General features: G+C 67.8%; 51 protein-coding genes and 4 tRNA genes (2 of these 55 running past the window's edge). 30 read left to right on the top strand and 25 right to left on the bottom strand.

Annotated elements, in window-relative coordinates:
* Positions 1 to 602 carry the start of a type I glutamate--ammonia ligase gene (glnA, locus tag ACIPV5_RS11495; protein WP_053096279.1) on the bottom strand. Its footprint begins 823 nt before the window's first position, so only the first 602 of its 1,425 coding nucleotides appear in the window; it begins with the start codon at positions 600 to 602; the stop codon falls past the left edge of the window.
* A 160-nt stretch (positions 603 to 762) separates the two neighbouring features.
* Between glnA and ACIPV5_RS11490 the strand changes: the two genes are divergently transcribed.
* Positions 763 to 1,149, top strand: coding sequence for an RDD family protein (locus ACIPV5_RS11490; protein ID WP_150115179.1), 387 nt, complete (start codon positions 763 to 765; stop codon positions 1,147 to 1,149).
* A gap of 6 nt (positions 1,150 to 1,155) precedes the next feature.
* Here the strand turns inward: ACIPV5_RS11490 and ACIPV5_RS11485 are convergent, their stop codons facing one another.
* A complete protein-coding gene (locus ACIPV5_RS11485; RefSeq protein ID WP_053096276.1) occupies positions 1,156 to 1,635 on the bottom strand; it encodes an ATP-dependent zinc protease in 480 nt (159 codons plus the stop codon).
* Between the two features lie 26 nt (positions 1,636 to 1,661).
* Here ACIPV5_RS11485 and ACIPV5_RS11480 point away from each other — a divergent pair, with 26 nt between their 5' ends.
* Positions 1,662 to 2,849: a RimK family alpha-L-glutamate ligase gene (locus tag ACIPV5_RS11480; protein WP_400341053.1), complete on the top strand. Its 1,188-nt coding sequence runs from the start codon at positions 1,662 to 1,664 to the stop codon at positions 2,847 to 2,849.
* Positions 2,850 to 2,913: 64 nt separating this feature from the next.
* Here ACIPV5_RS11480 and ACIPV5_RS11475 read toward each other — a convergent pair whose 3' ends face one another.
* Positions 2,914 to 3,624: a DUF4191 family protein gene (locus ACIPV5_RS11475; RefSeq protein ID WP_053099128.1), complete on the bottom strand. Its 711-nt coding sequence runs from the start codon at positions 3,622 to 3,624 to the stop codon at positions 2,914 to 2,916.
* 161 nt (positions 3,625 to 3,785) lie between these two features.
* Between ACIPV5_RS11475 and ACIPV5_RS11470 the strand changes: the two genes are divergently transcribed.
* Positions 3,786 to 5,288, top strand: a complete 1,503-nt coding sequence (locus tag ACIPV5_RS11470) for a hypothetical protein (RefSeq protein WP_400341052.1) — start codon at positions 3,786 to 3,788, stop codon at positions 5,286 to 5,288.
* Between the two features lie 8 nt (positions 5,289 to 5,296).
* On the opposite strand, the gene sucB is transcribed toward ACIPV5_RS11470, so the two are convergent.
* The 3 genes from sucB to ACIPV5_RS11455 form a co-directional block, all read right to left on the bottom strand.
* Positions 5,297 to 7,099, bottom strand: coding sequence for a 2-oxoglutarate dehydrogenase, E2 component, dihydrolipoamide succinyltransferase (sucB, locus tag ACIPV5_RS11465; protein ID WP_400341051.1), 1,803 nt, complete (start codon positions 7,097 to 7,099; stop codon positions 5,297 to 5,299).
* Between the two features lie 67 nt (positions 7,100 to 7,166).
* The gene (lpdA, locus tag ACIPV5_RS11460; protein WP_400341050.1) at positions 7,167 to 8,540 is read right to left on the bottom strand and encodes a dihydrolipoyl dehydrogenase; all 1,374 of its coding nucleotides are present in this window, start codon (positions 8,538 to 8,540) and stop codon (positions 7,167 to 7,169) included.
* Between the two features lie 2 nt (positions 8,541 to 8,542).
* Entirely contained in the window at positions 8,543 to 10,018 is a 1,476-nt protein-coding gene (locus tag ACIPV5_RS11455) for a leucyl aminopeptidase (protein WP_400341049.1), read from the bottom strand.
* Between the two features lie 103 nt (positions 10,019 to 10,121).
* Between ACIPV5_RS11455 and ACIPV5_RS11450 the strand changes: the two genes are divergently transcribed.
* The 3 genes from ACIPV5_RS11450 to ACIPV5_RS11440 all read left to right on the top strand — a co-directional run bounded on the left by ACIPV5_RS11450 (position 10,122) and on the right by ACIPV5_RS11440 (position 13,155).
* Positions 10,122 to 11,063: a proteasome assembly chaperone family protein gene (locus ACIPV5_RS11450; protein ID WP_053096264.1), complete on the top strand. Its 942-nt coding sequence runs from the start codon at positions 10,122 to 10,124 to the stop codon at positions 11,061 to 11,063.
* Positions 11,064 to 11,230: 167 nt separating this feature from the next.
* Positions 11,231 to 12,463: an RNA polymerase sigma factor gene (locus ACIPV5_RS11445; protein WP_053096261.1), complete on the top strand. Its 1,233-nt coding sequence runs from the start codon at positions 11,231 to 11,233 to the stop codon at positions 12,461 to 12,463.
* The gene (locus ACIPV5_RS11440) at positions 12,463 to 13,155 is read left to right on the top strand and encodes a coenzyme F420-0:L-glutamate ligase (RefSeq protein ID WP_053096259.1); all 693 of its coding nucleotides are present in this window, start codon (positions 12,463 to 12,465) and stop codon (positions 13,153 to 13,155) included. Before ACIPV5_RS11445 ends, ACIPV5_RS11440 begins: the two co-directional genes overlap by 1 nt.
* Positions 13,156 to 13,230: 75 nt before the next feature.
* Here the strand turns inward: ACIPV5_RS11440 and ACIPV5_RS11435 are convergent, their stop codons facing one another.
* Positions 13,231 to 14,247: a sugar-transfer associated ATP-grasp domain-containing protein gene (locus ACIPV5_RS11435; RefSeq protein ID WP_400341048.1), complete on the bottom strand. Its 1,017-nt coding sequence runs from the start codon at positions 14,245 to 14,247 to the stop codon at positions 13,231 to 13,233.
* A 79-nt stretch (positions 14,248 to 14,326) separates the two neighbouring features.
* Here ACIPV5_RS11435 and ACIPV5_RS11430 point away from each other — a divergent pair, with 79 nt between their 5' ends.
* Both ACIPV5_RS11430 and ACIPV5_RS11425 read left to right on the top strand, forming a co-directional pair.
* Entirely contained in the window at positions 14,327 to 15,034 is a 708-nt protein-coding gene (locus tag ACIPV5_RS11430) for an alanine racemase (protein WP_230101208.1), read from the top strand.
* The gene (locus tag ACIPV5_RS11425; protein ID WP_295102724.1) at positions 15,031 to 16,071 is read left to right on the top strand and encodes an alanine racemase; all 1,041 of its coding nucleotides are present in this window, start codon (positions 15,031 to 15,033) and stop codon (positions 16,069 to 16,071) included. The genes ACIPV5_RS11430 and ACIPV5_RS11425 overlap by 4 nt, the downstream gene beginning before the upstream one ends.
* Positions 16,072 to 16,125: 54 nt before the next feature.
* On the opposite strand, the gene ACIPV5_RS11420 is transcribed toward ACIPV5_RS11425, so the two are convergent.
* Positions 16,126 to 16,338 (bottom strand): hypothetical protein, encoded by a 213-nt coding sequence (locus tag ACIPV5_RS11420; RefSeq protein WP_042540282.1) that lies wholly within the window; start codon positions 16,336 to 16,338, stop codon positions 16,126 to 16,128.
* A 182-nt stretch (positions 16,339 to 16,520) separates the two neighbouring features.
* Here ACIPV5_RS11420 and ACIPV5_RS11415 point away from each other — a divergent pair, with 182 nt between their 5' ends.
* Complete coding sequence (locus tag ACIPV5_RS11415; protein ID WP_082297819.1) at positions 16,521 to 18,623, top strand: type IIA DNA topoisomerase subunit B; 2,103 nt, start codon at positions 16,521 to 16,523, stop codon at positions 18,621 to 18,623.
* A gap of 87 nt (positions 18,624 to 18,710) precedes the next feature.
* On the opposite strand, the gene ACIPV5_RS11410 is transcribed toward ACIPV5_RS11415, so the two are convergent.
* Entirely contained in the window at positions 18,711 to 21,152 is a 2,442-nt protein-coding gene (locus ACIPV5_RS11410) for a DNA topoisomerase (ATP-hydrolyzing) subunit A (RefSeq protein WP_082297818.1), read from the bottom strand.
* Between the two features lie 59 nt (positions 21,153 to 21,211).
* Here ACIPV5_RS11410 and ACIPV5_RS11405 point away from each other — a divergent pair, with 59 nt between their 5' ends.
* Positions 21,212 to 22,333, top strand: coding sequence for an alkaline phosphatase family protein (locus ACIPV5_RS11405; RefSeq protein ID WP_400341047.1), 1,122 nt, complete (start codon positions 21,212 to 21,214; stop codon positions 22,331 to 22,333).
* 27 nt (positions 22,334 to 22,360) lie between these two features.
* Here the strand turns inward: ACIPV5_RS11405 and sepH are convergent, their stop codons facing one another.
* Positions 22,361 to 23,395, bottom strand: a complete 1,035-nt coding sequence (sepH, locus tag ACIPV5_RS11400) for a septation protein SepH (RefSeq protein WP_394194094.1) — start codon at positions 23,393 to 23,395, stop codon at positions 22,361 to 22,363.
* A 196-nt stretch (positions 23,396 to 23,591) separates the two neighbouring features.
* Between sepH and ACIPV5_RS11395 the strand changes: the two genes are divergently transcribed.
* Positions 23,592 to 23,885 (top strand): DUF4193 domain-containing protein, encoded by a 294-nt coding sequence (locus ACIPV5_RS11395; protein ID WP_042540214.1) that lies wholly within the window; start codon positions 23,592 to 23,594, stop codon positions 23,883 to 23,885.
* A 114-nt stretch (positions 23,886 to 23,999) separates the two neighbouring features.
* Here the strand turns inward: ACIPV5_RS11395 and ACIPV5_RS11390 are convergent, their stop codons facing one another.
* The gene (locus tag ACIPV5_RS11390) at positions 24,000 to 24,464 is read right to left on the bottom strand and encodes a DUF3093 domain-containing protein (protein ID WP_056278808.1); all 465 of its coding nucleotides are present in this window, start codon (positions 24,462 to 24,464) and stop codon (positions 24,000 to 24,002) included.
* A gap of 12 nt (positions 24,465 to 24,476) precedes the next feature.
* On the opposite strand from ACIPV5_RS11390, the gene dut reads away from it, so the two are divergent.
* The 5 genes from dut (at position 24,477) to dxs (ending at position 31,361) form a co-directional block, all read left to right on the top strand.
* Positions 24,477 to 24,950 (top strand): dUTP diphosphatase, encoded by a 474-nt coding sequence (dut, locus tag ACIPV5_RS11385; protein WP_056278807.1) that lies wholly within the window; start codon positions 24,477 to 24,479, stop codon positions 24,948 to 24,950.
* Positions 24,943 to 25,530, top strand: a complete 588-nt coding sequence (locus tag ACIPV5_RS11380; protein WP_056278806.1) for a DUF3710 domain-containing protein — start codon at positions 24,943 to 24,945, stop codon at positions 25,528 to 25,530. The genes dut and ACIPV5_RS11380 overlap by 8 nt, the downstream gene beginning before the upstream one ends.
* On the top strand, positions 25,527 to 26,261 hold the full coding sequence (locus tag ACIPV5_RS11375; RefSeq protein ID WP_372983504.1) for a DUF3159 domain-containing protein: 735 nt from the start codon (positions 25,527 to 25,529) through the stop codon (positions 26,259 to 26,261). The genes ACIPV5_RS11380 and ACIPV5_RS11375 overlap by 4 nt, the downstream gene beginning before the upstream one ends.
* Positions 26,262 to 26,369: 108 nt before the next feature.
* A complete protein-coding gene (locus ACIPV5_RS11370; RefSeq protein WP_171821918.1) occupies positions 26,370 to 29,252 on the top strand; it encodes an aconitate hydratase in 2,883 nt (960 codons plus the stop codon).
* 168 nt (positions 29,253 to 29,420) lie between these two features.
* Positions 29,421 to 31,361 carry a 1-deoxy-D-xylulose-5-phosphate synthase gene (gene dxs, locus ACIPV5_RS11365; RefSeq protein WP_056278804.1) on the top strand — a complete coding sequence of 647 codons (1,941 nt, stop codon included), beginning with the start codon at positions 29,421 to 29,423 and terminating at the stop codon, positions 31,359 to 31,361.
* 57 nt (positions 31,362 to 31,418) lie between these two features.
* On the opposite strand, the gene ACIPV5_RS11360 is transcribed toward dxs, so the two are convergent.
* The 3 genes from ACIPV5_RS11360 to ACIPV5_RS11350 all read right to left on the bottom strand — a co-directional run bounded on the left by ACIPV5_RS11360 (position 31,419) and on the right by ACIPV5_RS11350 (position 34,306).
* Entirely contained in the window at positions 31,419 to 32,114 is a 696-nt protein-coding gene (locus ACIPV5_RS11360; protein ID WP_053096235.1) for an SPFH domain-containing protein, read from the bottom strand.
* Positions 32,115 to 32,255: 141 nt separating this feature from the next.
* A complete protein-coding gene (locus ACIPV5_RS11355) occupies positions 32,256 to 33,701 on the bottom strand; it encodes a glycerol-3-phosphate dehydrogenase/oxidase (protein WP_400341046.1) in 1,446 nt (481 codons plus the stop codon).
* Positions 33,698 to 34,306 (bottom strand): TetR/AcrR family transcriptional regulator, encoded by a 609-nt coding sequence (locus ACIPV5_RS11350; protein ID WP_400341045.1) that lies wholly within the window; start codon positions 34,304 to 34,306, stop codon positions 33,698 to 33,700. Before ACIPV5_RS11350 ends, ACIPV5_RS11355 begins: the two co-directional genes overlap by 4 nt.
* Positions 34,307 to 34,326: 20 nt before the next feature.
* Here ACIPV5_RS11350 and ACIPV5_RS11345 point away from each other — a divergent pair, with 20 nt between their 5' ends.
* Genes ACIPV5_RS11345 through ACIPV5_RS11335 form a run of 3 tightly spaced genes read left to right on the top strand, consistent with a single transcriptional unit; the run spans position 34,327 to position 38,511 of the window.
* Positions 34,327 to 35,958 (top strand): FAD-binding oxidoreductase, encoded by a 1,632-nt coding sequence (locus ACIPV5_RS11345; RefSeq protein ID WP_400341044.1) that lies wholly within the window; start codon positions 34,327 to 34,329, stop codon positions 35,956 to 35,958.
* Positions 35,951 to 36,862, top strand: coding sequence for a YegS/Rv2252/BmrU family lipid kinase (locus tag ACIPV5_RS11340; protein ID WP_400341043.1), 912 nt, complete (start codon positions 35,951 to 35,953; stop codon positions 36,860 to 36,862). The genes ACIPV5_RS11345 and ACIPV5_RS11340 overlap by 8 nt, the downstream gene beginning before the upstream one ends.
* Positions 36,859 to 38,511: a GMC oxidoreductase gene (locus ACIPV5_RS11335; protein ID WP_400341042.1), complete on the top strand. Its 1,653-nt coding sequence runs from the start codon at positions 36,859 to 36,861 to the stop codon at positions 38,509 to 38,511. The genes ACIPV5_RS11340 and ACIPV5_RS11335 overlap by 4 nt, the downstream gene beginning before the upstream one ends.
* Positions 38,512 to 38,557: 46 nt before the next feature.
* On the opposite strand, the gene ACIPV5_RS11330 is transcribed toward ACIPV5_RS11335, so the two are convergent.
* The 4 genes from ACIPV5_RS11330 to ACIPV5_RS11315 all read right to left on the bottom strand — a co-directional run bounded on the left by ACIPV5_RS11330 (position 38,558) and on the right by ACIPV5_RS11315 (position 43,769).
* Positions 38,558 to 40,717 (bottom strand): 3-hydroxyacyl-CoA dehydrogenase NAD-binding domain-containing protein, encoded by a 2,160-nt coding sequence (locus ACIPV5_RS11330; protein ID WP_400341041.1) that lies wholly within the window; start codon positions 40,715 to 40,717, stop codon positions 38,558 to 38,560.
* A gap of 5 nt (positions 40,718 to 40,722) precedes the next feature.
* On the bottom strand, positions 40,723 to 41,928 hold the full coding sequence (locus ACIPV5_RS11325) for a thiolase family protein (RefSeq protein ID WP_053096225.1): 1,206 nt from the start codon (positions 41,926 to 41,928) through the stop codon (positions 40,723 to 40,725).
* A 73-nt stretch (positions 41,929 to 42,001) separates the two neighbouring features.
* Positions 42,002 to 43,195: an HRDC domain-containing protein gene (locus ACIPV5_RS11320; RefSeq protein WP_053096223.1), complete on the bottom strand. Its 1,194-nt coding sequence runs from the start codon at positions 43,193 to 43,195 to the stop codon at positions 42,002 to 42,004.
* Entirely contained in the window at positions 43,188 to 43,769 is a 582-nt protein-coding gene (locus ACIPV5_RS11315; RefSeq protein ID WP_056278798.1) for a DUF3000 domain-containing protein, read from the bottom strand. The genes ACIPV5_RS11320 and ACIPV5_RS11315 overlap by 8 nt, the downstream gene beginning before the upstream one ends.
* A 25-nt stretch (positions 43,770 to 43,794) precedes the next feature.
* On the opposite strand from ACIPV5_RS11315, the gene ACIPV5_RS11310 reads away from it, so the two are divergent.
* Positions 43,795 to 44,949 (top strand): S9 family peptidase, encoded by a 1,155-nt coding sequence (locus tag ACIPV5_RS11310; protein ID WP_056278797.1) that lies wholly within the window; start codon positions 43,795 to 43,797, stop codon positions 44,947 to 44,949.
* On the opposite strand, the gene ACIPV5_RS11305 is transcribed toward ACIPV5_RS11310, so the two are convergent.
* Entirely contained in the window at positions 44,933 to 45,364 is a 432-nt protein-coding gene (locus tag ACIPV5_RS11305; RefSeq protein ID WP_072591311.1) for a SufE family protein, read from the bottom strand. The two genes, ACIPV5_RS11310 and ACIPV5_RS11305, sit on opposite strands and share 17 nt — an antisense overlap.
* Positions 45,365 to 45,383: 19 nt before the next feature.
* Complete coding sequence (locus tag ACIPV5_RS11300) at positions 45,384 to 46,277, bottom strand: sulfurtransferase (protein ID WP_072591310.1); 894 nt, start codon at positions 46,275 to 46,277, stop codon at positions 45,384 to 45,386.
* 146 nt (positions 46,278 to 46,423) lie between these two features.
* Between ACIPV5_RS11300 and zapE the strand changes: the two genes are divergently transcribed.
* The 4 genes from zapE to ACIPV5_RS11280 all read left to right on the top strand — a co-directional run bounded on the left by zapE (position 46,424) and on the right by ACIPV5_RS11280 (position 49,904).
* A complete protein-coding gene (gene zapE, locus ACIPV5_RS11295) occupies positions 46,424 to 47,473 on the top strand; it encodes a cell division protein ZapE (RefSeq protein WP_400341040.1) in 1,050 nt (349 codons plus the stop codon).
* A gap of 115 nt (positions 47,474 to 47,588) precedes the next feature.
* Positions 47,589 to 48,827: an ammonium transporter gene (locus ACIPV5_RS11290; protein WP_053096211.1), complete on the top strand. Its 1,239-nt coding sequence runs from the start codon at positions 47,589 to 47,591 to the stop codon at positions 48,825 to 48,827.
* A gap of 20 nt (positions 48,828 to 48,847) precedes the next feature.
* Positions 48,848 to 49,426 (top strand): type II toxin-antitoxin system PemK/MazF family toxin, encoded by a 579-nt coding sequence (locus tag ACIPV5_RS11285; RefSeq protein WP_083569336.1) that lies wholly within the window; start codon positions 48,848 to 48,850, stop codon positions 49,424 to 49,426.
* A 94-nt stretch (positions 49,427 to 49,520) separates the two neighbouring features.
* The gene (locus ACIPV5_RS11280) at positions 49,521 to 49,904 is read left to right on the top strand and encodes an SPW repeat protein (RefSeq protein ID WP_053096209.1); all 384 of its coding nucleotides are present in this window, start codon (positions 49,521 to 49,523) and stop codon (positions 49,902 to 49,904) included.
* 51 nt (positions 49,905 to 49,955) lie between these two features.
* Here the strand turns inward: ACIPV5_RS11280 and ACIPV5_RS11275 are convergent, their stop codons facing one another.
* The 3 genes from ACIPV5_RS11275 to ACIPV5_RS11265 form a co-directional block, all read right to left on the bottom strand.
* On the bottom strand, positions 49,956 to 50,318 hold the full coding sequence (locus ACIPV5_RS11275; RefSeq protein ID WP_232224440.1) for a GIY-YIG nuclease family protein: 363 nt from the start codon (positions 50,316 to 50,318) through the stop codon (positions 49,956 to 49,958).
* Between the two features lie 89 nt (positions 50,319 to 50,407).
* Complete coding sequence (locus tag ACIPV5_RS11270; protein ID WP_400341039.1) at positions 50,408 to 50,860, bottom strand: hypothetical protein; 453 nt, start codon at positions 50,858 to 50,860, stop codon at positions 50,408 to 50,410.
* Positions 50,861 to 50,952: 92 nt separating this feature from the next.
* Positions 50,953 to 51,028: transfer RNA gene (locus ACIPV5_RS11265), tRNA-Val, on the bottom strand.
* Between the two features lie 152 nt (positions 51,029 to 51,180).
* Between ACIPV5_RS11265 and ACIPV5_RS11260 the strand changes: the two genes are divergently transcribed.
* From ACIPV5_RS11260 to ACIPV5_RS11250, 3 genes are all read left to right on the top strand, one after another.
* Positions 51,181 to 51,253 (top strand) — tRNA-Gly (locus ACIPV5_RS11260).
* 53 nt (positions 51,254 to 51,306) lie between these two features.
* Positions 51,307 to 51,377, top strand: a tRNA-Cys gene (locus tag ACIPV5_RS11255).
* A 25-nt stretch (positions 51,378 to 51,402) separates the two neighbouring features.
* Positions 51,403 to 51,474 (top strand) — tRNA-Val (locus ACIPV5_RS11250).
* Between the two features lie 71 nt (positions 51,475 to 51,545).
* Here the strand turns inward: ACIPV5_RS11250 and ACIPV5_RS11245 are convergent.
* Positions 51,546 to 52,895, bottom strand: coding sequence for a cryptochrome/photolyase family protein (locus ACIPV5_RS11245; RefSeq protein ID WP_400341038.1), 1,350 nt, complete (start codon positions 52,893 to 52,895; stop codon positions 51,546 to 51,548).
* Positions 52,896 to 52,951: 56 nt separating this feature from the next.
* Positions 52,952 to 53,371: a hypothetical protein gene (locus ACIPV5_RS11240; protein WP_285365481.1), complete on the bottom strand. Its 420-nt coding sequence runs from the start codon at positions 53,369 to 53,371 to the stop codon at positions 52,952 to 52,954.
* Between the two features lie 101 nt (positions 53,372 to 53,472).
* Between ACIPV5_RS11240 and ACIPV5_RS11235 the strand changes: the two genes are divergently transcribed.
* From ACIPV5_RS11235 to ACIPV5_RS11225, 3 genes are all read left to right on the top strand, one after another.
* Positions 53,473 to 53,832, top strand: coding sequence for a YnfA family protein (locus tag ACIPV5_RS11235; protein WP_053096200.1), 360 nt, complete (start codon positions 53,473 to 53,475; stop codon positions 53,830 to 53,832).
* 121 nt (positions 53,833 to 53,953) lie between these two features.
* On the top strand, positions 53,954 to 55,879 hold the full coding sequence (gene thrS, locus ACIPV5_RS11230) for a threonine--tRNA ligase (protein WP_400341266.1): 1,926 nt from the start codon (positions 53,954 to 53,956) through the stop codon (positions 55,877 to 55,879).
* Positions 55,876 to 56,288: the 5' portion of an HIT domain-containing protein gene (locus tag ACIPV5_RS11225; protein WP_053096196.1), read on the top strand. Its footprint extends 136 nt past the window's final position; the window shows 413 of its 549 coding nt (coding positions 1-413); the start codon lies at positions 55,876 to 55,878; its stop codon lies off the right edge, out of view. Before thrS ends, ACIPV5_RS11225 begins: the two co-directional genes overlap by 4 nt.

The raw sequence follows: 56,288 nt of genomic DNA, 5'->3' as shown, positions 1-56,288 counted from the left end.
TTCAGGGTGATGTCGTCGCGCAGGTCAGCGGTCTTGTCGACCGGGCTGACGGGGAAGTAGCCACCCTTGTACGGGGTCTTGTTGGCGAGGTTTCCGCCCTCTTCCTCACGACCGGTGTTCCACGCGGCCTCTTCGGAATCGACCTTGTAGAAGCTCTCGCCGGCGGTGACCGAGTAGCGCACGTCGTCGAAGATGTAGAACTCGGCCTCGGGGGCGAAGAACGCCGTGTCGGCGATGCCGGTGGAGGCGAGGTACTTCTCGGCCTTCTTCGCGACCTGGCGCGGGTCCTTCGAGTAGATCTCTCCCGTGCGCGGGTTGTAGATGTCGAAGATCATCACGAGGGTGCTCGCCTCGCGGAACGGGTCCATGTATGCCGTCGTGACGTCAGGGATGAGCTGCATGTCGGACTCGTGGATGCTGGCGAAGCCACGGATCGAAGAGCCGTCGAACAGCTGTCCGTCCACGAAGAAGTCCTCGTCGACAGTGGCCGCAGGGATGTTGAAGTGCTGCTGAACACCAGGGAGATCAGTGAATCGGATGTCAAGGAACTTGACGTCGTTCTCCTTGATGTAGGTCAGCACCTCGGACGAATCTTTGAACATGTACGACTCCTGGATTGCGGATCGATGGCTTCACGGCCATTGTGCACAGTACGTGCGGGGCGTTACCCCACGGTATCCGCTTTGTTTCGAGCATGTTACGCGCCGGTAGGCTGGATACGTGACGGACGCTGTGAACACGTACCCCGGAGAACGACTCGGAATGCCGCAGACGGGGACGGGCAGCATCGCCCGCCCCGGACGGCGAATCGGGGCCCTTCTCATCGACTATGTGGCTGCGACGATCATCGCCACCGGGTTCCTCGGCTATGACCAGTTCGCACTGCCCGCCGAGGCCGGCCTCACCATGTTCGCGCCGATGGCGGTCTTCGCCCTGCTGCAGATCCTCTTCATCCCGACGGCCGGCGGAAGCCCCGGGCACCGTATCCTCGGCATGCGCGTGGTGCGTCTGGGCGGCGGCTGGGTGGGGATCTGGCGTCCGATCGTCCGCACGCTGCTGATCATCATCGTGATCCCGGCGGTCATCTGGGACGCCGATCAGCGAGGAATCCACGACAAGGTGACGGGACTCGTGCTCATCCGCGCCTGATCGGGCTCACTCCTTGCCGCGATTGCGGCGTCTGGCCTCGCGCGGAGCACGACCTCCGAGGAACGAACGGGCAGGGTCGACGATATAACCCTGTCGCAGCGCTTCGCGACCGATGAGCATGCGGAAACCCATCTCGTCCCGGTTGCTCAGCGTGACCTCCGCGAGCACCTCCCGGTCATGCAGACGGATCAGCATCTCGACGACGAGTCGCTCCTGGGCATGGCCCGATGAGCTGCGCACGGCGCGGCGATCATGCACAGGGGACTCGACGATGACGGCATCCTCCTGGCTGTCCTGCCAGGGCTTCACACGGAACCGGACCCACGACACGCCGTCGCGCTCGAACTCCTGGATCTGGAATGCGTGCAGCGAAGAGGTGCGCGCGCCCGTGTCGATCTTGGCTTTGAGCCAGTCGACTCCGAGATCAGGCAGGCTCACCCATTCTCGCCACCCGATAAGGGTGTTTGAATGGGATGACTTACTCACCCGACCATCCTGGCAGGAAATCCCCCGTGAAGATCGCAGTGCTCTCCCGCGCGCCGCAGGCGTACTCCACCCAAAGGCTGCGCGCCGCTGCGCTCCAGCGAGGTCACAACGTCAAGGTGCTCAACACGCTGCGATTCGCGATCGACCTCACCGCAGACGAGCCGGACCTGCACTACCGGGGCCGTCAGCTCAGCGACTACGACGCGATCCTGCCTCGCATCGGCAACTCGATCACCTACTTCGGCACCGCCGTCGTGCGCCAGTTCGAGCAGATGGACGTCTACACGCCGAACACGGCGAACGGGATCTCGAGCGCGCGGGACAAGCTCCGCGCGAATCAGATCCTCTCGCGCCACAACATCGCGATGCCTCCCACGGCCTTCGTCCGCAACCGTGCGGACGTCCGTCCGGCGATCGAACGCGTCGGGGGTGCTCCTGTGGTCATCAAGCTCCTCGAGGGCACGCAGGGAATCGGTGTGATCCTCGCGCCGCAGGTGAAGGTGGCCGAGGCCATCATCGAGACGCTGCACTCGACCAAGCAGAACGTGCTGATCCAGAAGTTCATCTCCGAGAGCCGCGGGCGCGACATCCGCGCTCTCGTCGTGGGTGACCGCGTGGTCGCCGCGATGCGGCGATCGGCGGCGGGTGACGAGTTCCGCTCGAACGTCCACCGTGGAGGCTCGGTGGAAGCCGTCGAGCTCGATCCGATCTACGTGCGCGCAGCCGTGCGCTCAGCCCAGATCATGGGGCTCCGCGTCGCCGGAGTCGACATGCTCGAAGGCGACGACGGCCCGCTCGTCATGGAGGTCAACTCGTCGCCTGGCCTGCAGGGCATCGAGACGGCCACGAAGCTCGATGTCGCGGGCGCCATCATCGACTACATCGCCGGCCAGGTCGCATTCCCCGAGATCGATGTGCGTCAGCGCCTGACCGTCTCCACGGGATACGGGGTCGCCGAGCTGATGGTGCACGGAGCTGTCGACCTCGTCGGCAAGACACTCGGCGAAGCCGGACTGTGGGAGCGCGACATCACCGTGCTCACGCTGCACCGCGGCGTCTCCGTCATCCCGAACCCGCGCAAGCACGTCGTCCTCGAGGCCGAGGATCGGCTCTTCTGCTTCGGCAAGCTCGACGAGATGCGGTCGATGGTTCCGGAACGTCGCCGTCGCCGCGCGAAGGTCCGTCGCCTTCCGCGTCAGCCGCTGTCGGAGTGAACGACGAAGCGCGGCCGCCCTCGCGATGAGGTGCGGCCGCGCTTCTGCGTGTGCGGGGGTCAGCTCAACGCGGACGCTGCGCCCTGACCTTGGTGGGGTCGATGCCCTTCGGGATAGGGAGCGACGAGATCGACTGCGACACGGACTCGATGCGTCGGATGACGGCACCCATGGTGGCCTTGTCGATGACCTTCGGAAGCTTCTTGATGGTCTTCGCGAGGTCGGCGATCGCGACGTCGTCGTCGCCGTGGCCGACGTAGAGCACCGTGACCGGCACGCCGTGGGCCACACGGGCGGCCTTGCTGCGCTCATCGTTGACCAGTCGGGTCAGACGGCCGCGGGAGCCCTCTCCGACGACCACGACCCCGCCGCGACCCACGGTGCGGTAGACGGCATCCTGCGTCTTCGGGTTGATGCCGACCGGCGTCTCGGATCCCTGCCAGTTGCGGCCGAGGCTCGTGCTCAGTACGTGGCCCGTGGCGCCCGGCATACCGTCGATCTTCTGGTACATCGCAGAAGTCGACAGGCGCGTCATCAGGAACATCGCGCCGAGCAGGCCGAGCATCAGACCGGAGATGCCCCAGAGGATGAGAGTCCACACCTGGAACGGCGGGATCAGGTAGCCCACGATGAGGCCGATGAGGACACCGATGACCAGCAGCGCGATCTGGGCCCAGGGCAGCCAGGGGTAGATCTCCCTCGTGAACTTGAAGAGGGACTTGATCTGGGAGAAGAATCCCGGACGCTTCTCGGGCGCGGACGTGCGGTTTGCCATGTGCATAAGAATACCGACTCCGGGGTGCGCTGATGGCGTCGTTCGCGTCGGGCGGATTCGGGCGCCTCGTCTTCTCCTGCACACGCGGCCGATTCGTGCGCATGCGTGCACATCATGCGATGTCTGCGTGGGAGCGCCGTGCGATGCGATGACATGGGGGAATGGCGGAGACGGAAACGAAGGCGAGCGGTGCGGCACTGGTGCCCGGTGCGCATCGGACGATCAGGAGGATCGACGCGGACGAGGGGCCGTACGCGGGAACGCTGGTCACCCGAGGCGCGGCGATGGCCGTTCTGGTGGACTCCGCCTCGATCAGCGGGTGGGCGGGGTGGGATCACGCCGGTGACGAGCACGTCGCGGGGCCGCTCGACATCGTGCGGCGCGCCGACGGGCACGACGCGCTGCTTCCATGGTGCACCGAGAGGGTCGCGACGTTCGTCGGTCGTCGCGCGGCAGCCGACGTCGCGCTCGGCTCCGGGGAGATGACGACCCTGGTCGCCAGCATCCTGCGAGGTCTGGGCGAGCTCGGACGGACCGACGAGCACGAACACACGGGTGGCTGGTGGCTCACGGATGACGGGCGACCGACTTTCGTGATCGGCGCAGGCGAGACGGCACGGACGGCAGCGGCGGGTCTCGTCGCGCGGATTCGCGAGGACTGCGTCGACCGCGCACTCGGTCGCCTGCTCGTCACGATCGAGGAAGGGCTGAGCGCTGCCACAGGACGGCCGGGGATGCCGATGCGACAGCTCGAGGGGTGGGAGGCGGACCTGTTCGACACCGCGGCGCCGAAACCGCTGAGACGCGATGTGCATGCGCCTGAGCTGGCAAGAAGTGCGGACGCAGCGATCCGCGCAGCGGTCGTGCGACCCGACGCGCGAAGTCGGGTGAGAACTCGTGCCACTCGACCCATGGCGGACAACCGCGTGCGCGCTGTGTCGTCTCGCGTCGTCGCGCCCTTGCTGCGTCGCCTCGACCTCTGGCGGGGCGCGATGCTCTTCGTGGTCGCGCGCCGGCATCGGAGAGACGCGGATCGAGCACGCGCCGCTCGCGTCGACCGGAGGATGGAGGCCCCCACAGCGCGCGTCCGAACCCCCGTGCGACGTGGGCGGAGGGCGATCGTCGCAGCGGCTGCGGCCGTAGCGGTGCTCGCCGGCGGACTCCTCTGGCCGGGAGGCGCGACAGGGGAACCGGGCGACGGGGATGCCGCGGCGGTGCCGACGAGCGCTCAGGACGCGGAGCAGATCGACTCTGCGTCTGCCGATCCTTCACCGGCGGCGACGCCGACGGCACCCGAACCGAAGCCGGACGAGTCCCCGAAGGGATCACCGCCCGAGCGAGCCGATCCGGAGGATCCGGTCGAGGCGGCGCACCACCTCATCGACGCGATCAGGACCTGCGCGGCGAACGACGACGCGGTCTGCGCCGAAGCGGTCGCTCAGGGGTCCATCGGGGTCGCGGACGCATTGGCGGAAGGTGAGGAAGCATTACAGCTCGAACCCGTGGACGAGTACGGGGATGTCGCCGTGATCCGAGCTTCTGCGTCGGGAGGGGAAGAGGACGGTGCGGAGTCCGCCGCCGGCGAGCGCATGGTCGTACTCGTCCGGGTGGCAGAGAAATGGCTGGTCCGCGACGTGTACGACGTCGCGGACCAGCCAGGATGATGCGGTGGTCAGGCTCCGAGCTGAGCGGCGAACTGCGCCGACTCGAGGCGGGCCTTCACAGCACCGAGGAAGCGAGCGGCGTCTGCTCCGTCGATGATGCGGTGGTCGTACGAGAGAGCGAGGTACACGTACGAGCGGACGGCGATCGCGTCTGCGCCGCCGACCTTGACGAGACCGGGGCGCTTGACGACCGTTCCGGTGCCGAGAATCGCCGACTGCGGCAGGAAGACGACCGGAGTGTCGAACAGCGCGCCACGCGAACCCGTGTTGGTCAGCGTGAACGTGCCGCCGGCGAGCTCGTCGGGCTTCAGCTTGTTGTCGCGCGTGCGTGCCGCGAGGTCGGCGATCTCATGCGCGATCTCGGCGATGTTCTTCGACGCGGCGTCGCGCAGCACCGGCGTGAGCAGACCGCGCTCGGTGTCCACGGCGATCGAGACGTTCTCGGACTCGGGGTAGACGATCTGCTCGCCGTCGACCGTGGCGTTCACGATCGGGAAGGCACGCAGAGCCTCAGCGGCAGCGAGGGCGAAGAACGGCAGGAACGACAGCTTGTCGCCCGTCTTCTCGAGGAAAGACGCCTTGACGCTGTCGCGGTACTCCGCCAGAGCGGTCACATCGACCTCGACGACCGTCGTGAGCTGTGCGGTCTGCTGCATCGACTCGACGGCGCGCTTGGCCAGAACCTTGCGCAGGCGCGACATCGGCTGCGTGGTGCCACGCAACGGCGAGACCTCGAGCGGAGCGGGCGCAGCAGGGGCGGCCGCAGCGGCGGGTGCCGCCGACGCGCTCTCTGCGGCCTTGAGCACATCCTCCTTACGGATGCGTCCGCCCACGCCGGTACCGGTGACACTGGCCAGGTCGACGCCCTGCTGCGAAGCCAGACGGCGCACGAGCGGGGTCACGTACAGGTTGTCGCTCTCGGTCGGGAGGGACAGCTTCTGCTCGGCCGGAGCCGGAGCCGGAGCCGATGCCGCCGCGGGCGCGGGCTCGGACGGCGCTGCCGCCGGGGCGGGGGCGACAGGTGCGGACGCACCCTCGCTTGCCGGAGCCTGCTGCACGGGGGCTTCTGCCGCGGGAGCAGCAGGTGCCTCTGCCGCAGATGCGGGAGTCTCGGTGGGAGCGGCAGGAGCCTCGGCGGCCGGAGCCTCCGCAGCCGGTGCGGCGGCGGGAGCTGCTCCGGAACCGACACGAGCAAGCACAGCGCCGACCTCGACGGTCTCGTCTTCGGCGGCGACGATCTCCTGCAGCACGCCGGCGACGGGCGAGGGGATCTCGGTGTCGACCTTGTCGGTCGAGATCTCCAGCAGGGCCTCGTCGACCTCGACGGTGTCACCGATCTGCTTGAGCCAGCGGGTGACGGTGCCTTCGGTCACACTCTCGCCGAGTTCGGGGAGGACGATGTCCGTAGCGTCGCCTGCGGGGGCAGCGGCCGGGGCAGCCGCGGTAGCGGGCGCAGCTTCGGCAGCAGGAGCGGGCTCCGAGGGGGCCTCGGCCTGCGGTGCTGCAGCCTGAGGCGCCTCCTCCGCGGCGGGCGCTGCGGCTGCAGGAGCATCCGCGGCAGGAGCAGCGGCGCTGCCGTCGCCGATACGCGCGAGGAGCGCGCCGACCTCGACGGTCTCGTCCTCGGCGACGAGGATCTCCTCGATCACACCGGTGACGGGCGAGGGGATCTCGGTGTCGACCTTGTCGGTCGAGATCTCGAGCAGGCCCTCATCCGCCTGAACGGTGTCTCCCACCTGCTTGAGCCAGCGGGTGACGGTACCCTCTGTGACGCTCTCGCCGAGAGGGGGGAGGACGACGGATGTGCTCATGACTGAGTCTCCTTCAGGAAGTTAAATGACGCGTGTCTAGCTTAGTGAACTGTTCACCGGTTGGTGTTCAGAGGGCGTGCAGCGGCTTTCCGGCGAGGGCGAGGAAGGCTTCACCGAGCGCCTCGCTCTGTGTGGGATGTGCATGGATCAGGGGGGCGATGTCCTCGGGGTGGGCCTCCCACGCGACGGCCAGCTGGCCCTCGGTGATGAGCTCGCCCACTCGGTCGCCGAGCAGATGGACACCGATGACCGGCCCGTCCTTGAGTCGGACCACCTTCACGAGGCCGGCTGTGCCGATGATCTCGCTCTTGCCGTTGCCGGCGAGGTTGTACTCGTACGCCACGACAGCATCGGCGCCGTGCTCGGCGACGGCAGCCTCCTCCGTGACGCCGACCGAGGCGACCTCGGGGCTCGAGTACGTGACCTTCGGGATCTGGATGTCGGGGACGTGCGCGGGGGAGAGACCGGCGATGCGTTCCGCGACGGCGATGCCCTGCTGGAAACCGCGGTGAGCGAGCTGCAGACCGGGCGTGATGTCTCCGACGGCCCAGAGCCCGGGCACACCGGTGTGCAGGTCCTGATCGACCGTGACGAAACCACGATCGAGAGTCACGCCGGCCTCTTCGAAGCCGAGGTCGGCCGTGACCGGACCTCGTCCGACCGCCACGAGAAGGTAGTCGGCGGTGAACTCCTTGCCGTCCTCCAGCGTGACGGTCACCGAGCTGTCGTCCTGCGTGGCGCTCTGGTAGCGGATTCCGAGGGAGTACTGGATGCCGCGGCGGCGGAACGCCCGTTCGAGGCCCTTGCTCATCGCGATGTCCTCGTTGGGCACCAGGTGCGGCAGCGCTTCGATGATGGTGACCTCGGTGCCGAACGAACGCCAGACGCTGGCGAACTCCACGCCGATCACGCCGCCGCCGAGCACGAGCACGCGCTCGGGGATCACGTCGAGCGACAGCGCCTGTTCGCTGGTGAGGATCCGTCCGCCGATCTCGAGTCCCGGGAGGGTCCGGCTGTACGAGCCGGTGGCGAGGATGACATCGGCGCCGACGTAGACGTCGTCGCCCACGCTCACCGACCGGTCGGCGTTCAGGCGACCGAAGCCGGCGACGGTCGTGATGCCACGGGCCTTCACCAGGCCCTCGAGGCCCTTGTACTTCTTCGCGACGATCCCCTCGCGGTATGCGCGCACCCCGGCGGGGTCGATTCCGTCGAGGGTCGCGGAGATGCCGACGTGGGCGGCGTCTCGCACATGCTCGGCGACCTCGGCCGCGTGCAGCAGCGCCTTCGTCGGGATGCAGCCGCGGTGCAGGCAGGTGCCGCCGACCTTGTCCTTCTCGATGAGCGCGACGGACTTGCCGAGCTCGCTCGCACGCAGAGCAGCGGCGTACCCGCCGCTGCCTCCGCCCAGGACGACGATGTCGAAGGTGTGCGTGGTCATGGTCATGCCTCCTTGTGGGATGCTTCGGCGAACGCGATGATCGACCGGACCATCGCTCCGGTGGGGCCCTTGTCGGTGAAGCCGTACGGTGCGCCGTTGTGCTCGCCGGAGCCGGCGATGTCGAGGTGCACCCACGGGATGCGCGGGGCGTCCTTCTCGTCGGAGACCCGGCCGACGAAGCGGCGCAGGAAGAGGCCGGCGTACGACGCCCCACCCATCCGATCGCTCATGTTGGCGTTCTGCATGTCGGCGATGGGGGAGTCCAGCGAGTCCTCCATGTAGGCCGGGAGCGGCATGTGCCACGCGAGCTCATCGGCGGCGTCGGCGGCGGCGAGGAACTCCGTGACGGCGCCGTCGTCACCGAACACCCCGGTGTGGCGGTGCCCGAGAGCCATCACGATCGCTCCGGTGAGAGTCGCGACGTCGATGATGACGTCGGGGTTCTCGCGGCTGGCCGCGACGAGGCCGTCGGCCATGACCAGGCGCCCCTCTGCATCCGTGTTCGGAACCTCGACGGTCGTGCCGTCGAGGATGCGGATGACGTCTCCCGGACGCAATGCACGACCTGACGGCATGTTGTCGGTGATGCAGAGCCAAGCGGTGACGTGCACGGGCAGGGCGAGAGCGGCGATCGCCCGCAGTGCTGCGACGCTCGTCGCGGCACCGGCCATGTCGAACTTCATGCCGACCATCGAGGCCGCCGGCTTGAGCGACAGCCCACCGGTGTCGAACGTGATCCCCTTGCCGACGAGTGCGATGTGACGTGTGGCGTTCGCGGGTGCGTAGTCGAGACGGACGAGGCGCGGCGGCCTGTCGGAGCCCTGCGCGACGCCGAGGATACCGCCGAAGCCCTGTTCGGCGAGCGACTTCTCGTCGAGGATCTCCACCGAGACATCCGCCAGCCCGTCGACGCTGTCGGCTGCGCTCTGTGCGAGCTGGGCCGGGCTCTGCCACTCGGCCGGGACGAACACGAGATCCTTGATGAGGGCCATCGCCTCGCCGACGGCGATGGACCTGGAGAGTGCGGACTCGTCGAGGTCGGCATGCAGCAGCACGGAAGACGCGCGGGTCTTGCCCGACTCCTTGCGGTAGCCGTCGAACCGGTAGCCGCCGAGCACGGCGCCCTCTGCGGCGGCGGCCGCGAACTGCTCGAGACCGGGAGCCAGGGCCACCGAGACCGTCTCGAAGCCGGTCAGAGACCGGAGGGCTGTGCCTACGGCGTTGCGCACGGCGGAGGCATCGGGCTCACGGCCCACGCCGACGACGGCGAACGGCAGGGTCGTGACCTCGGGGGCGTAGGCCCGCGTGAACGACGAGGCCGAGCCGGTGTGGCCGACGGCCTGCAGGGAGTCGGCGAGTCCGGGGTAGCCGGTCAGCGACTCTGCGGAGTCCGAGATCTCGGGGATGACGAGCACTGCGGCGTCTGCAGCGCTTCCTGGGAACTGATCTGAGGTGCGCGAGAGCGCGGGAAGCGTCATACCTCCATCCTAGGAGGGTCGCGCGCCCGGGCGCCGAGCGGGTGTTCGCTCTCAGCTTGAAGGTCACCGCCCGGCCGTCCGACGCTGCTCGTAGCATTGACTCATGCCCTTCTCCGGAGAGATCCATGAACGTGTAGCGAACGCACCGGTCGTGCCGCGCGGACTGCCCCTTGTCCTGCTCCTGACGGGTTTCACCGACGCAGGCAGCGCCGTCTCCGGGCTCATCGAGCACCTTCGCGAGACGACGTCGCCCGAGCCGATCGCCGTCTTCGACAACGACGTGCTGCTGGACTACCGCGCACGCCGCCCGGTGATCTCCTTCGACCAGGATCACCTGACCGAGTTCCGTCCTGCCCGGCTGGAGCTCTCGCTCGCGACCGACGCCCTCGGCCAGAAGTTCCTCCTCCTCGCCGGTTACGAGCCGGACTTCGCCTGGAACGAGTTCGCGCGCACCGTGCTCGAGCTCGCCGACGAATTCGAGGTCTCCGGGCTCAACTGGGTGCACTCGATCGCGATGCCGGTCCCGCACACCCGCCCCATCGGCACGACGGTGAGCGGCAACCGCCGTGAGCTCACCGTGGCTCACTCGGTATGGCGCCCGCGCACCCAGGTGCCGGCCACTGCGGGGCATCTCCTCGAATTCCGCTTCGCGGAGCACGGTGAGCGCGTCGTCGGGTTCGTGCTGCTCGTGCCGCACTACCTCGCCGAGACCGAGAACCCCGACGCCGTGATCGCGGCAGCCGAGAAGCTGATGGCCGCCACGGGCCTGGTCATCCTGCTCGACGAGGTGCAGGAGCGCCGCCAGGACTACCTCACGCGCGTCGACGACCAGGTGCTGGGCAACGATGAGCTGCAGCAGATGGTGCAGGGGCTCGAGCGCCGCTACGACGCGTATATGGCCGGTCGTGATCCTGAGGACGGGTCGTACGACGAGGGCGGATTCAACGAGCGCGACCTGCCGAGCGCGGATGAGCTCGCCGCAGAACTCGAGCGCTACCTCGCCTCGCGCCCCAGCGGCGACGAGGACAAGCCGGGTCGCGGCTGACATCGAGCGAGCGAACTTGGGCGGATTGCACCTGCATGCCCACACGTGTGCGATACTAGGACTCTGGCCCGTTGTCAATCGATCTTTCCGGAGATTGGACTTGACAAGGGTCTTACTAGTGTCCGAAATGCTCCGGGGCCTGCGAGCGGCCCCGTGAAAGGCGAAACGTGACTCCTGCCACGACGAAGAAGACCCGGACGAAGAAGACCGCCGACGCTCCCGAGGTCGATGCTCCGGTCGAGGAGGCCGCTGAGAAGCCGGCGCCCAAGACCGCCGCGCAGCGTGCCGCTGCCAAGCGCGCGCCCGCGAAGAAGAAGAAGGCCGATGACATCGTCGAAGACGACGAGACTCCTCCCGCCGCAGAGCCCGATGAGGACGACGAGGACTCCAAGCCGAAGTTCACCGAGCCTCTGCCCACGGGCGCGATCGTCATCTCGTCGAACGACGACGAAGACGTGCCCGTCTACTCCACGCAGATCACCGGTGCGACCGCCGACCCTGTCAAGGACTACCTGAAGCAGATCGGAAAGGTCGCCCTGCTGAACGCGGCCGAAGAGGTCGAGCTCGCGATGCGCATCGAGGCCGGCCTGTTCGCCGAGGAGAAGCTCTCCACGATGACGGCCGCCGAGAAGGCCAGCCAGCTCGGGCTCGACCTGCAGTGGGTCGCCCGCGACGGTCAGCGCGCGAAGAGCCACCTGCTCGGCGCGAACCTCCGTCTCGTCGTCTCGCTCGCCAAGCGCTACACCGGCCGCGGCATGCAGTTCCTGGACCTGATCCAGGAGGGCAACCTCGGTCTGATCCGCGCCGTCGAGAAATTCGACTACACCAAGGGCTTCAAGTTCTCGACGTACGCCACCTGGTGGATCCGTCAGGCGATCACCCGCGCGATGGCAGACCAGGCCCGCACCATCCGCATCCCCGTGCACATGGTCGAGGTCATCAACAAGCTCGCCCGAGTGCAGCGCCAGATGCTGCAGGACCTGGGCCGTGAGCCCACGCCCGAAGAGCTCAGCCGCGAGCTGGACATGACGCCCGAGAAGGTCGTCGAGGTGCAGAAGTACGGCCGAGAGCCGATCTCCCTGCACACGCCTCTCGGTGAGGACGGCGACAGCGAGTTCGGTGACCTCATCGAGGACACCGAGGCAGTGGTCCCCGCGGATGCCGTGGGCTTCACGATGCTGCAGCGTCAGCTGGAGCAGCTGCTCGACTCGCTCTCCGAGCGTGAGGCCGGTGTCATCCGGATGCGCTTCGGACTCGGCGACGGACAGCCCAAGACCCTCGACCAGATCGGTGACACGTTCGGCGTGACGCGTGAGCGCATCCGTCAGATCGAGTCGAAGACGATGGCGAAGCTCCGCCACCCGAGCCGCTCGCAGTCGCTGCGGGACTACCTCGAGTGATGCAGGCGAACGAAGGCAAGGCGCTCGAGGCGAGCGTCGACGGCAAGAACTACGCGCGCATCCCGCTGCGGACGCGCGTCGTCATGCCGAACGACGACCTCGACTCCGTCGTCCTGGAGTACGCGAAGGAAGCTGTTCAGCCCGGTGACCTGCTGTTCGTGACCGAGAAGATCGTGGCGATCACGCAGGGCCGGTCGTACCGGCTCGACGAGATCACGCCCCGTCCGCTTGCGCGCTTCCTGTCGCGATACGTCGTCCGCACCTCCTACGGCATCGGTCTCGGCATGCCCGAGACGATGGAGATGGCCTTGCGCGAATGCGGCACCCTGCGGATCCTCTTCGCAGCCGGCGTCTCGGTGATCACCAAGGCCTTCGGGCGTCGCGGTGACTTCTACCGCATCGCAGGTGACAAGGCACGCGCCATCGACGGCCCGACGAAGAACACGATCCCGCCGTACAACCAGGCGGTCGTCCTCGGACCGAAGAACCCGCGTGAGGTGGCCCTCCGTCTGAAGAAGATGCTCGGCGGCGACCTCGAGGTCGCCGTCGTCGACATCAACGACATCGGCGGCAACATCCTCGGCTCGACGCTCGACAAGGCGGGGGAGCGTCGGCTCGTCCAGATCCTGGGCGACAATCCTCTCGGCCAGGCGACGCAGTCGACCCCGATGGGGATCGTCCGCGAGGTCTGACCTCCGCGTGATCGACGCCTCAGCAAGAAGGGCCCGGATGCTCAGCATCCGGGCCCTTCTTCATGCCTGCCGCGGTCAGAACCCGATCGCGGCCTGGTAGCGCGGCTTGTGTCCTGTGCGGATCCCGGTGACGCTCGGCTTGTTCTCGTACACGCCGGCGCCCCAGTTGCCCTCGACGAGCACCGGACCGTCAGGCGTGACCACGACATCCCAGCCGACGTACTGGATCTGCGGTACGACGCGCGCGACCTGGTCGACGAACTCGCGGACCTCGTCCATCATCGGCAGCTGGAAGTCGGCGATCGGGAAGCCGGAGTCCGGGTGCGTGACGTGCACGTGGCCGTGAGAGTCGTATCCGGATCCCACAGAGTGACCGTTCTCGTCGAGCATCGTGTAGAAGCCGCCGAAGCTCATCTGGTCGCTCACCGCCCCGCGTCCGAACTTCTGGGCCATCGCGAGGATGTGCGTCTTCTCGCCATCGAAGAATGCGGTGATGCGGGTGGTGTTCACGGTGCCGGGGCACACGGCCGCGAGGTCGGCGTGCTGGCGGATGACCTCTTCGACGAGGACCTGCTTCTTCGAGAGCAGCTCGACGTGGAACGCATCCCAGTCGGTCACGTCGGCGGCGTGGTAGCGGTGGACACCCGTGCCCGCCTGGCCGTGCGTCTCCTTCACGACGATCGTGCCCTGGCGCTCGGTGAATGAACGCAGCTCGTCTGCGTTGCCCTGCGTGATGAGCATCCACTCCCTCTTGAGGAAGGCATCGAAGACGGCGTTGAACTCTGCCTTGTCATGGAACAGGTGCCGATAGTCGGGGTGGTCGTACTTCTGCGAGATCTCGTTCGACACGGGGTGGGTCATGAACGTGTCGCGCTCCGCCTTGGTGAGGATCGCGAAGTCGTAGTCGATGTAGTCCTGGAATCCGACGTTATGGCGGCCCGCTGACCACAGCATGTCGACGACCACGAGGGGAACGGCCTTGCCGTGCTGAGAAGACGCCTCTTTGGCCCTCTCGATGACCGAGGCGACGTCGATGCGGCGAGCACGCGCCAGCAGATAGCGGACGCGGGGCGCGAGGGAAAAGCGTGACATGGATCTCCAAGTTCGGGGTCCCCTCCAGTCTACGGTGGGTGCGTGGGGCATCCTGAGAAGGCGGAGCTAGGCTGGAAACGTGTGTGAGAAGACATCCAGCTCCCGCCCGCGCGCGATGATCTCGCGGTCGGCGCTCGCGGTCGCATCCGCTGCCGCCGTCGATGCAGGGGGACGCGTCGCCGACCTCCGCCGCGATGCCTGGGGGCATGGGGTGCTCTCCGTCGCACACGCGGTGGTCGCCGCCGGTGCGGAGGCCGTGCTGGTCGACCATGCCGAGGAGGTCGAGGCCCTGGCTCTCGAAGGCATCGACGCCGTGACGACCGGCGCACCGGATATCGACCCCTTCCTGCTCTACGGGCTCCCCGATGCGGAGGGAGCACTGAGCGCGAGGCCGGTCATGCGGCTCGTCGGCAGAGTGCTTTCCACGAAGCCGCTCAGGGCCGGAGACGCGGTCTCCTACGGCTACACCCATCGAGTGGCCCATGACACGACGGCCGCACTCATCACCGGCGGCTACGCCCAGGGGATCGTGCGCGCGCTGGGCAATGCCGCCCACGTGGAGATCGACGGTGTGCAGCGCCCGATCATCGGGCGTGTCGCGATGGATGTGTGCGTGATCGATCTGCAGGGATCCGCCGCCGTCACCGTGGGCGCCGAGGCCACCTACTTCGGAGGTCGCGGGCCGGCCGCTCCCGGGCTCGCCCGATGGAGCGCCGTCACCGGACTCACGATCGCCGAGCTCGTCACCGTCGCGGGGGCACACGCGGAGCGGGGGTGGGAGGCATGAGTCGGCCGGAGCTGCGGATCGACACCGACCTGTTCCGAGCGAACATCCGCGCGGTCCGCGATCGCATCGCCCCGTCGGAGCTCATGGTCGTCCTCAAGGACGACGCGTACGGTCACGGACTCCGGTGGGCCGTCGAGGCGGCGAAGGACACGGGCGTCGAGTGGTACGGGTCATACGACGTCCGAAGCGGGGTCGAAGCACGACGCGTGCTCGGCGACACCGGTCGGATCTTCGCGTGGGTCACCTCGACGGATGAGGAGATCGACGACGCGCTGCGCGCCGACATCGACCTCGGCGTCGGATCGGCGGAGTACCTGGCGCGCATCACCGCCAGGGCTGCGCATGCCGGCGCGCGGGCACGGATCCACCTCAAGATCGACACGGGGCTGCATCGCAACGGTCTGCTCCCGGCCGAGTGGGAGCGCACCGTCGCCGATGTGCGCGCGGGTGAAGCGGCGGGACACCTCGAGCTCGCCGGGATCTGGAGCCATCTCGCCGAGGCGAGCGACGACGAGGACGACGATGCTCAGGCCCTGTTCCTCGATGCCGTCCGTGTCGTGGAGCAGTCCGGACCGACGCCCGAGGCGCTGCACCTGACGGCATCCGCTGCGTCCTGGTGGCGGCCGGAGCTCCGCGGCTCGCTGTCTCGGATCGGGGCGTTCTGCTACGGCGTCCGCTCGGCGGAGGGACCCGACCTGCCGGGTGTCACGCCGGTGGCCGAGCTCACGGCGACGGTCCGGAAGATCTCGGACGGGAATGCGCAGGTCGGCGTCGGGTCGTTCGACGGTATCCCGTCCACTCTCGCGGGAGCAGACGTGGGCACCCCGGGCGGATCTCGCGAGCTGCTGCGGATCGACGAGACGACGTCGCTGGTCCAGGGGTGGCCGGGGATGCAGATCGGCGACTCGGTCTGGCTGTTTGGCGCGGGCGAGCACGGAGAAGCGAGTGCGACGACCCTCGCCGAGCGCGTCGACACCGTCGGCGAGGAGATCCTCACTCGGCTCACGAGCCGCGTGCGCCGGGTCACCACCCCTTAACGAAGGCGGAGCCCGTCTGGTGACGGGCTCCGAGGCGGATCGAACCGCGACCGATCAGTCGATCAGTCGTGCGGTCTCGTCGTGCCAGCTCGTTGCGATGCTGCGGAGCTTCTCTTCGTACTTGCGACCGTGGTGGGCGCAGAACAGGAGCTCGGATCCGTTGACCTCGGCGGCGATGTAGGCCTGAGCGCCACATGAATCACAGCGATCCATGGCGGTCAGGCGGAACTCGACGGCGGAGGTCTCACGTTCGGTCGTTGCGTTCATCTCGGGGCCTCCTTGAGTGTCGGGTTCGCTGGCTGGGCGTGTTCAATACAACCACGCTGGGGCTGTGTGCATGCCCGGTTTGCGGCGTGTTTCGCTCAGCGCGTACGCGCGGGTGCCGTACTGAGGGCTCCCGGGGAGTGTCTGCGGCTGGTGGAGAGGCATCGCGAATAGACTCGGAGATTGTGACCGCCGAGTATTCCGCCCATCATCTCCAGGTGCTCGAAGGGCTCGAGGCCGTCCGCAAGCGCCCAGGTATGTACATCGGCTCGAACGGATCCCCGGGCCTGATGCACTGCCTCTGGGAGATCATCGACAACGCCGTCGACGAGGCCGTCGCGGGCAACGGCTCGAAGATCGACATCATCCTGCATGAGGACGGCAGTGTCGAGGTCCACGACCGCGGTCGCGGCATCCCCGTCGACGTCGAGCCGCGCACCGGTCTCACCGGCGTCGAGGTCGTCTTCACGAAGCTGCATGCCGGCGGAAAGTTCGGCGGAGGCTCGTACGCGGCATCCGGTGGTCTGCACGGTGTGGGCGCCTCTGTGGTGAACGCCCTCTCGGAGCGGCTCGACGTCGAGGTAGACCGAGGTGGCAAGACCTATGCCATGTCGTTCCATCGCGGAGAGCCCGGACTCTTCGCCGACAAGGGTGAGAAGCGGCCGGACGCTCCGTTCACCCCGTTCCAGGACAAGAGCGAGCTGCGGGTCGTCGGCAAGGCGCCGCGCGGCACGAGCGGAACACGTATCCGCTATTGGGCGGATCACCAGATCTTCACGAAGGATGCCGCGTTCCAGCTCAACGACCTGGTGACTCGCGCACGTCAGACGGCGTTCCTCGTCCCAGGGCTGGAACTCGTGATCCGCGACGAGCGCGCGGCCAACGGCGCCGAGGTCGAGGGCCAGCCGATCGAGACGTCCTACCGGTACGACGGCGGCATCTCGGAGTTCGTCGAGTACCTCGCGAACGACGCTCCCGTCACCGACACCTGGCGCATCCAGGGCGAAGGCACGTTCAAAGAGACAGTGCCGGTGCTGCAGGCCGACGGCCACATGATCGCCACAGAGGTCGAGCGCGTCTGCGCCGTCGACATCGCGATGCGGTGGGGCACCGGCTACGACACGACCACGCGGTCGTTCGTCAACATCATCGCGACCCCCAAGGGCGGCACCCACCAGCAGGGCTTCGAGCAGGAGCTGCTCAAGGTGCTGCGCTCGCAGGTCGAGCAGAACGCACGTCGATTGAAGGTCGGCAGCAACGACAAGCTCGAGAAGGACGACGTCCTCGCCGGGCTCACCGCGGTGCTCACGGTGAACGTCCCCGAGCCGCAGTTCGAGGGCCAGACGAAGGAGATCCTCGGCACCCCGGCCGTGCGTCAGATCGTGGCCCAGGTGCTCCGGAAGGATCTCGGCGCCCGATTCAGCTCGACGAAGCGCGACGACAAGAGCCAGTCGACGCAGCTGCTCGACAAGGTGGTCGCGGAGATGAAGGCACGAGTCTCCGCTCGTGCCCACAAGGAGACCCAGCGCCGAAAGAACGCGCTCGAGTCCTCCACCCTTCCGACCAAGCTGGTCGACTGCCGCACGAACGAGGTGGAGCGCAGCGAGCTGTTCATCGTCGAGGGAGACTCCGCGCTCGGCACAGCGAAGAACGCACGGAACAGCGAGTTCCAGGCGCTGCTGCCCATTCGCGGAAAGATCCTCAACGTCCAGAAGGCGTCGGTCGGCGACATGCTGTCGAACGCCGAGTGCGCATCGATCATCCAGGTGATCGGTGCGGGCTCCGGCCGCAGCTTCGACATCGACGCCGCGCGGTACGGCAAGGTCATCCTGATGAGCGACGCCGATGTCGACGGCGCGCACATCCGCACGCTCCTGCTCACGCTGTTCTATCGCTACATGCGGCCGCTCATCGAGCATGGCCGCGTGTTCGCCGCGGTGCCGCCGCTGCACCGCGTGATCGTGATGAATCCGGGCTCCAAGCCCAACGAGACCATCTACACCTACAGCGAGCAGGAGATGCACGCCCTTCTCGCCAAGCTCCGCAAGTCGGGCAAGCGGTGGCACGAGCCGATTCAGCGATACAAGGGACTCGGCGAGATGGACGCGGAGCAGCTCGCCACGACCACCATGGAACGCGGCGGCCGCCTGCTGCGCCGGGTGCGCATGGAGGATGCCGAGGCGGCGGGTCGCGTGTTCGAGCTGCTGATGGGCAACGAGGTCGCGCCTCGACGTGAGTTCATCATCGATTCGTCCGATCGCCTCTCTCGGGAATCGATCGACGCCTGATCGTTCAGCGCCTCAGCGCCAGAGCCGCGCGGTAGACATCGAGCAGCGCGTCGCGGTGGGCGTTCGGCAAGCGGCGTGGAACAGAGCTCAGACCAGAGTGCGGCCGATGCTCCCGATCACGCCGTCCACCGGCTGACCCGATGCGTCGCGTCGTGCGCCGGGTTCGGGGAGCTTGCGCACCGCACCCGTCGGATCGACGGCCTGCGCCGGGCTCGGCCCGACCCAGGCGACCATGAGGCGGTCCTCGCCCTTCAGGAAGGCGTGGGCACGGACTCCGCCGGTCGCTCGGCCCTTCGAGGGATACTCCGCGAACGAGGTCACCTTGGCACGTCCCGGTTCGGTACCGGGCAGGCTGCTGTCGGAACCGGAGACCGTGGCGACGACGGCATCGGCATCCGGAGTGACAGCGCCGAAGAACAGCACGGACGCGCCGGCCCCCAGCTTCATGCCCGCCATGCCGCCGGCCGGTGCTCCCTGCGGGCGCACGGCTGAGGCCGAGAAGCGCAGCAGCTGGGCATCCGTGGTCACGAACACGAGGTCTGCGTCATCCTGAGCCTCGACAGCACCCACGACCGTGTCGCCGGGCTTCATGCCGATGACCTCGAGGTCGGGACGCACGGGGAGCGTGGAGGGAACGATCCGCTTGACTGTGCCCTGGGCCGTGCCCAGGGCGATCGGGACGTCGCTGTCGAAGCGCACGAACGCGAGGATCCGCTCTCCGCGGGTGGTGATCCCGAGGTAGTCGCGCAGCGGCGCGCCTGCCGCGAGCTGCACGGAAGACGACGGTACCGACGGCAGATCGACGGGGGAGAAGCGCAGCACGCGCCCTTCCGTCGTCAGTGCACCGATCTCCGCGCGCACCGTCGTGTCGACGGTGGTCAGGATCGCGTCGTGCTTGCTCCGTCGGGCCGGCAGCGTGAGCTCCTGCCCCTCGGCGAGGTCCACGCGCACGGCGCGTCCGGTCGTCGACAGCACGAGCACGGTGGGAGCATCGGCGATCTGCAGGTCAACGGCACCCTTCGTCGCGCGCGGCTTCGGGGGCGCGGCGTTCATCAGGAGCGTACGGCGAGGAGTGCCGTAGGCCTCGGCTGCGGCATCCAACTCCTGTGCGACCACTGCGCGCAGCAGGGCCTCGCTCGACAGGAGATCGCGGAGTCTGGCGATCTCGGCGAGCAGCGCGTCGCGCTCGGTCTCGAGCTCGATGCGCGAGAACTTCGTCAGACGCCGCAGGCGCAGCTCGAGGATGTACTCCGCCTGCAGTTCGCTGAGGTCGAAGACGGACCGCAGTCGTGCGCGCGCCTGCTCGGAGTCGTCGGAGGAGCGGATGACCTGGATGACCTCGTCGATGTCGAGGATCGCGATGAGGAGCCCCTCGACGAGGTGCAGACGCTCTTCGCGGCGAGCGAGGCGATAGCGGCTGCGGCGCGTGATGACCTCGAGCCGGTGCGCGACATAGACGCGCAGCATCTCCTTGAGCCCGAGGGTGCGCGGCTGGCCGTCGACCAGAGCCACGTTGTTGATGCTGAAGGAATCCTCGAGAGGCGTGAGCCGGTAGAGCTGCTCGAGGACGGCGTTGGGGTCGAACCCGGTCTTGATGCCGATCGCGACGCGCAGGCCGTGGTTGCGGTCGGTGAGGTCGGTCACGTCGCTGATGCCCTGCAGCTTCTTCGACTGGACGGCGTCACGGATCTTCTCGATCAGTCGCTCCGGCCCGACCATGTACGGCAGCTCGGATACGACGATGCCGGTGCGCCGCGGGCCGAGTGGCTCGACCGACACCTTGCCGCGCACCTTCAATGCGCCGCGTCCGGTCGCGTATGCGTCCTTGACTCCGTCGAGACCCATCAGGATGCCGCCCGAGGGGAAGTCCGGTCCGGGGACGAACTCCATGAGCTCTTCGGTCGTCGCGTCGGGATTCTCGAGCAGGTGGGTGGCGGCGGCGACGACCTCGATCAGGTTGTGCGGTGCCATGTTGGTCGCCATGCCGACGGCGATACCGCTCGCTCCGTTGACGAGCAGGTTCGGGAAAGCTGCGGGCAGCACGGACGGCTGCTGGAACTGGCCGTCGTAGTTCGGGATGAAATCGACGACGTCCTCGTCGAGGTTCTCGGTGAGCGCCATCGCGGGGGAGGCGAGACGCGCCTCGGTGTAGCGCGCAGCCGCGGGACCGTCGTCGAGCGAGCCGAAGTTGCCGTGTCCGTCGACCAGCGGCACGCGCAGCGCCCACTCCTGGGCGAGGCGCACGAGGGCGTCGTAGATCGCCGAGTCGCCGTGCGGGTGCAGCTTTCCCATGACCTCGCCCACGACGCGGGCGCTCTTGACGTGACCGCGGTCGGGACGGAGGCCCATCTCGGCCATCTGATACAGGATGCGTCGCTGCACGGGCTTCAGGCCGTCGCGAGCGTCGGGCAGAGCCCGCGAGTAGATCACCGAGTAGGCGTACTCGAGGAAGGAACCCTGCATCTCTGTCTCGAGATCGATGTCCTGGATACGCTCAGGGGCGAGCTCGGCAGGCGGGGTCTTCGGCATGGGCATCCTGAATGGTGCGAGGCTGAGGGCGTACGGGAGCCTGTGTCAGACTGGCTCGGATGTCCCTCATTCTACCGTCCGAGTCGCCGGCAGCCCGGAGCGTCGTCGGGGTGGCGGACGACGTGTTCGCCGCTCTGCGCGGTGAGTCCGCGACCCTGCCGCGGGCCGAGTCCGTCGTCCTCGTGCTCATCGACGGCCTCGGCGCCATCAGTCTGCGCGCCCATGCCGGCCACGCCAGAGCGCTCACCGCCGGTATGGCGAAGAAGGATGTCGCCCATTCGGTCTTCCCCTCGACCACCGCGGCGGCTCTCACCAGCATCCTCACGGGCACATGGCCCGGCCAGCATGGACTGGTCGGCTACCGGGTCCTCGATCCCGACAGGGACGTGCTGGTCAACCAGCTCACGGGCTGGGAGTCGGATGGTCTCGATCCGGCGACGTGGCAGGCGGCTCCGACGGTCTTCGAGCGCGCCAGGTCAGAGGGTCGTCCGACCTTCGCCGTCGGCGTCGCGGCGTACGCGGGGAGCGGGTTCACCCGTGCGACGCTGCGCGGTGCCGACTTCGTCGCCGCCCAGACACCCGCCGAGCGAGTGGAGGCCGCATACGACCTCGCGGAGCGCCACCCGGGCTCGCTCGTCTACTGCTACCTCCCCGAGGCCGACAAGGCGGGGCACAGATACGGCCTCGACTCCGCACACTGGATCGCCGCGCTCGAGGAGATCGACGCCGCGCTCTCACGACGTGTGCCGCCGGGTGTCGGTGTGCTCGTGACGTCGGACCACGGCATGCTCGACGTGCCGGCACACCGGCAGATCGTTCTCGAGGCAGAGCACCTCGAGGGAGTTCGCCATCTCGGTGGGGAACCGCGGATGCTGCACGTCTATGTCGAACCGGATGCCGACGCATCTGCGGTCGCCGAGCGGTGGGTTCGTGACCTCGACGGCGTCGCTGATGTCGGAACCCGGGATCAGGCGATCACGGCGGGGTTGTTCGGCCCGGAGGTGACCGAGGCGGCCTCGTCGCGGATCGGCGATGTCCTCGTCGTGGCCCGGGGCAACGGTGCCGTCTACGACGGCACGGCTGCAGACCAGCGCGGCCGTGGAATGATCGGGCAGCACGGGGGACTGACTCCGGAGGAGCGTCAGGTTCCGCTGCTCAGGTTCGGAGCCTTCGCGCGCTGAGTCCTCGCACTCGTGCCGGGTGCCGGTCTACTCGTCGGTGCGGGCCCCGAAGACGATCTCGTCCCACGACGGCATCGCGTTGCGGCGTCGACGGCGACCGTTGCCCTCGTTCGCGGGCTCCGGCGCGGGCTCCGGCTCGTCACTCTCCGCGGGAACGCTCTCGAAGGCGTCGAACAGCGCGATCGGACTCTGGTCCGTGTTCTCGTCGTCCGGCTCGTCGAGGATCGGTGCGGTCTCGCGCTGACCCCGCCGGCGTCGCAACGCCTCGAGCAGGTCGGCGGTCTCGGGGCTCGTCGTCGCGGACTCCGGCGCGCGCTTGATCGCGGCGTCCTGCGCCGCTGCCATCGAGCGCTCTGGGGCGATGCTGTCGTCGACCTCGGTTTCGGGCGCCGGGAGCAGACGTGGTCCGAATGCGCCGGAGTCGAAACGGCTGTCGTCCTTGTAGGGCGATGCCTGCCGTTCGGCCTCGACGGCGCGCAGTCGCGGGATGAGTCCGTCCGGCAGCGAGCCCTGGCGAGACAGCTGGGTCGCATCGGCGTTGAGCGGTGCGAGGGCGCTGCGGCGGGGGTCGAAGCTCCAGCGAGCGTCGTGCTCGACCTCGTTGGCGGTGAACTCGAGCTTGATGATCCAGCCGCTCTCGTCCTTCCAGCTCGCCCAGCGCTCGGCAGAGGCCTCGACCTCTGACAGCTTGGCTCGGATCGCGGTGCCGAAAGTCGGCTGAGCGTCGGGCTCGACATCGCTGCCGATCAGGACGGGTACGGCGAGCGCCTGGCCGATGACGTGCTCGCGCTCGGCGAGAACGGGTCCTTCGAAGCGGATGACGTCGTCGACGCCGATGCCGAGGAGGGCCGCGACCTCGGGCGCCGTGAGGCCGGCGCGGATCTGAGCCTGGATGTCGCGCGGGCTCGCCGCGAGACGCTGAGCAGCCGGCTCGCTCTGTCGCGTCGCCCGACGGATCTCTCGGTGCAGGACGTCGTCGATGGGCAGCGCGAACCGCTCGCCCGACTCGGTCGCGAGTACGAGCAGTCCTGCTTCTGTGCCGACGATGGTGACGTTTTCCATGCGAATGCCCCTCTGATGGGTGTGCGTTCATGGTGTCACGCGGGGCCGCTCAGAACCGGGAATAGTCTGGGCGTGCCGTGAGTTTGGTCTGTCGCAGCCGCGGGCATTTGCTTATTCCTCCGCGGTCATGCAAACTATGGCCGCCGATTACCCCGACGGCGCACCACCCACTCGCATGAAAGTGGAGATTTACCACATGGCAACCGACTACGACGCTCCCCGCAAGAGTGAAGACGACTCCGAGTCGATCGAAGCCCTCAAGGAGCGTGTGCCGGACAAGCTCTCCGGCTCATCGGGAGACGAAGACGCGGACAACCCGTCCAGCTTCGACCTCCCGGGAGCGGATCTCTCCGACCTCGAGCTCGATGTCGTCGTGCTGCCCGCGCAGCAGGACGAGTTCACCTGCATGAACTGCTTCCTCGTGAAGCACCGTTCTCAGCTCGACCACGAGGGCGCATCCGGCCCCATCTGCAAGGAGTGCGCCGCCTGAGCGCACCATAGAGCGAGATCTCACGCGCCCCCGACCTCTTGGTCAGGGGCGCGTCGTCTTTCCGGCCTTGAGCGGCGTGATCGATCCCGCAGCGTGCTCAGGCGGGCGGCGTGGTCAGCGCTGGGCGGCGACGATCGCGGCGGCCAGCCGATCGGGCGTGCGCGACGAGATGGTCCAGGTGTCGACGGGATCGTCGGGGTCGATGTTCGGAACGACGACGATGCCGTCTACCCCGCCCCGGATCAGATGCCAGCCTCGCGCCGGAAGCCCCGGTCCTCGAGCCTGGCGCGCCTCTTCGCCGTTCAGCGCCCGTGGTGTGCCGAGGTGTCGGACGTCGATGTGCGCTCGACCGGCCCGCAGCACATCGCCGTCGACCGAGACGGGCGGGGCGAGTGCGAGGAAGGCGATCACGAGGAGAGCCGAGACCGCTGCGCCGACGACCAGGGCGATGGTCGAGCCGACGGGCACGAAGATGAGCGCCACCATGGGGCCCGCCAGAGCGACCGTCACCAGCAGCCACAGGCTGGGGGACAGTCTCTCGCGGTAGTGGATCCGCGCGTCAGGAGCGATGTTCTGCATTAGCCTCGTGGGGTGACTGATTCCGTTGATGTCCCCATTATCGCCTCTGTGGTGCCCGGCTACGCCCACCCCGGTGATGCGGGCGCCGATCTCGTCGCCGCCGAGGCCGTCCACCTGGCACCCGGCGAGCGGGCGCTCGTGGCCACCGGAGTGCGCATCGCCCTGCCCGAGGGATATGCCGCCTTCGTGGTGCCGCGCAGCGGGCTCGCGGCCAAGCACGGGATCTCGATCGTCAACTCGCCCGGCACGGTGGATGCCGGCTATCGCGGTGAGATCAAGGTGAGCCTGATCAACACCGACATCCACAGCGCGTACGATGTCGCCGTCGGCGATCGCATCGCGCAACTGATCGTGATGCCCGTGACCCGAGCCGTGTTCATCCCGGTCGAGGAGCTGCCAGAGAGCGTCCGCGGCGAGGGTGGCTTCGGCTCGACGGGCTACCAGGCAGGATCCCATTCCCCTTCGGCAGGACAGACCAATGACTGACAACAACGCGACTCCTTCGAAGTCCGCACCGGACGACCGGGCGACACAGGGCCCGTTCGACGACTCCGAGGCGAACCCCGTCCGGCCCTACATCGATCTCGGCGGCATCAAGATCCTTCCGCGCGAGGGCCTCAACCTTCGGCTCGAGGTCGAAGAGCAGTCCAAGCGCATCGTGGCCGTCGGGCTCGACTACGCCGATTCGTCCCTGCAGGTGCAGCCTTTCGCGGCACCGCGCTCGGGCGGTCTCTGGGACGAGACCCGGGTGCAGCTGCGTGATCAGGTGCGCACCCAGGGCGGCCGGGTCGAGGAGCGCGACGGTCCCCTCGGCAAGGAGCTCCTCGCCGAGGTTCCCGCGGCGGCCAACGAGGGATCCGAGCTGCGCCTCGCGCGCTTCATCGGCATCGACGGGCCCCGCTGGTTCCTTCGTGGGGTCATCGGCGGAGCCGCGGCATCCGATCTCGAAGCGGCCGCCAAGGTCGAGGATCTCTTCCGGTCGATCGTCGTCGTGCGCGGTGGCGCTCCGATGCCGCCGCGCGACCTGATCCCGCTGAAGATGCCCGCGACTCCCGGCTCCGCGTGACCACCCCGGCCCCGGAGCCCGAGCGCGAGCAGAGCGCGTCGGACATCGTCGGCGCGGCTCTCGGCGGCGCCGCTCGCCGAGCGGGTCTCGACCCGAACGAGAGCGGCGCGACGCACCGTGTGGTGTGGTCCGCGATCGGCGGATGGCGCGGCATCCTCGAGTCCGTCCTTCCGAGCCTCGCGTTCGTCATCCTCTTCACCATCCGCCCCGAGCCGCTGATCGTTCCTCTGGGCGTGTCGGTCGGGCTCGCCGCGGTGTTCACCGTCGTGCGGCTGATCCAGAAGTCACCCCCGTCTGCGGCCATCGGCGGTCTCGTGGCCGCCGCGGCCGCGGCTGCGCTCGCGCTGTGGACGGGCCGCGGCGAAGACAACTTCGTCCCCGGTCTCATCACCAACGCCGTCTATGGCACCGGCATGCTGGTGTCGGCGCTGATCGGCTGGTCGCTGATCGGTCTCGCGGTCGGTTTCCTGATGGGGGAGGGCACCGCATGGCGGCGCGACCGTCGCAAGCGTCGTGCCTTCCTGTGGCTCGGCGTGGCCTGGGCCGCTCTGTTCTTCGCACGTCTCGCAGTGCAGTTGCCGCTGTACCTCGCCGGAGACGTCACCGCGCTCGGCACGCTGAAGCTGATCATGGGCCTGCCGCTGTTCGCGCCGCTGATCGCCGTCACCTGGCTCGTCGTGCGCGCGCTGTATCCGCGCGGCGCCGATGCCGACAAGGCCGCTCAGCCGTGATAGATTTATCTTGACATCAAGATAAATTGCAGGCTTTCGCCTGAGGGCTGAGCGGAGCAGACTGGTTAGGTCTGCCTTGCTAGCCGCAGGGGCTCGCTGGCGAGCAAGATGGAGGCGCCTGTCGCTCCCATCCGAATAGAAGGAGACGGATTCGTGTCCACGGTGAACAGCTTCGGTGCCAAGAGCACCCTGACGGTCGGCAGCACCGACTACGAGATCTTCCGCATCGACACGGTGCCCGGTTTCGACAAGCTCCCTTTCAGTCTGAAGGTCCTCCTCGAGAACCTGCTTCGCACCGAGGACGGCGCGAACGTGACCAAGGCGCAGATCGAAGCACTGGGTTCGTGGGATGCCGCGGCTGAGCCGAGCACCGAGATCCAGTTCACGCCGGCCCGTGTGGTCATGCAGGACTTCACCGGTGTTCCCTGCATCGTCGACCTCGCCACCATGCGCGAGGCCGTCACGGCGCTGGGCGGCGACGCGAACAAGATCAACCCGCTCTCGCCCGCCGAGATGGTCATCGACCACTCGGTGATCGCCGACCTCTTCGGTTCCGAGAACGCCCTCGAGCGCAACGTCGAGATCGAGTACGAGCGCAACGGCGAGCGGTACCAGTTCCTTCGCTGGGGCCAGACGGCATTCAGCGACTTCAAGGTCGTTCCCCCCGGAACCGGCATCGTGCACCAGGTGAACATCGAGCACCTGGCCAAGGTCATCTACGACCGTGACGTCGACGGAGTGCTGCGCGCCTACCCCGACACCTGCGTCGGCACCGACTCGCACACCACGATGGTCAACGGCCTGGGTGTGCTCGGGTGGGGCGTCGGCGGCATCGAGGCCGAGGCCGCGATGCTCGGCCAGCCCGTGTCGATGCTCATCCCGCGCGTCGTCGGCTTCAAGCTCTCGGGCGAGATCCCGGCCGGCGTCACGGCTACGGACGTCGTGCTGACGATCACCGACCTGCTGCGCAAGCACGGAGTCGTCGGCAAGTTCGTCGAGTTCTACGGTGAGGGCGTGGCATCCGTGCCGCTGGCCAACCGCGCGACGATCGGCAACATGTCGCCCGAGTTCGGTTCGACGGCGGCGATCTTCCCGATCGACGACGTGACCCTCGACTACCTGCGTCTGACCGGCCGCAGCGACGAGGCCGTCGCGCTGGTCGAGGCGTACGCGAAGACCCAGAAGCTCTGGCACGACGCATCGCAGGAGCCCGTCTTCAGCGAGTACCTCGAGCTCGACCTCGGCACTGTGGTGCCGTCGATCGCCGGCCCGAAGCGCCCGCAGGACCGCATCCTCCTCTCCGAGGCGAAGTCGCAGTTCGAGCAGGACATCCTGGCCTACGCCGCACCGTCGACCTCGGACGACGTCGTCGACCTCGAGTCGAAGCACTCGTTCCCCGCCTCCGACCCGGGCAACGCGCCCGGTGAAGAGGAGCCGCGCACCACTCGGCCCGTGCACATCAACAGCGGCGCACCGGCGAACGCGTCGAAGCCCGTGCCGGTCACCACTCCGTCGGGTGAGAAGTACATCCTCGACAACGGTGCAGTGACCCTCGCGGCGATCACCTCGTGCACCAACACCTCGAACCCCTCGGTGATGATCGCCGCAGGTCTCGTCGCCCGCAAGGCGCTCGAGAAGGGCCTGAAGCAGAAGCCCTGGGTCAAGACCACCCTCGGCCCCGGCTCGAAGGTCGTCACCGACTACTACGAGAAGTCCGGACTCGACAAGGACCTCGAGGGCCTCGGCTTCTACACCGTCGGCTACGGCTGCACCATCTGCATCGGAAACTCGGGTCCGCTGATCGAAGAGGTCTCCGCGGCCATCAACGATCACGACCTCGCCGTGACCGCCGTGCTCTCGGGCAACCGCAACTTCGAAGGCCGCATCAGCCCCGACGTGAAGATGAACTACCTCGCGAGCCCGCCGCTCGTCATCGCCTACGCCCTCGCGGGGTCGATGCACTTCGACTTCGAGAACGATGCGCTCGGCAAGGGATCCGACGGCAACGACGTGTTCCTCAAGGACATCTGGCCGACGCCCGACGAGGTGCAGGAGATCGTCGATTCCTCGATCTCGCGTGAGCAGTTCATCAAGCAGTACGCGACCGTCTTCGACGGTGACGAGCGCTGGCGCAGCCTGCCCACCCCGGACGACGACATCTTCCAGTGGGACGAGAACTCGACGTACGTGCGCAAGGCTCCGTACTTCGATGGCATGACGATGGAGCTCACCCCGGTGCGCGACATCGAGGGCGCCCGCGTCATGGCGACTCTGGGCGACTCGGTCACGACCGACCACATCTCGCCCGCCGGCAACATCAAGCCCGGCACCCCCGCGGCGCAGTACCTCATGGAGCACGGGGTCGACCGCAAGGACTTCAACTCCTTCGGATCGCGTCGCGGCAACCACGAGGTCATGATCCGCGGCACGTTCGCGAACATCCGCCTGAAGAACCTGATGGTCTCGGCTGTCAACGACGGCCAGGTCGTCGAGGGTGGCTACACCCGCGACTTCACCCAGCCCGGTGGACCGCAGTCGTACATCTACGACGCGAGCATGAACTACCAGGAGCAGGGCACGCCCCTCGTCATCTTCGGTGGCAAGGAGTACGGTTCGGGATCGTCGCGCGACTGGGCGGCGAAGGGCACGAGCCTCCTCGGCGTCAAGGCGGTCATCACCGAGAGCTTCGAGCGCATCCACCGCTCGAACCTGATCGGAATGGGCGTCGTCCCGCTGCAGTTCCCGGCCGGCGAGAGCTGGGAGTCCCTGGGTCTCGACGGCACCGAGATCGTCTCGATCTCCGGTCTCGAGGAGCTCAACAACGGCGTGACCCCGAAGACGGTTCGCGTCACGGCCACGCCGAGCGAGAACTCGCCCGAGGGCAAGCAGGTCGTCGAGTTCGACGCGGTCGTCCGCATCGACACCCCCGGTGAGGCGGATTACTACCGCAACGGCGGCATCCTGCAGTACGTGCTGCGTTCGCTGGTCTGATCGCACGATCGGAAAGGGCTCGGTTCTTCGGAACCGGGCCCTTTCCGCGTGCCGGGGGCGGTGTCAAGGGGGAGTCGCTCTCCGAGCTTTCCCGGGTGCCCGGGGTAGGATCGAGCAGGCGTCCGTACCGGAATCGGCGCCGCGAACGGTGCCTAAGAGGAGGTGCAGATGCCCATTCTTCCGAGCATCTCAGGACCCCGTGACCTCGACTCCCTGTCAGAGGATCAGCTGATCGAACTCGCCGGTGAGATCCGCGAGTTCCTCGTCGAGAACGTGTCGCGCACCGGCGGGCATCTCGGCCCCAACCTCGGTGTCGTCGAGCTCACGATCGCTCTGCACCGCGTCTTCTCGTCACCCGACGACCCCTTCATCTTCGACACAGGGCACCAGTCCTACGTGCACAAGCTCCTCACCGGTCGCCAGGACTTCTCGTCTCTGCGAGTGCGCGGTGGACTCGCCGGGTATCCCCAGCGCGGCGAGAGCCCTCACGACGTGGTCGAGTCCTCGCACGCGTCGAGCTCGCTCAGCTGGGCCGACGGTGTGTCGCGCGCGCTGACCGCCACGGGGCGGGCCGACCGTCACGTCGTCGCCGTCGTCGGCGACGGAGCACTCACGGGCGGCATGACGTGGGAGGCGCTCAACAACATCTCCGACGACAACGATCGCAACCTCGTGATCGTCGTGAATGACAACGGTCGTTCCTACGCGCCGACCATCGGCGGCATGTCCCGGTTCCTCAACCGGGTGCGCACCGCGGCTGCGTACAAGGAGCTGCACCACAAGTCGGACCGACTCTTCCGTGCGTTCGGTCCCGTCGGCCGCGCGGTGTTCCGCGGGGTGCGCGGCGGCACCCACGGCTTCCTCTCGCGGTTCACGAACAACGAGGCGCTGTACTCGAACCTCGACATCAAGTACCTCGGCCCGGTCGACGGGCACGATCTCCCCGCCCTGCTCGAGACGCTCGAGCTGGCCAAATCGTACGGTGCGCCGGTGATCGTGCACACGATCACCGAGAAGGGCCGCGGCTACCAGCCTGCTCGCGACGATGAGGCCGACCAGTTCCATGCGGTCGGACGCATCGACCCCGCGACCGGCGAGACACTCTCTTCCAGCGGAACGGGCTGGTCCGACGTGTTCTCCGAGTCGCTCGTCGCCATCGGAGAGCGTCGAAGCGACGTCATCGCGATGACCGCAGCGATGCTGCGACCGACCGGTCTCGCGCCGTTCGCCGAGCGCTTCCCCGATCGCGTGTACGACGTGGGCATCGCCGAGCAGCACGCCGTCGCGTCGGCCGCAGGTCTCGCCTTCGGAGGTCTGCACCCCGTCGTCGCGGTCTACGCCACCTTCATGGGGCGCGCCTTCGACCAGGTGCTCATGGACGTCGCTCTGCATCGGGCGGGCGTGACCTTCGTGCTCGACCGCGCCGGCGTCACCGGCCCGGACGGTCCCAGCCACCACGGCATGTGGGATCTCGCGATGCTGCAGATCGTCCCGCACATCCGCATCGCCGCGCCGCGTGACGGAGCCCGGTTGCAGGAGGCCCTCGATGAGGCGGTGCTCGTCGACGATGCGCCGACCGTCATCCGCTTCCCGAAGGGCGACGTCGCGGCGGATCTTCCGGCCATCGAGCGGCTGCACGACGGCGTCGATGTGCTCGCCCGCGGCGAGTCCGAGGATGTCCTGCTCATCGGCATCGGCCCGTTCGCCGCGCTCGCGATGGACGTCGCAGAGCGTCTGCGCGCTCAGGGCATCGGCGCCACGGTGATCGATCCGCGCTGGGCCATCCCGGTGCAGCCCTCGATCGTGAGCATGGCAGCTCGTCATCGTCTGGTCATCACCATCGAAGACGGCATCCGCGTCGGCGGCATCGGCACGCGTGTCCGGCAGGTGCTTCGCGAGGCGGGCATCGACACCGCCGTCGACGAGCTGGGGCTTCCTGACGAGTTCATCGATCACGCGTCGAGGGACCAGATCCTCGCCGACGCCGGTCTCACCGCATCGAAGATCGCGCAGGACGTCGTGTCGCAGGTGCTCGGGACTCGGATCCCCGTCGCTCGGGATGCGGGCACGAGCGGGACGGTCGATCTGCCGCTGCACGAACGCCGCTGACCGGCGTCGCCACCGCGTGACGGCGGATGACGGTCACAGACCGTTCGACCGCTGCGATCAGTTGAGAGCGTGGAGTGCGGCGACCGCCTGCGCCCCGCGATCGGTGTCCCGGAGCGCGGCCGAGAGCAGATAGCCGTCGGTGAGCGCGTCACCGGTGACCATGACGCGTACCAGCTCGACGCCGCATGCCCGACGCACCTCGTCGGCGCTGGCCGCGATCACGCGGGTGTTGATCTCGTCGTTGTGGGGCAGCTCCGCGCCCTCGAGGCCGCGGATGACGTCGCGCAGTGCGGCGCCCACGATGTTCGAGGCCCGTTCTTTGACGTTCACGACGTCGAGTTCGAACACTCGGAGATCTCGTCCGGTCGGGATCGGTCGCCACTCGAACGACGCGTGCACCCGGTGCTGATGGCCGCTCGCCCCGGTCATCTCGCGCGCGGGCAGATCCGTCGCCCTGCAGCGCACATCGATCAGTCGATACCAGTAGAACAGGGGGAACGCGCCATGCGACCCCGGATCGAGGACCACGACCTCGCCGACCGCTCCGCCACGTGAGGTGGGGCGCCGTTGCGGGCGGTTCCGGATGATCGGCTTGCCGTTCCGGGTGCGGATCGCAGCCCACCCCTCATCGACCGTGACGATGAAGATCTTCAGCAGCGCCGGCACGACCAGCAGGATCGTGAGGATCGCCGTGCCGGTCTTGAAGAGCCCCGACATTCCCTTGCCGCCCAACATCGAGAGGAGCATGTCCATGCCACCACTGTGCCCCCTCGATCGCGTTCGGAGCGCTCTCTGAGCGGCGCTGGCGAAGGTGTTCATTCGCTGTTCCGTGCTCGTTACCCGGTGTGCCGTGACGCGGATACGGTTGGCGGCGGTCGCGCGGATGCGGCGTCGTCAGGAGAACGTGGCGAGGATCTCGGCGACCTCGGATTCGACGAACGCCCTCTGCCGCTCCCGGTCGTCGTCGACGAGGCCGAGCCGGGTGCGGCGATCGAGGACGTCGTCGGCGGTCATCGCGCCCTCCGCGCGGACGGCGAAGTCGATGGTCGCTGGGGAGATGTGCCCCCGGCCCCCGCTGTCCTCGGCCCTCATCGCGGAGTCGGTGAGGCGGAGGGATACCGTGCGGCTCGCGCCGGCGTCGAGCCCCGCCGATGCCACGGCGAGGTCGACCGCATCCTCCGCCATCCGCCGGTAGGTGGTCAGCTTGCCTCCGAGGACGTTGACGAAGCCGCGCTCGGAGACGCGGACCAGATGCCGACGGGAGATGTCCGCCGTCGACGCCGCACCGGTGTCGACGAGCGGCCGCAGGCCCGCGAACGATCCCCTGACCTGCGTGCGCGTGATCGGGACGGTCAGTACTCGGTTGAGGTTCGCGAGCAGGAACTCGATCTCGCCCTCGGTCGGCTCGGGGACCCGCGGAACAGGGCCCGGCGCATCTTCGTCAGTGAGTCCGACGATCACGCGGCCGTGCTGCTGCGGCAGCGCGAAAACAAAGCGGCTGATCGACCCCTCATGCGGAATGGTCAGTGCCGCGGACGGGTCGCCGAGATCCGCGGCATCCAGCACGATGTGCGTTCCGCGGCTGGGCCGCACGGTGATCGACTCGTCGAGGCTTCCGGCCCAGACGCCGGTGGCATTGACGACGGATCGGGCGCGCATGTCCAGACGCTCGCCCGTCAGCACGTCTTCGGCGGTCGCGCCGTCGACGCGCAGCTCGAGCGCTCGGACGCGGGTGAGGACGCGGGCGCCCAGACTGGCGGCTGTCCTGGCGACGGTCACGACCAGGCGGGCGTCGTCGATCAGCTGCCCGTCGTAGGAGAGCATCCCTCCGCGCAGCCCAGCTCCGGCGAGCGACGGGAAGAGCCGCTGTGCCGTACGCGCCGAGACGAGACGCGGCGGGGGGAGGAACCGGCGCGGCGTGCCCGCTCGCATCCGCAGCAGATCACCCAGGGCCATCCCGACCGCGCCGGCTGCGCGCTGGCGGGCCGTCAGCCCTGTCGTGAAGGGCAGCAGCTGCGGGAGAGAGCGAATGAGGTGCGGCGCGATCCTGGTCATCAGCAGGTGACGCTCGAATGCGCTCTCCTGCGCCGTGGCCACATCGCCGGTGGCGAGATAACGGAGTCCACCGTGCACCAGTTTCGAGCTGAATCGGCTGGTGCCGAACGCGAGGTCCTCGCCTTCGAGAAGAGTGACGCTCAGACCCCGCGAGGCGGCGTCGAGCGCGACACCGACCCCCGTGATGCCTCCGCCGATCACCAGAAGGTCGACGGTCTGCTCCGCGGCCAGGGAGAGCTCTGCGGCCCGACGCGCGACGTTGAGGTCGGGGGAGTGCGCGGTCATGGCCGCAGGAGCCCGTCGAGGGCTGCTCGCAGCTCGCGCTCCCAAGACTCCTCAGAGAGGAGCTCCGACACCGTTCCGTGCGAGAGCACGGCTGACTGGGCGATGAGCAGCAGCATGACGGCAATCTCGTCGGGATCGCCGTGCCTCACCGAGCCTCCCTGCTGCGCCGCACCGATCGCGGTCGCCAGCCAGCTCAGGATGAGTCTCTGGCTCGAACCCACACGCTGCAGCGTGTAGCGGGTGAACGCCTCCGGTTCATCGGCGAGGAGGCGTCCGTACACGTCGTCGGCACGGAACAGGGTGGAGAAGCGGAGAACATCGTCGACGAGTCCGTGTCGGCTGGTCGCGTGCGTGGGGAACTGCGCGAGGATCACCGCGACTCTGCGCAGGAGCGCTGAGCGGACGACATCGTCGGCGTCGTTCCAGCTGCGGTAGATCGTCGGCCGGCTGTGACCCGCGCGCCGAGCGAGCTCTGCGATCGTGACGCCATTCACGCCTCGTCGACTGATCAGCGCATCGGCGGCGTCGAGGATGCGCGACTGCGTGGCATCCCACTCCGGAGCGCGGTCGGACATCGCGTCGAGCACCAGTTGACGTTCTTCCATGATCTGTCACACTGTAACGCATGGGCTCAGAGAACGGCAGGGTTGCCGTGACGACGGAGATGCGATGGAACGGCTGGGGCGATCCCGCCAGGGCGTCGGATCTGCCGCGCGCCGTCCGGATGATGCTGCCGTTGCTGCTCGGTCGCGTGCACAGGCCCGCGACGCCCGTGGAACTCGCCGAGGTGGCGCTCGCGCCGTCGTCGCTCCCGGAGGACGATCTCGAGGGACTGGCCGCCGTCGTCGGCGCGGAGCACATCGACATCTCGAGCGAGACGCGCATCCGCCATGCCGGGGGACGTTCGACGCCGGACCTTCTCCGGCGCCGTAGACCTCAGCAGACTTCCCCTGACGCGGTGGTGCTGCCGGGAACCCACGATGAGGTCGCGGCGGTGCTCCGGGCGTGCGTCGACCGGAGGATAGCCGTGATCCCGTTCGGCGGTGGGACGAGCGTGGTGGGCGCTCTCGATCCCGAACGCGGCGCGCACCGCGCTGTCGTCAGCCTGGATCTGCGCCGGCTCTCGGGCCTCATCCACTTCGACGAGGCGAGCGGCGAAGCGATTCTCGCCGCCGGAACGACGGGGCCGGATGCTGAGGCTCTGCTCGCGGCCAGGGGGTTCGAACTCGGTCACTACCCCCAGAGCTTCCGGTACGCCACGATCGGAGGGTTCGCCGCTGCACGCTCGTCAGGTCAGAACTCGGCAGGGCATGGGCGATTCGACTCCATGGTCACCGGGCTGAGAGTCGCGACGCCGACCGGCGACATCGAGCTCGGACGGTCGCCGGGATCTTCAGCCGGGCCCGATCTCGTCCGCGTCTTCCTGGGGTCGGAGGGCATCTTCGGCGTCATCACCGAAGTGAGAGTGCGCGTTCATCCGGTACCGCGTGACCGCCTCTTCGAAGCCTGGACCTTCGCGGACTTCACGCAGGGCGTCGATGGACTGCGCCGCGTGACGCAGCACGGTGGCGGCCCGACAGTGCTGCGTCTGTCGGATGAAGCCGAGACGGCGGTCAGCCTCGCCCAGGTCGGTCGGATCGGGCGGGCCCTCGCGAAGGGCGCGAGCCTCGTCACCGTCTATGAGGGAGACGACATCGCCGAGCGTCGGGGGCGCACATCGGCGATCCTGGCGGCGGCCGGTGGGATCTCGTCGGGTGAGGGCGCCGCAGAGGGGTGGCTCTCCGGGCGCTTCGACGGTCCGTATCTGCGCGACTCGCTGCTGGATGCAGGAGTGTTCTGCGAGACGCTCGAGACGGCGACCACCTGGTCGAACCTGCTGCACCTCAGAGCGGCGGTCACGTCGGCTCTTCGTGCAGGATTCGAGGATGCCGGCGCCCGGTCGTACGTGATGTGCCACGTCTCGCACGTCTATCCCACCGGAGCCTCGCTATATTTCACGGTGATCGCGAACCTCCGATCCGAACCGCTCGACACCTGGACGCAGATCAAGCGACGGGTGAACGATGCGCTGCTCGCGGCGGGCGGTACCATCAGCCATCACCATGCGGTCGGTCGTGATCATGCCGCCTGGCTGGAGCAGGAGATCGGAGACACGGGGGTGCGAATCCTCGCGGCCATCAAGCGGGAGCTCGATCCGACGTGGATCCTCAACCCGGGAGCGGTCATCTCGTCGGATCGGTCGCGCGGACGTGGCTGAGCACATCGCGGTGCTGTCGAACCCGTTCGCAGGAAAAGGTCGTGGTGCCCGAGAGACCGAGGTCGCCGTGGCGCACCTGCGATCCCGAGGAGCGGACGTGCGGGCCTACACAGGAGAGTCGGCAGCATCGAGTCGGCTCCTGGCGACTCGGGCGCTCGACGCGCGCCCGGGGGTGCTCGTCGTGGTGGGCGGAGACGGCACGCTGTCCGGCATCCTCGACGTGGTCTGCGCTGCGGGGGTTCCGGTGGTCCTGGTGCCTGCGGGCACAGGCAACGACCTCGCTCGAGCCCTGGGCCTGCCGCGTCGCGACGCGGTCGCTGCGGCCGAGCTCGCTCTGACGGGTATCCCGCGCACGATCGATGTCGGCGAAGTCCGCGCCGCCGACCGCGTCGATCTGTTCCTGACGATCGCCGCCCTCGGCTTCGATGCGAAGGTGAGCGATCGGACCAATCGGCTGCGCTGGCCGCGCGGCGTGCTGCGCTACTACCTGGCGCTGGTCGTGGAGCTCGTGCGACTGCGGCCGATGGATTTCACCGTCTCCTTCGATGGCGCGGAGCCGGTTCACGTGCCGGGAACGCTCGTCGCCGTGGGCAATACGCCGAGCTACGGAGGTGGCATGCCTCTCTGCGTGGGCGCCGCCGCGGACGACGGGATGCTGGACATCGTGCACGTCGCGCCGCTGACCCGGCTCCGCCTGCTGCGGCTGTTCCCGCTCCTGCTGCGCGGAGTGCATCTCGCTCGACCGGAGGTGACGCGGCGCCAGGCTCGTACCGTGACAGTGAGCGCGCCGGGACTCGTCGTCTACGCCGACGGAGAGCGCATCGCCGAAGATGAGTGCACGATCGGAATCCGGCGCTCCGCGCTGGCCGTCCTCGTCCCCTCGGGTGCCGGAGGGACACCGTGAACCACAGGTCGGCTTCTCCTCACCACGCCCAGGACTTCGACGAGGACGTCGTCGTCATCGGCTCGGGGTTCGGCGGATCGGTCGCTGCGTTGCGGCTCGTGGAGAAGGGCTACCGTGTCCGCGTGTACGAGGCGGGCCGACGCTTCGAGGACGAGGACTTCGCGAAGACCAGCTGGGACGTGCGCCGCTATCTGTGGGCACCGAGGCTCGGCTGTTTCGGCATCCAGCGCATCCATCGCCTGCCGCACGTGATGGTCCTCGCCGGGGCGGGCGTGGGCGGAGGGTCTCTCAACTATGCCAATACGCTGTACCAGCCCGGCGGAGCGTTCTTCGCGGATCCGCAGTGGGGCGCTCTCGCAGACTGGGAGGAGGAGCTGGCGCCGCACTATGCGACGGCGAGGCGGATGCTCGGGGTGGTCGAGCGCTACCCGCACTCCGGACCCGTCGAGCGCATCATGGCAGGAGCGGCCGACGATCTCGGCGTAGGAAGCACATTCCGACACGCGCCGGTCGGGGTCTGGTTCGGCGCGCCGGGAGTTCGGACGCCCGATCCCTTCTTCGGTGGGGAGGGGCCGGACCGCACCGGATGCACTCTCTGCGGCAACTGCATGGTCGGATGCCGCGTCGGCGCGAAGAACACGCTCATGAAAAACTACCTGGCGCTGGCCGAGAGGAGAGGCGCCGTCATCGAAGCGCTGCGCACCGTCACCGAGGTGCGCGCCCTGGCAGACGGCGGCTTCGCCGTGACGACGGAGCGCAGCGGAGCGTGGTTCCGGCGCGACCGTCGCACCGTGAGCGCGCGTCAGGTGGTGCTCGCCGCGGGAACCTGGGGCACGCAACAGCTGCTGCATCGGATGAAGCTGTCCGGGGCCCTTCCACGGGTCTCCGATGCGGTGGGTCGCCTGACGCGGACCAACTCCGAGGCTCTCGACGGTGCCGTCGCCGTCGCCGTTCCAGCGTCCCTCGAACTCGCGCACGGTGTCGCGATCACGACCTCGTTCCACATCGACGAGAGCACTCACGTCGAGAATGTGCGGTACGGGCCGGGATCGAACCTGATGGGGGCCCTCGCATCGCTGATGGTGCCGGGCGACCGAGGTCTCGGAGGCCGTCTCGTGAGTGTGCTGGGCCAGGTCGTCCGCGCACCGATCCGTCAGTTTCGCCTGGGCTCGCTCCGACGTTGGAGCGAACGGGGCATCATCGCACTCGTGATGCAGACCCTGGACAATTCGCTCACTCTGTCGCTCCGGCGCAGATTCGGGCGGATGGTCATGACGAGCGCGCAGGGGCACGGCGAACCGAACCCCAGTCATCTTCCGCAGGCTCATCGCGCGGCTTCGGCGATCGCCGCGCGTGTCGAGAAGGACGGCGGGGTCGCCGCCGAGCCTCGCGGATCCTGGCCCGAGATCTTCGGGATTCCGCTCACCGCCCACTTCCTCGGCGGAGCGGTGATCTCTGGGGCGCCCGAGACCGGTGTCGTCGACCCCTTCCACCGGGTGTGGGGTCACCCGGGGCTCCACGTCATGGACGGCGCAGCGGTTCCCGCGAATCCCGGGGTGAATCCGTCGCTCACGATCACCGCGCTCGCTGAGAGAGCGATGTCGTTCTGGCCGCGTTCCGGTGAGCTCGACGAGCGTCCTGCACCGTAGACACGGAAAAGGGGGCCGCCGGACGGCGGCCCCCCAGAGGTTCAGCTCAGCGGTGCTCGATGCCGCGGATCTGCGGAGTGTGGAACTCTCCGCCGAACGCGCGCTGCGAGGCGCCCTCGCGGTCGAGGTAGGGCGAAGCCCCACCATCGATGAAGGGCCAGCCCGCGCCGAGGATCAGGCACAGGTCGATGTCCTCGACCTCGGGTACGACGCCCTCGTCGAGCATCATCTTGATCTCGCTCGCAAGGCCGTCCTGCACCCGTTGCAGGATCGTCTCGGCCGACGCGGGCGTCTTGCCGACAGCGGGCTTCAGCAGCTTCTCGGCCTGCTTCGTCCAACCGGTCACACGACCGCCCTTGTCCTTCTCGATGACCCCGTCGAGCTCCGCGAGAGCGTGGAAGTTCTCGTTCGCGTAGAAGCGGTCGGGGAACGCGTGCGCCATCGTGTCCTGCACGTGGGCGGCGACCTTCCATCCGACGAGATCGATCAGCTGGAAGGGACCCATCGGGAGTCCGAGGGGCGCGAAGGCCTTCTCGACATCTGTGATCGGGGTGCCCTCGTACACCGCGCGAGCCGCTTCGCCCATGACCTTGGCCAGCAGACGGTTCACGACGAAGCCCGGCGCGTCGGCGGTGAGGACCGCGTTCTTGCCGAGATTCTTCGCGACGACGAACGCGGTCGAGAGCGCCGCCTCCGAGGTCGTCGGTGTCTTGACGATCTCGATCAGCGGCATCACTGCCACCGGGTTGAAGAAGTGGAAGCCGACGAGGCGCTCGGGGTGAGCGAGCTTCGCGCCGATCTCCTCGACCGAGAGCGAGGAGGTGTTGGTCGCCAGGATCGCGTCCTCGGCGATGATCTTCTCGATCTCGCCGAACACCTGCTGCTTGACGCCGACCTCCTCGAACACGGCCTCGATGACGAAGTCGCAGTCCGCATAAAGGCTCTTGTCCGTCGTCCCTGTCACGAGCGCGCGCAGCTTGTTCGCGGAGTCCGCATCCAGGCGGCCCTTGGCCTCGAGCTTGCCGATCTCCTCGTGGATGTAGGCCACGCCCTTGTCGACGCGCGCCTGATCGAGGTCGGTGATGAGTACCGGCACCTGCAGCTTGCGCACGAAGAGCAGGGCGAACTGGCTCGCCATGAGACCAGCGCCGATGATGCCGACCTTCGTGACCTTCTTCGCAAGTGCCTTGTCTGGGGCTCCCACCGGACGCTTCGCACGCTTCTGCACGAGGTCGAAGGCGTACATGGATGCTGCGAACTGGTCGCCCGTGACGAGTTCGGCGAGCGCCTCGTCCTCACGGGCGAAGCCCTCCGCCTTGGTGCCGCTCTTGGCCTTGTCGAGCAGGTCGAGTGCGGCGTAGGGCGACTTCGGGACGGTGCCGATCTTCGATTCCAGCATGCCGCGTGCCATCTTGATGGCGATCGGCCACTTCGTGAGTCGCTCGATCTTGCCCGGCTCGTTCCTGCGCTCGACCTTCTTGCCGCCGAGCACGGCGTCCGCCCACGCGAGCGAGTTCTCGAGATAGTTCGCGGCGGGGAAGATCGCGTCGACGATGCCGAGGTCGAACGCCTGCTGCGGCTTCAGCATCCGGTTCTGCTTGAGCGGGTTCGAGATGACCACCTCGAGGGCGTTCTCGATCCCGATCAGGTTGGGCAGCAGGTAGGCGCCGCCCCAGCCGGGGATGATGCCGAGGAAGACCTCGGGGAGTGCGATCGCCGCGGCGGAGGCGTCGACCGTGCGGTAGGTCGAGTTGAGTGCGATCTCGAGTCCGCCTCCGAGTGCGAGTCCGTTCACGAAGGCGAACGACGGAACGCCGAGCTCCCCGAACTTTCCGAGCACCTTGTGGCCGAGCTGCGCGATCAGGCGGGCGTTGTCCCGCGACCCGACCTTGCTGATGTCGGAGAGATCGGCGCCGGCGGCCAGGATGTACTGCTTGCCGGTGATGCCGACCGCCTGGATCTCGCCGGCTGACGCACGAGCGGCCAGGCCGTCCAGCGTGTCACCGAGGGCGGTGAGCGTCGCCGGCCCCAGAGTGTTCGGACGCGTGTGGTCGCGTCCGTTGTCGAGGGTGATCAGTGCGAGCACCTTGCCCGACGCGAGACGGACGTCACGCACGGGGGAGTGCGTGATCACCTCGCCGTCGGTGAGCGCCTGGATGGGGGAGAAGTCAACGTTCGCGTACTGCTCGGAAATCGAGTGGGCCATCAGGCTTACTTCCTCTTCTTGCCGTCGAAGTGCGGGTTCTCCCAGATGACCGAGCCGCCCTGTCCGAGACCGACGCACATGGCCGTCAGGCCGTAGCGCACATCGGGTCGCTCGGCGAACTGCGCCGCGAGCTGGATCATCAGACGCACGCCGGATGCCGCGAGCGGGTGGCCCAGCGCGATCGCGCCGCCCCACTGGTTGACGCGGGGGTCGTCGTCGGCGATGCCGAAGTGGTCGAGCAGCGAGATCACCTGGATGGCGAAGGCTTCGTTGAGCTCGAACAGGCCGATGTCGGCGATCGTGAGTCCGGCCTTCTTCAGGGCCTTCTCGGTCGAGGGAATCGGGCCGATTCCCATGATCTCCGGCTGCACGCCTGCGAAGGCGAACGAGACCATGCGCATCTTCGGCGCGAGACCGAACTCCTTGACCGCGCCGCCTCCGGCGAGCAGTGACATCGTGGCGCCGTCTGTGAGGGGCGACGAGGTTCCGGCGGTCACACGGCCGTGCGGGCGGAAAGGAGTCTTGAGGGCCGCGAGGTCCTCCATGGTGGTCTGCGGACGACGACCTTCGTCCTCCGTCGCCAGGCCCCATGCGCCGTCGGCGGTCTTGGTCGCGACGGGCACGAGATCCGGCTGGATCTTGCCCGCGTCGTAGGCCGCCTGCACCTTGTGCTGGCTGAGCATGCCGAATCGATCGGAGCGCTCCTTGGTGAGGTGCGGGAAGCGATCGAAGATGCGCTCGGCCGTGACACCCATGTTCAGAGCGCCGGGGTCGACCATGCGCTCCGCGACGAATCGCGGGTTGGGGTCGGCGTTGCCGCCGATCGGGTGGTGACCCATGTGCTCGACCCCGCCAGCGAGCGCGAAGTCGTACATGCCGACCCCGATCGATGCTCCCATCGTGGTGACGCTCGTCATCGCTCCCGCGCACATGCGCTCGACGGCGAGTCCGGGCACCGTCTGCGGGAGTCCCGCGAGGATCGCCACGGAGCGCCCGAGGGTCAGGCCCTGGTCTCCGGTCTGGCTGGTCGCGGCGATGGCGACGTCGTCGATGCGGTCGGCCGGAACGGCTGCGTTCCGCTCCATCAGGCCGATGGTCGCCTTGACGGCGAGGTCATCAGCGCGGGTGTTCCAGTACATGCCTTTTTCGCCGGCGCGCCCGAAGGGGGTGCGCACTCCATCGACGAAGAAGACGTCCGAGATCTCGGCCACTCTGCCTCCAAGTTTGTGCGGTGGCCTCAGTCTATGGAGGGCCGGAAACGGGGAGGAATCGGTTGGATCGAACCTACGAAGCCGGTGCGGACGCCTCGTCGGGCGTTTGCGCCGCCTCTACAAAGGCGTCCGCGATCTTCTGTGCAGTCTGTGCAATCTGCCACGGGCGGGCACCCAGCGCGGCGAGTGCCTCGCCGATGGCCTCGGGCGTCGTTCCCGGTACATCCCACGCCACACGGCGCAGGTGATCGGGGGTGAGCAGGTTCTCGGTCGGCATCCCGAGTTCCTCGGCCGTGGCCTCGACGACCGGGCGGGCGGCTTTGAGTCGCGCGTCGGCCTCCGGATTGCGATCGGACCAGGCTCGCGGCGGCGGCAGCGTATCGCTGGGAACCCGCTCCCGGGGAAGTTCCTCCGTGGCACGTCCGTCGACCATCGCCTGCCACCAGCGGTCGAGCTGGGTGCGGCTCGCTCGGCCCTGGAACTCCTTGATCCCCGCGAGCGCCTGCTTGCTCTGCGGGTTCGCCAGCACGGCCGCGATGAGCGATCGGTCCGGCACCAGACGGCCGGGAGAGACGTCCTGATCCTGGGCGAAGCTCTCGCGAGCCTGCCACAGCGAGCGAGCGACCGCGAGGTTCCGCGCGCCGCGCACCTGGTGCAGTCCGCTGAGTCGTCGCCAGGGGTCTTCGCGAGGAGGCTTCGGCAGTCGGGCGAGCGTGGCGGCGAACTCCTCGGCCGCGTACTCGGTCTTCCCCTGCTCCTCGAGCTCCGCCTCCAGAGCCTCGTAGACGTCGATGAGGTGCAGCACATCGAGTGCCGCGTACTCGAGCCATGCAGCGGGAAGGGGTCTGGTCGACCAGTCCGCCGCGGAGTGCTCCTTCTTGAGCGTGATGCCGAGCGTGTTCTCGACGACCGCGGCGAGTCCGACTCGGTCATGACCCAGCAGTCGCGATGCGAGCTCCGTGTCGAAGATCGTGTGGGGGAGCAGATCGAGTTCGCGCAGAGACGGAAGATCCTGGCTGGCGGCGTGGAACACCCACAGGGCGTCGCCGATGGCCTGCTGCAGAGGGCTGAAGTCGCCGAGAGCGGGAGGGTCGAACAGGAAGACCCCCGCGTCGCGGCGGAACACCTGCACGAGATAGGCGCGCTGGGAGTAGCGGAATCCGGATGCCCTCTCGACGTCCACGGCGACAGGCCCAGTTCCTGCGGCCAGTGCGGCGCATGCCGCGTGGAACTCCGAGACGTCGGAGATCACGGAGTATTCAGTCACGTGCTGCCTTTCGCGCGCCGATAACGGCGATGCCCTCGGAACCGGGCGGAAGACCCGCCAGCATCCCGACCAGTTCGACCCAGGCCTCGACATGGGGTGTGAAGGGGCCCTCGGGTGTCCAGGACGCCCTCAACTCTATCTGTGCGCCGTCTCCTTCGTCGGCGAGTCCGCCGAACCCCTTCGACAGGGTCTTGGTCGACGTGCCCGACGCGGAGTGGTAGCCAGCGCCTCTCGAGTCGAGTGCATCGACGAGCCAGGACCACGTGACGTCGGCGAGCAGGGGGTCGGTGCCGATCTCGGTCTCGAGCGGCGCCTGGGCGAAGATCACGATCCGCCAGTCGCCGTCCCATGCGGCCGGGTTGTCGGGATCATGCAGCAGAACGAAACGTCCCGTCCCGTATGCCGACTCTCCGCCGTCGTCCGGGCGGACGTCGGCTGCGAGGGCGAGGGCGTGCGGAGCGAGGCCCTGCGGCGTCGCTATCTCGCGGATGGTGATGTCTGAGCGGAAGGCGATGTCGCGCAGTTCAGCCACGGCGGCGTCGAAGATCGTTCCGGCATCGGGGTGTGCGGTCACGGCAACAGGCTAGAGTCAGGAAGCGATGAAGAGTCTCAGGCACGCCGTTGCACTCCTTGTCCCTGCTCTGCTCGCTCTGGGGACGGCGCTGGCTCTGCTCGTCTTCAGCGTCGCCCGTCGGGTCGTCATGCCGGCGAAGCGACCGGCGAACGTCGAGATCCTCGCCGTCGACACCGGGGCGCAGACGATCGAGCTCACCCGGACGCGGGACACCGAGCTCCCGGGTCGATACGGACTCTTCACCTCGGGAACGTATGGCTACGTCAAGCTCGGCGCGGTGCTGAGCGCTGATGCCACCACCGTGAGGCGCAAGCTGCTGACGCAGATCGAACCGGGCGCCCGCGTCGACAGGAGCGCGGCGTTCAGCGGTTGGTACTACTCCACTCCCGGCGAGCTCCACCTGCCCTCGCAGAACGTGCTCATCGGTTCCCCGGCCGGGCCATGCCCCGCCTGGCTGTTCCCGGCCGACTCCTCGACGTGGGTGATCCAGGTCCACGGACGAGGGGTCACCCGAGCCGAGTGCCTTCGTGCCGTCCCCGTGCTGCATGCCGCGGGCTTCCCGAACCTCGTCGTCTCGTACCGCAACGACGGTGAGGCGCCGCGCAGCCGAAGCGGTGCGTACGCTCTGGGGGCTTCGGAGTGGCGCGACGTCGATGCGGCGGTGTCGTATGCGCTCCGACACGGCGCCGATCGAGTGATCCTGATGGGATGGTCGATGGGCGGAGCGGTCGCGATGCAGACCGCCCTGAACTCGGGCAACCGCGACCGCATCGTCGGTCTCATCCTCGAGTCGCCGGTGATCGACTGGCGCAGCGTGCTGCGATTCCAAGCGCGCGAGTCCGGCATGCACGCACCGCTGCCGGACCTCGCGATGGGCGCACTGTCCGTCCCGTTCACCGCGCGGCTCAGCGGCGCGGAGAACGCGATCCCGTTCGACAGCCTGGACATGGTGTCGCGCGCCGACGAGCTGTCGGTGCCCATCCTCATCCTGCACAGCGACGACGACGGATTCGTGCCCGCCGATGCATCGCACGCACTCGAGCAGGCCAGACCCGACCTGGTCACGATGCCCCGCTTCACGGTCGCCCGGCACACCAAGATCTGGAACTACGACCAGGCAGGGTGGAGCGATGCCATCACCGGATGGCTCGCAGCGCAGGGGTTCAGCGCTTCTGCATGACCTGCTTCTTGGCGCGCATCAGCATGCCGGTCATGCCGCCGATGCGCAGCGGCGACACCGCGCGGGTGAGACCGATCGACTGCGGATAGTCGTCGGGGATCGCGAGAACCTCGTCAGGGGTGAGGCCGGAGATGCCCTGCACGAGGATGCTCGCGAATCCGCGCGTGGTCGGCGCCTCGGGCGGGGCGGTGGCGTGCATGGTCACGATTCCGTCGGCGACCTCGACGTAGATGTAGACCGGTGACTGGCACTCCGCGACGCGCTCGCACATCTCGGGGTGATTCGCGACCTCTTCGGAGACCTCCGGCAGCTCGTCCGAGTACTCCAGCAGGAGCAGCAGTCGATCCGCCTCGGGGGTCTCGAGGAATCCGTCGCGGATCTCGGCGAGGGTGTCAGGAACGTGCGTGGTGCTCATCCCTGTCATTCTCCCACGATCAGAGGGATCCGGGCTCCGCGCCGGTCACGATCGGGACCCGCACCGCGCTGCCCCACTCGGTCCACGAGCCGTCGTAGTTGCGGACGTTCTCGAATCCGAGCAGGTGCGTGAGGACGAACCACGTGTGGCTCGAGCGCTCTCCGATGCGGCAGTACGCGACGACCTCGTCGCCATCGGCGAGTCCGGCCCCGTCACGGTAGATCGCGTCGAGTTCGGCCCGCGACCGGAAGCCGCCGTCCTCAGCCACGGCCTTCGCCCACGGCACGCTCTGGGCGGTGGGGATGTGCCCCGCGCGCAGGGCTCCCTCTTCGGGGTAGGCCGGTGCGGTGGTGCGCTCACCGCTGTACTCCTCGGGAGAGCGCACATCGATCAGCGGGCTGCCGATGTGAGCGAGGACATCCTCCTTGTATGCGCGGATCTCCGAATCGTCGCGTTCGACCACGGGATACTCCGTCGGCGTGATCTGCGGGGCGTCACGGGTGATCTCGCGGCCCTCGGAGATCCAGCGATCGCGTCCGCCGTCGAGCAGTCGAACGTCCTCGTGGCCGAAGAGCGAGAAGACCCAGAGCGCGTAGGCGGCCCACCAGTTGTTCTTGTCGCCGTAGATCACGACGGTGTCGTCGCGGGAGATGCCCTTGGTGCTGAGCAGCTTCGCGAAGCCCTCGCCGTCGACATAGTCGCGCACGACGGGATCATTGAGCTCGGTGTGCCAGTCGACCTTCACGGCGCCGGGGATGTGGCCCGTCTCGTACAGCAGCACGTCCTCATCGGATTCGACGACGACCAGGCCCGGTGTGCCGAGGCGCTCGGCCAGCCACTCGGTGCTCACGAGACGGCCGGGCTCGGCGTACTCGGCGAACTTTGACGAAGTGGTGTCGAACTCGATGGCCACAGGGATCTCCTCAGACGGTGAGCGGCGATGATGCAGGGGACGACGGCGTAATGTGGAGCCGATACTTCGACGATAGATCCACGCCGTGCGCCCTGCACCCGATTCGTAAGACTTCGACACAGGTGCGCCCCCGACACAGGACCGTGATGACCGACACGCCCAGCCGCACGGGCATCGTGCACCTGACAGATCGACAGCCGACCGTCACCGGTCCCGAGATGCTGGCTAGCCTCGTGCCGCCGCCGCAGTTCGACGGTGCGACGTTCGAGAGCTATCGTGCCGATGCGGCCTACCCCTCGCAGGAGGACGCCAAGGAGACGCTCATCCGGTTCGCCGGACGCGGTGCTCCGCTCAAGCGGGGCGGATTCTTCAGCCGAGCCAAGAAGGAGCCGGAGACGAAGCCGGGCGTCTATCTCGACGGCGGATTCGGCGTCGGCAAGACCCACCTGCTGGCGTCGATCTATCACGCGATGCCCGCGCGCAGGAAGTACTTCGGCTCGTTCATCGAGTACACGGCTCTGGTCGGCGCGCTCGGTTACAAGAACACCGTCGACCTGCTCAAGGGTGCAGACCTGCTGTGCATCGACGAGTTCGAACTCGATGACCCGGGCGACACCATGGTCATGACTCGGCTCATCGGCGAGCTGGTTCCCACCGGCACCAAGCTCGCGGCGACCTCGAACACTCCGCCGAACGCATTGGGTGAGGGCCGCTTCGCCGCACAGGACTTCCTCCGAGAGATCCACGCGATGTCCGACAGCTTCCAGACGATCCGCATCGACGGCGTCGACTTCCGCCAGCGGGCGCTCGACGGGCACGCCGTCGTGAGCGACGACGATTCCTATGCCCGCGCGATCGACGAGGGGGCGGGGCACGGAAACGCATCCGACGATTCCTTCGCCGACGTCATCCGTCACCTGGCCCGAGTGCACCCCTCGCGGTATCTGCGGATCATCGCCGAGCTGGATCTCGTGGGCCTGCGTGATGTGCAGGTCCTGACCGATCAGTCCGAGGCTCTGCGCTTCGTCGCGTTCGTCGACCGCGTGTACGACGCGCAGATCCCGATCGTCGCCACCGGTGTGAGCCTCGACCAGGTCTTCGCAGAAGAGATGCTGAACGGGGGATATCGCAAGAAATACCTGCGCGCTGTCTCCAGACTCAATGCACTTACACACGCGGATCGCAGTGTCGCGTAACGCAGTGTTCACACACGCGGCGTCTCTGTAACGCCACCGCAACAAACCTCACGCATTCCGGAAATCGGGCCTCGTCACACTGAAGCTCTCAGTTTCCCGAATGTGAGGTTTGACTATGGATGCTCCAGGCAACATCTCCTGGGCGATCACCGCGACCGCCCTCGTACTGCTCATGACGCCCGGCGTCGCCTTCTTCTACGGCGGTCTCGTCAAGGCCAAGAGCGTCGTCAGCATGATGATGATGAGCTTCGGCTCGATCGGTCTCGTCGCCGTCCTCTGGATCCTCTTCGGATTCTCGATGAGCGCGGTCGACAGCCCGACGGCATTCGCCGGCAACCCCTTCGCCGACTTCGGTCTCTCGAGCCTCGCGGCCGGTGAGGGCTCGAACGTCGCACTTCTCGGAGTCGCCTACGGCGCGACCTTCGCGATCATCACCGTCGCGCTCATCTCGGGCGCCATCGCCGACCGCGCGAAGTTCGGCAGCTGGCTCATCTTCGCCGGTGTCTTCGCCACCGTCGGATACTTCCCCGTAGCCGCATGGGTCTGGGGCGGCGGCTGGATCATGAACCTCGGCACCACGCTGTTCGGTGAGGACAGCGGCATCGGCGTCATCGACTACGCCGGTGGTACAGCGGTGCACATCAACGCCGGCGCCGCGGCTCTCGCCCTCGCGATCGTCCTCGGCAAGCGCATCGGCTTCCAGAAGGGCATCCTCAAGCCGCACAACGTGCCGCTGACGCTCCTCGGCGCAGCGCTGCTGTGGTTCGGCTGGTTCGGCTTCAACGCCGGCGCGGAGTGGCTCGCAGAGGACATGGGCGGCGTCGGACTCATCGGCCTGAACACCCTCGGCGCCACGGCGGCCGCGATCCTCGGCTGGATCCTCATCGAGCGCATCAAGGACGGCAAGGCAACCTCGGTCGGTGCAGCGTCCGGCGCGGTCGCCGGTCTCGTCGCCATCACCCCGGCCTGCGCGAACCTGACGCCCGGATGGTCGCTGCTGCTCGGTGCCGTCGCCGGTATCGTCTGCGCGCTGGCGGTCGAGATGAAGTTCCGTCTCGGCTTCGACGACTCGCTCGACGTGGTCGGCATCCACCTGGTGGGTGGCCTCATCGGAACGCTGTACCTCGGCTTCTTCGCCACCGAGACCGGTCTGTTCGTCGGAGGCGACGCACGTCAGCTCGCCGTCCAGGCGATCGCAGCGCTCGGTGTGCTGATCTACTCCTTCGTCGTCGCCTTCATCATCGGCTTCGCGATCGAGAAGACGATCGGCTTCCGCATCACGAGCGAAGACGAGATCGCCGGTGTCGACCAGGTCGTCCACGGCGAGGAGGGCTACGCGCTGGCCGACGCCTGAACTGCCGTTAGGGTGACCGTGTGAGCAACACCAACGGCATCCTGGCACGACTCGCGGAGATCCTCTTCACAGCACTGGGATCTGACCGGGCGTCTCGGACGAAAACTCGTCCGAGACGCCCGGTCTCGCGTCTGCGCACCTCCGAGGAGGTCCGCTCCGCCTCAGGGGCGTCGAGAGCGGCGTCGCGCGGCACCGAGACACGGCGGGTCGACCCCGACCGGATCGATGACCTCCGCATCGGCTACGCGCCCGACCGGGACGGCGCCCCTGACGCGGGTGAGATCATCTGGACCTGGGTGCCCTACGAGGAGAACGACGGTCGAGGCAAGGATCGGCCGGTGCTCGTGATCGGGCGCGAATCCGCAGAACGTGTCTATGCGGTGCGGATGACGAGCAAGGCGCACGACGGCGACCGCGACTACCTGTCGATAGGCTCCGGCGGCTGGGACGCGCAGGGACGGGAGTCCTGGGTCGACATCGAGCTGCTGTACAGCGTGCACGAGAGTGGACTGCGCCGTGAGGCCGCGGTGCTCGACCGATCGCGCTACGGGGAGGTCGCTTCGGCTCTGGCTCGACGATACGGCTGGGCGACCGCCTGAAGCCCCGACACGTGTGACCAGGTCGCAATCCGTTCGACGAACGGCTGCGAACAGTCTGTGAGTCGCAGGATGCGACGACACCACAGGAGGAATCATGCGTTTCATCCCCACCAAGGTCCATGGAATTCTCGACTACATCGTCGGAGTGGCGCTGATCGCCGCTCCGTGGCTCTTCGGCTTCGCGAGCATGGGCGGCCCCGCCGTGATCATCCCGATCGTGCTCGGAATCGGGCTCATCGTCTACAGCCTTTTCACGAAGTACGAATGGGGGCCGTTCGGCGTCATCCCGATGCCCGTCCACCTCGTGTTCGACATCGTCGCGAGCCTGTTCCTGGCGCTGTCGCCGTGGATCTTCGGCTTCTCGACGGAGGCGCCGAACGTCTGGGTGCCGCACGTGGTCGTCGGCGTCGCCGTGATCGTGGTCGTGCTGTTCTCGCAGCCGCAGCCCGCGAAGGTCAAGGCCACCGCTCGCGTCTGATGGCGTACGAACTCTGAAGCCCCGCACGGAACGTCGGCCCTGTGCGGGGCTTCAGTTCTGCAATGCCGCCGCCACCCAGCGCGCGTAGAGCTGCCAGGGGTCGTCCAGCGTGCGCAGTCCGTCGATGTGGGCCGCGAGATACGGGGTGAGGGTGAACCATTCGCCGCCCTCCCGGATGTCGGCGAACTCGCGGTGTCTCGATTGCTCCACCGCACGGCCACCCGGCTCGAACGCGAGGAGCTCGTCGTGGCGGATGCTCGCGAGTCGGTGACGCGGCCGGCGACTGGTGCCGATCTTCACCCGACGGTCGTAGCGGATGTAATAGACCACCTCGACCACCGGGCGGGGGAGGTCGGGGTCGGGGGAGTCGCCGTAACGCCACCCGCACCAGTCGCACAGCAGCGCGGTGGTCACGCGCACCGCGTCTCCATGGCCGCAGAGCGGACAAGGGCTCGGGAGCGGAGTGCGCGGCATGCTCGGAACGCTACCGCCGGCCACCGACGTCAGACCTCTCCGCGACTTTTCTTCACCCCGCGCGGCACCCATCTCCACCACATGAAGTGATGGTCCCCCTGCTCGACATCGAACAGCCTCCCGCACACGGCGCATTCGGTGACATAGGTCATCGACCAGCCAGGATCACTCGTCGAGAGGATGCTGACGTGGCCGAGCGCCTGTTCCTTCTCGGGGTCATTCGTGAGCAGCCCGGGGTAAGCGGCGCACCAGCACTCCCTGTCGCGATACTGTTCGAGTTTGGTGAGCGCGTGCGCCAGATGGGCGTTGTTCGAATAGATCATCCCGCCCAGATCGAGCCTCGTCGCCTCGCGCCGGAGCTGCGGAAGCGCGGCGACGAGGGGGTCGAGAGTCGCGGCATCCCGCGAGCGGATCGTCTCCCACACCGCGTGCATCACGCGTCCGCGATCTCCGGAGAGGAAGTCGTCGAGCAGGGTGGGCATGCCGCAACGCTAGCAATCGAAAGATCGGCGATGGCTCCCGCGCCCTCGCGCCATGAGAAAACCCCGCGGCATCTCAGATGCGCGGGGTTCTGTGGTGGGCGATACCGGACTCGAACCGATGACCTCTTCCGTGTGAAGGAAGCGCGCTACCAACTGCGCCAATCGCCCATACCTGCGGGGTACGTCAACCGATACTACCCGACCGTCGGAGGCCAAGTTGACCACCCTGCGAGACACGCGCGAGATTCGGTTTCGGTTTGGACAGTCGCCGATCATCGGCTAATGTTTCATAAGTGCCCGGGACAACAACCGGGAACAACGCGGATGTAGCGCAGTTGGTAGCGCACAACCTTGCCAAGGTTGGGGTCGCGAGTTCGAGTCTCGTCATCCGCTCAAGTGCAGGGGCCTTCTTCGGAAGGCCTTCGGCACGTGGGGTCAATCCACACGGTGGCGTGGCCGAGCGGCTAGGCACCGGCCTGCAAAGCCGTTTACACGGGTTCGAATCCCGTCGCCACCTCTCAGTAACTGAATAGCCCCAACGGGCGCGATTGGCGCAGCGGTAGCGCGCTTCCCTGACACGGAAGAGGTCACTGGTTCGATCCCAGTATCGCGCACAGACAAAACCCCCGGTTCTCCGGGGGTTTTTTGTTGTCCCATGACGGGGCGCAGCCGTCACCGGCGGCGGTCACCCCGAGACCGGGGACGACCGCTTGACGACCTCGTACGCTGCGAGCGCCGCTTTGCGGGTGGCCGCGAGATCGACGATCGGCTCTGTCGGGGCATCCGACGCCCACTCCGAGATGTACAGGCCGTGCGGGTCGAACTTCTTCGCCTGCAGCTCGGGATTGAAGACGCGGAAGTACGGGGCGGCGTCGGCGCCGGATCCTGCCACCCACTGCCAGTTGAACGGGTTGCTGGCGCCGTCGGCGTCGACCAGGGTGTCCCAGAACCACTCCTCGCCGCGCCGCCAGTCGATGAGCAGGTTCTTCACGAGGAACGAGGCCGTCACCATGCGCACCCGGTTGTGCATGAAACCCGTGTGCCACAGTTCGCGCATCCCCGCATCGACGAGCGGGATCCCGGTATCGCCGCGCTGCCACGCCTCGAGTTCCGACGGCTTGAGCCGCGGCCAGGGGAAGGCGTCGTACTGACGACGGAGGTTCTTCGTGGCGATGTCCGGTGCGTGGAACGTCGTGTGCCAGGCGAATTCGCGCCAGCCCAACTCCGAGAGGAACCCGGCCGCGCCATCGGCCTCCACCGCCGCGTGCCACACGGTGAACGGGCTCAGCTCGCCCCACCGCAGACGCGGTGACAGCAGTGACGTCGCGCCCGCCGACGGCTCATCCCGCGCGCGATCGTACGAGCCGATGTCGTCATGCAGGAACGTACGCAGCCGAGCTCTGGCCGCCGGCTCACCGGGCTCCCAGGCGTCGCGGAGCCCGCCGGCCCAGTCGGGGCGGGTCGGCAGCAGATCCCAGTCGACGAGATCGTCGGACGCCGGGGGCTGGGGCACCCCAGCGAGACTCCGGGGCGCGGGGAGGGGCGCTCGCGGCGTGGGGAGGGAGAGACATGCCCGCCAGAACGGCGTGAACACCGAGAAGTGGGTGCCGCCGCCGGTCTTCACCGTCCACGGTTCGTGCAGCAGCGATGCCTGGAACGACGTGACCTCGTGGCCGTCCGCGCGCAGCGCCGCCTTGAGCGCGGTGTCGACCTCGCGTTCGGCGCCCCCGTATCGCCGGTTCCAGAAGACGGCAGTCGCGCCCGAGTCTGCGACGGTCTCGCGGACGATGCGTTCGGCAGGACCTCGACGCAGCGTCAGAGTGGCGCCGAGTTCCCGCAGCGCGTCGTCCAAAGACGCGAGGGAGTGGTGGAGCCACCAGCGTGCGGCTCCGCCGAGCGGTCGGATGCCGGGGGACTCCTCGTCGAGGACGAACAGCACGACCAGTGGTTCACCGCGATCGATCGCCGCCCTGAGCGCCGGATTGTCGGCGAGTCGAAGGTCGTCGCGGAGCCAGACGAGCGAGGGAGAGGCCATGGCTCCATTCTGGCGGGGTGGACGGAACGAGTGGGCGGGCTTGCGCTGCCGGCTGCTCAGCGGATACGAGGCACCGCGCGCATCCGTGGTCTAGCCGGCGCAGTCGTCGCCCACAGCGCCCAGGCGACGAGAAGAGGCTGGAGGAAGAGTCGTCCGAGACGCCGCGCTTCGGTGTCGAGCCCCGGGGTGGACCGGTGAGTGCGCCACTGGTGCACGTTTCCCGGGAACACGGCGACGAAGAACGCGGCGGTGGCGATTCCGACACGCCGTCTCTCGTTCGGCAGCAGGAGCAGCCCGGCGGCGAGGGCGACCTCCGCGGCGCCCGACGCGATGATGATCGCCTCCTTGTCGAGACGAGTGGCCCGAGTCGCCCAGTCAGGCACGACGACGCGGAAACCGCGGGTGCTCGTGAAGTGGACGATGCCGATCGCACCCAGGGCGAGTGCGAGGATCCAGCGCGCCAGTGGTCTGATCATCCGCTCACGCTACCCCGGCGGAACCGGAGCTCACGGGTGTCGCCCGGGCGCGTCGCGGCAGGTCTGCCCGCCCACGTGGAGGCCTTTGCCAGACTGAGTGCATGACCGTCCTGCGCATCAGCATCCTCTTCGTGCTCGCCGCCGTCGCCGAGATCGGCGGCGCGTGGCTGATCTGGCAGGCCGTGAAGGAGAACCGTGGCTGGGTCTTCGCTGTGCTCGGCGTGATGGCTCTCGGTGCGTACGGGTTCATCGCGGCGCTCCAGCCTGACGCGAACTTCGGACGCGTGCTCGCCTCGTACGGCGGGGTGTTCATCGCCGGATCGCTCGCGTGGGGCATCATCGTCGACGGCTTCAAGCCGACCGTCTGGGACTGGGTCGGCTCGGCGATCGCGCTCGTCGGCGCGGCGATCATCATCCTCGCTCCCACGGCGGCGAACACCGAGTCTGAGGTGGCGTCGTAGCGGTCAGCGGCCCACGGGCATGCGAGTAGCCTAGATCCAGACCCAGATGGAGTGTGCAGTGCCTGAAAATGCTCAGCCGAAAGACGGCTTCGCCCTGTTCTCTGACCGTTCAGTCGTCGCCATGCGCGTCAACGGGACCCTCAAGGACCTCGCCGCGACAGTGACGGATGCCGACGAGGTCGAGTCGGTCACGATCGACAGTCCCGACGGGCTGAACATCCTGCGTCACTCGGCCGCGCACGTGCTCGCGCAGGCGGTGCAGCGGATCAACCCGCAGGCGAACCTGGGCATCGGGCCGCCCATCACCGACGGCTTCTACTACGACTTCGGCGTCGACACCCCGTTCACGCCCGAGGACATCAAGGCCATCACGAAGGAGATGCAGCGCATCGTCCGTGAGGGGCAGCGCTTCGTGCGTCGTGTCGTCACGGACGACGAGGCGCGGGCAGAGCTGGCCGACGAGCCGTTCAAGCTCGAGCTCATCGGTCTCAAGGGCGGCAAGGAAGCCGCCGAGGGCGCCTCCGTCGAGGTCGGCGAGGGCGAGCTGACGATCTACGACAACACGACCCGCGACGGCGAGGTCGTCTGGAAGGACCTCTGCCGCGGGCCGCACCTGCCCAATACCCGCATGATCGGCAACGGCTGGGATCTGACCCGCATCGCCGCCGCATACTGGCGGGGCAGCGAGAAGAACCCGCAGCTGCAGCGGATCTACGGCACCGCCTGGCCGTCGAAGGACGAGCTGCGTGAGTACCAGCACCGCCTCGAGGAGGCCGCCAAGCGCGACCACCGCCGTCTCGGCAAGGAGCTCGACCTCTTCTCGTTCCCCGAGGAGATCGGTTCGGGTCTGTCGGTCTGGCACCCCCGTGGCGGCATCGTCCGCGGCGAGATGGAGCAGCACGCTCGCAGGCGCCACATCGAGGGCGGCTACACCTACGTGTACACCCCGCACATCTCGAAGGAAGACCTCTTCCTCACCTCGAACCACCTCGTGACGTACAAGGAGGGCATGTACCCGCCGATCGTCATGGACGAGGAGCGCGACGACGAGGGCAACATCACGAAGCAGGGCCAGGACTACTACCTGAAGCCCATGAACTGCCCGATGCACATCCTGATCTACAAGGAGCGCGCGCGCAGCTACCGTGATCTGCCCCTGCGGTTCGCCGAGAACGGCACCGTCTATCGCAACGAGCTCTCCGGTGCGCTGCACGGCCTCACCCGAGTGCGCGGCTTCACTCAGGATGACTCGCACCTGTTCGTCACCCCCGATCAGCTCGAGGGCGAGGTCGCGAAGGTCCTGGAGTTCATCCTGTCGATGCTGCGCGACTTCGGTCTCACCGACTTCGAGCTCGAGCTGTCGATGAAGGACGACGAGAAGTCCAAGTGGATCGGCTCGGACGAGTTCTGGGAATCGTCGACCGATGCTCTCCGCCGGGTCGCCGTGGCATCCGGCCTGAAGCTCACCGAAGTCCCCGGCGAGGCCGCGTTCTACGGACCGAAGATCGACCTCAAGACGCGTGATGCGATCGGCCGCACCTGGCAGCTGTCGACCGTGCAGGTCGACCCGAACCTGCCCGAGCGCTTCGAGCTCGAGTACATGGACAAGGACGGCCAGAAGAAGCGTCCGATCATGATCCACCGTGCGCTGTTCGGCTCGATCGAGCGGTTCTTCGCGATCCTCCTCGAGCACTACGCCGGCGACTTCCCGGTGTGGCTGTCGCCCGTGCAGGTCGTGGGAATCCCCGTCGCCGACGAGTTCGCCGACTACCTGGGCGAGATCGTCCAGACGCTGCGCACGCAGGGCGTGCGCGCCGAGCTCGACGCCTCCGACGACCGGATGCAGAAGAAGATCCGCACGCACACGACCGGCAAGGTCCCGCTGCTGCTGATCGCGGGCGAGAAGGATCGCGACGCGGGCACCGTCTCGTTCCGCTACCGCGACGGCACGCAGGAGAACGGCGTGCCGATCACCGATGCAGTAGCGCGCATCCGCGCAGCGATCGATGCACACACTCTCGTGCAGACAGCAGGGGACCTGGCGTGACGTCCTCGGAGTCGTGGGAGGACGCCGGCGAGTTCGCGGGCGTCCCCGACGAGTTCCAGCGGCTCTGGACGCCGCACCGGATGGCCTACATCCAGGCTGGTCCTGAGCCACTGCGCGAGGAGTGCCCGTTCTGCGAGGCTCCGAAGTTCCCGGATGCCGAGCGGCTGATCGTCGCCCGGGGGGAGACGGCCTATGTGCTGCTCAACCTTTTCCCGTACAACTCCGGACACCTGCTGGTGTGCCCGTACCGCCACATCGGCACCTACGACCAGGCAACACCCGAGGAGGTCGCCGAGATCGGGGCACTGACCCAGATCGGCATGCGCGTGCTCCGCGAGGTCTCGCGCTGCGACGGCTTCAACATCGGGATGAATCAGGGTGCCGTCGCCGGTGCCGGAGTCGACGGCCA

This window comes from Microbacterium sp. NPDC090014 (assembly GCF_044748285.1).
Taxonomy (GTDB): domain Bacteria; phylum Actinomycetota; class Actinomycetes; order Actinomycetales; family Microbacteriaceae; genus Microbacterium.
This window is presented reverse-complemented; position numbering and strand designations above follow the sequence as displayed.

Coding starts and splice junctions, on each gene's coding strand:
- ACIPV5_RS11490 (WP_150115179.1), top strand. CDS start 763: ATGCCGCAGACGGGGACGGGCAGCATCGCCCGCCCCGGACGGCGAATC.
- ACIPV5_RS11475 (WP_053099128.1), bottom strand. CDS start 3,624: ATGGCAAACCGCACGTCCGCGCCCGAGAAGCGTCCGGGATTCTTCTCC.
- ACIPV5_RS11470 (WP_400341052.1), top strand. CDS start 3,786: ATGGCGGAGACGGAAACGAAGGCGAGCGGTGCGGCACTGGTGCCCGGT.
- sucB (WP_400341051.1), bottom strand. CDS start 7,099: ATGAGCACATCCGTCGTCCTCCCCCCTCTCGGCGAGAGCGTCACAGAG.
- lpdA (WP_400341050.1), bottom strand. CDS start 8,540: ATGACCACGCACACCTTCGACATCGTCGTCCTGGGCGGAGGCAGCGGC.
- ACIPV5_RS11455 (WP_400341049.1), bottom strand. CDS start 10,018: ATGACGCTTCCCGCGCTCTCGCGCACCTCAGATCAGTTCCCAGGAAGC.
- ACIPV5_RS11450 (WP_053096264.1), top strand. CDS start 10,122: ATGCCCTTCTCCGGAGAGATCCATGAACGTGTAGCGAACGCACCGGTC.
- ACIPV5_RS11440 (WP_053096259.1), top strand. CDS start 12,463: ATGCAGGCGAACGAAGGCAAGGCGCTCGAGGCGAGCGTCGACGGCAAG.
- ACIPV5_RS11435 (WP_400341048.1), bottom strand. CDS start 14,247: ATGTCACGCTTTTCCCTCGCGCCCCGCGTCCGCTATCTGCTGGCGCGT.
- ACIPV5_RS11425 (WP_295102724.1), top strand. CDS start 15,031: ATGAGTCGGCCGGAGCTGCGGATCGACACCGACCTGTTCCGAGCGAAC.
- ACIPV5_RS11420 (WP_042540282.1), bottom strand. CDS start 16,338: ATGAACGCAACGACCGAACGTGAGACCTCCGCCGTCGAGTTCCGCCTG.
- ACIPV5_RS11410 (WP_082297818.1), bottom strand. CDS start 21,152: ATGCCGAAGACCCCGCCTGCCGAGCTCGCCCCTGAGCGTATCCAGGAC.
- ACIPV5_RS11405 (WP_400341047.1), top strand. CDS start 21,212: ATGTCCCTCATTCTACCGTCCGAGTCGCCGGCAGCCCGGAGCGTCGTC.
- sepH (WP_394194094.1), bottom strand. CDS start 23,395: ATGGAAAACGTCACCATCGTCGGCACAGAAGCAGGACTGCTCGTACTC.
- ACIPV5_RS11395 (WP_042540214.1), top strand. CDS start 23,592: ATGGCAACCGACTACGACGCTCCCCGCAAGAGTGAAGACGACTCCGAG.
- ACIPV5_RS11390 (WP_056278808.1), bottom strand. CDS start 24,464: ATGCAGAACATCGCTCCTGACGCGCGGATCCACTACCGCGAGAGACTG.
- ACIPV5_RS11380 (WP_056278806.1), top strand. CDS start 24,943: ATGACTGACAACAACGCGACTCCTTCGAAGTCCGCACCGGACGACCGG.
- ACIPV5_RS11370 (WP_171821918.1), top strand. CDS start 26,370: ATGGAGGCGCCTGTCGCTCCCATCCGAATAGAAGGAGACGGATTCGTG.
- dxs (WP_056278804.1), top strand. CDS start 29,421: ATGCCCATTCTTCCGAGCATCTCAGGACCCCGTGACCTCGACTCCCTG.
- ACIPV5_RS11360 (WP_053096235.1), bottom strand. CDS start 32,114: ATGGACATGCTCCTCTCGATGTTGGGCGGCAAGGGAATGTCGGGGCTC.
- ACIPV5_RS11355 (WP_400341046.1), bottom strand. CDS start 33,701: ATGACCGCGCACTCCCCCGACCTCAACGTCGCGCGTCGGGCCGCAGAG.
- ACIPV5_RS11350 (WP_400341045.1), bottom strand. CDS start 34,306: ATGGAAGAACGTCAACTGGTGCTCGACGCGATGTCCGACCGCGCTCCG.
- ACIPV5_RS11345 (WP_400341044.1), top strand. CDS start 34,327: ATGGGCTCAGAGAACGGCAGGGTTGCCGTGACGACGGAGATGCGATGG.
- ACIPV5_RS11330 (WP_400341041.1), bottom strand. CDS start 40,717: ATGGCCCACTCGATTTCCGAGCAGTACGCGAACGTTGACTTCTCCCCC.
- ACIPV5_RS11310 (WP_056278797.1), top strand. CDS start 43,795: ATGAAGAGTCTCAGGCACGCCGTTGCACTCCTTGTCCCTGCTCTGCTC.
- ACIPV5_RS11305 (WP_072591311.1), bottom strand. CDS start 45,364: ATGAGCACCACGCACGTTCCTGACACCCTCGCCGAGATCCGCGACGGA.
- zapE (WP_400341040.1), top strand. CDS start 46,424: ATGACCGACACGCCCAGCCGCACGGGCATCGTGCACCTGACAGATCGA.
- ACIPV5_RS11290 (WP_053096211.1), top strand. CDS start 47,589: ATGGATGCTCCAGGCAACATCTCCTGGGCGATCACCGCGACCGCCCTC.
- ACIPV5_RS11280 (WP_053096209.1), top strand. CDS start 49,521: ATGCGTTTCATCCCCACCAAGGTCCATGGAATTCTCGACTACATCGTC.
- ACIPV5_RS11270 (WP_400341039.1), bottom strand. CDS start 50,860: ATGCCCACCCTGCTCGACGACTTCCTCTCCGGAGATCGCGGACGCGTG.
- ACIPV5_RS11245 (WP_400341038.1), bottom strand. CDS start 52,895: ATGGCCTCTCCCTCGCTCGTCTGGCTCCGCGACGACCTTCGACTCGCC.
- ACIPV5_RS11240 (WP_285365481.1), bottom strand. CDS start 53,371: ATGATCAGACCACTGGCGCGCTGGATCCTCGCACTCGCCCTGGGTGCG.
- ACIPV5_RS11235 (WP_053096200.1), top strand. CDS start 53,473: ATGACCGTCCTGCGCATCAGCATCCTCTTCGTGCTCGCCGCCGTCGCC.
- thrS (WP_400341266.1), top strand. CDS start 53,954: ATGCGCGTCAACGGGACCCTCAAGGACCTCGCCGCGACAGTGACGGAT.